The 56,576-nt window shown below is 67.7% G+C and carries 50 protein-coding genes and 1 pseudogene (2 of these 51 only partly in view); 31 read left to right on the forward strand and 20 right to left on the reverse strand.

What is annotated here, in order from left to right; genetic code table 11:
- Window positions 1-22, reverse strand: the 5' portion of a protein-coding gene (locus NPA30_RS15810; protein WP_256803733.1) for a CaiB/BaiF CoA transferase family protein. It extends 1,142 nt beyond the left edge of the window; only the first 22 of its 1,164 coding nucleotides appear in the window; the start codon lies at window positions 20-22; its stop codon lies beyond the left edge, outside the window.
- Between the two features lie 438 nt (window positions 23-460).
- On the opposite strand from NPA30_RS15810, the gene NPA30_RS15815 reads away from it, so the two are divergent.
- From NPA30_RS15815 to NPA30_RS15840, 6 genes are all read left to right on the forward strand, one after another.
- Window positions 461-2,362 (forward strand): methyl-accepting chemotaxis protein, encoded by a 1,902-nt coding sequence (locus tag NPA30_RS15815; RefSeq protein ID WP_256803734.1) that lies wholly within the window; start codon window positions 461-463, stop codon window positions 2,360-2,362.
- A gap of 111 nt (window positions 2,363-2,473) precedes the next feature.
- Complete coding sequence (locus NPA30_RS15820; protein WP_256803735.1) at window positions 2,474-2,938, forward strand: chemotaxis protein CheW; 465 nt, start codon at window positions 2,474-2,476, stop codon at window positions 2,936-2,938.
- Window positions 2,939-3,126: 188 nt separating this feature from the next.
- Window positions 3,127-4,578, forward strand: a complete 1,452-nt coding sequence (locus NPA30_RS15825; protein WP_256803736.1) for a cytochrome ubiquinol oxidase subunit I — start codon at window positions 3,127-3,129, stop codon at window positions 4,576-4,578.
- 9 nt (window positions 4,579-4,587) lie between these two features.
- Window positions 4,588-5,592: a cytochrome d ubiquinol oxidase subunit II gene (cydB, locus tag NPA30_RS15830; RefSeq protein ID WP_256803737.1), complete on the forward strand. Its 1,005-nt coding sequence runs from the start codon at window positions 4,588-4,590 to the stop codon at window positions 5,590-5,592.
- Complete coding sequence (locus tag NPA30_RS15835) at window positions 5,589-5,726, forward strand: DUF2474 domain-containing protein (protein WP_256803738.1); 138 nt, start codon at window positions 5,589-5,591, stop codon at window positions 5,724-5,726. Before cydB ends, NPA30_RS15835 begins: the two co-directional genes overlap by 4 nt.
- 154 nt (window positions 5,727-5,880) lie before the next feature.
- The gene (locus NPA30_RS15840; RefSeq protein ID WP_256803739.1) at window positions 5,881-7,401 is read left to right on the forward strand and encodes an ATP-binding protein; all 1,521 of its coding nucleotides are present in this window, start codon (window positions 5,881-5,883) and stop codon (window positions 7,399-7,401) included.
- 262 nt (window positions 7,402-7,663) lie between these two features.
- On the opposite strand, the gene NPA30_RS15845 is transcribed toward NPA30_RS15840, so the two are convergent.
- Both NPA30_RS15845 and NPA30_RS15850 read right to left on the reverse strand, forming a co-directional pair.
- Complete coding sequence (locus NPA30_RS15845; protein WP_256803740.1) at window positions 7,664-8,482, reverse strand: MipA/OmpV family protein; 819 nt, start codon at window positions 8,480-8,482, stop codon at window positions 7,664-7,666.
- Window positions 8,483-8,664: 182 nt separating this feature from the next.
- Entirely contained in the window at window positions 8,665-10,320 is a 1,656-nt protein-coding gene (locus NPA30_RS15850; protein WP_256803741.1) for a phytoene desaturase family protein, read from the reverse strand.
- Window positions 10,321-10,590: 270 nt separating this feature from the next.
- Between NPA30_RS15850 and NPA30_RS15855 the strand changes: the two genes are divergently transcribed.
- The 6 genes and pseudogenes from NPA30_RS15855 to NPA30_RS15890 all read left to right on the forward strand — a co-directional run bounded on the left by NPA30_RS15855 (window position 10,591) and on the right by NPA30_RS15890 (window position 17,324).
- Window positions 10,591-11,760: a pyridoxal phosphate-dependent aminotransferase gene (locus NPA30_RS15855; protein ID WP_256803742.1), complete on the forward strand. Its 1,170-nt coding sequence runs from the start codon at window positions 10,591-10,593 to the stop codon at window positions 11,758-11,760.
- A 103-nt stretch (window positions 11,761-11,863) separates the two neighbouring features.
- Window positions 11,864-13,015 carry a CobW family GTP-binding protein gene (locus NPA30_RS15860; protein ID WP_256803743.1) on the forward strand — a complete coding sequence of 384 codons (1,152 nt, stop codon included), beginning with the start codon at window positions 11,864-11,866 and terminating at the stop codon, window positions 13,013-13,015.
- Window positions 13,016-13,106: 91 nt separating this feature from the next.
- Window positions 13,107-14,087, forward strand: a complete 981-nt coding sequence (locus NPA30_RS15865) for a WD40 repeat domain-containing protein (protein WP_256803744.1) — start codon at window positions 13,107-13,109, stop codon at window positions 14,085-14,087.
- Window positions 14,088-15,158: 1,071 nt separating this feature from the next.
- A pseudogene (locus NPA30_RS15880) lies at window positions 15,159-16,133 on the forward strand (nucleoid-associated protein).
- Window positions 16,123-16,509 carry a hypothetical protein gene (locus NPA30_RS15885; protein ID WP_256803746.1) on the forward strand — a complete coding sequence of 129 codons (387 nt, stop codon included), beginning with the start codon at window positions 16,123-16,125 and terminating at the stop codon, window positions 16,507-16,509. The pseudogene NPA30_RS15880 and the gene NPA30_RS15885 overlap by 11 nt, the downstream one beginning before the upstream one ends.
- Window positions 16,506-17,324: a hypothetical protein gene (locus NPA30_RS15890; protein WP_256803747.1), complete on the forward strand. Its 819-nt coding sequence runs from the start codon at window positions 16,506-16,508 to the stop codon at window positions 17,322-17,324. Before NPA30_RS15885 ends, NPA30_RS15890 begins: the two co-directional genes overlap by 4 nt.
- Window positions 17,325-17,384: 60 nt before the next feature.
- On the opposite strand, the gene NPA30_RS15895 is transcribed toward NPA30_RS15890, so the two are convergent.
- From NPA30_RS15895 to odc2, 3 genes are all read right to left on the reverse strand, one after another.
- Window positions 17,385-17,825 carry a hypothetical protein gene (locus tag NPA30_RS15895; protein WP_256803748.1) on the reverse strand — a complete coding sequence of 147 codons (441 nt, stop codon included), beginning with the start codon at window positions 17,823-17,825 and terminating at the stop codon, window positions 17,385-17,387.
- Window positions 17,826-18,192: 367 nt separating this feature from the next.
- Entirely contained in the window at window positions 18,193-18,783 is a 591-nt protein-coding gene (locus tag NPA30_RS15900; RefSeq protein ID WP_256803749.1) for a GNAT family N-acetyltransferase, read from the reverse strand.
- Window positions 18,784-18,919: 136 nt separating this feature from the next.
- Window positions 18,920-20,053 carry an ornithine/lysine decarboxylase gene (gene odc2, locus NPA30_RS15905; RefSeq protein ID WP_256803750.1) on the reverse strand — a complete coding sequence of 378 codons (1,134 nt, stop codon included), beginning with the start codon at window positions 20,051-20,053 and terminating at the stop codon, window positions 18,920-18,922.
- A gap of 498 nt (window positions 20,054-20,551) precedes the next feature.
- Between odc2 and NPA30_RS15910 the strand changes: the two genes are divergently transcribed.
- Entirely contained in the window at window positions 20,552-21,481 is a 930-nt protein-coding gene (locus NPA30_RS15910; RefSeq protein WP_256803751.1) for a LysR family transcriptional regulator, read from the forward strand.
- 42 nt (window positions 21,482-21,523) lie between these two features.
- Here NPA30_RS15910 and NPA30_RS15915 read toward each other — a convergent pair whose 3' ends face one another.
- Window positions 21,524-22,429, reverse strand: coding sequence for a dihydrodipicolinate synthase family protein (locus NPA30_RS15915; protein ID WP_256803752.1), 906 nt, complete (start codon window positions 22,427-22,429; stop codon window positions 21,524-21,526).
- 376 nt (window positions 22,430-22,805) lie between these two features.
- Here NPA30_RS15915 and NPA30_RS15920 point away from each other — a divergent pair, with 376 nt between their 5' ends.
- From NPA30_RS15920 to NPA30_RS15945, 6 genes are all read left to right on the forward strand, one after another.
- The gene (locus NPA30_RS15920) at window positions 22,806-25,070 is read left to right on the forward strand and encodes an ATP-dependent nuclease (RefSeq protein WP_256803753.1); all 2,265 of its coding nucleotides are present in this window, start codon (window positions 22,806-22,808) and stop codon (window positions 25,068-25,070) included.
- A complete protein-coding gene (locus NPA30_RS15925) occupies window positions 25,067-27,010 on the forward strand; it encodes a UvrD-helicase domain-containing protein (protein ID WP_256803754.1) in 1,944 nt (647 codons plus the stop codon). Before NPA30_RS15920 ends, NPA30_RS15925 begins: the two co-directional genes overlap by 4 nt.
- A gap of 180 nt (window positions 27,011-27,190) precedes the next feature.
- Entirely contained in the window at window positions 27,191-27,862 is a 672-nt protein-coding gene (locus tag NPA30_RS15930) for a DUF1007 family protein (RefSeq protein ID WP_256803755.1), read from the forward strand.
- Window positions 27,853-28,944 carry a nickel/cobalt transporter gene (locus NPA30_RS15935; protein ID WP_306228946.1) on the forward strand — a complete coding sequence of 364 codons (1,092 nt, stop codon included), beginning with the start codon at window positions 27,853-27,855 and terminating at the stop codon, window positions 28,942-28,944. The genes NPA30_RS15930 and NPA30_RS15935 overlap by 10 nt, the downstream gene beginning before the upstream one ends.
- Before the next feature lie 59 nt (window positions 28,945-29,003).
- Window positions 29,004-29,567, forward strand: coding sequence for an NUDIX hydrolase (locus NPA30_RS15940; protein WP_256803756.1), 564 nt, complete (start codon window positions 29,004-29,006; stop codon window positions 29,565-29,567).
- Window positions 29,568-29,569: 2 nt separating this feature from the next.
- Window positions 29,570-30,607 carry a DUF2332 domain-containing protein gene (locus tag NPA30_RS15945; protein WP_256803757.1) on the forward strand — a complete coding sequence of 346 codons (1,038 nt, stop codon included), beginning with the start codon at window positions 29,570-29,572 and terminating at the stop codon, window positions 30,605-30,607.
- Window positions 30,608-30,615: 8 nt separating this feature from the next.
- Here NPA30_RS15945 and NPA30_RS15950 read toward each other — a convergent pair whose 3' ends face one another.
- From NPA30_RS15950 to NPA30_RS15995, 10 genes are all read right to left on the reverse strand, one after another.
- Complete coding sequence (locus tag NPA30_RS15950) at window positions 30,616-31,038, reverse strand: GNAT family N-acetyltransferase (protein WP_256803758.1); 423 nt, start codon at window positions 31,036-31,038, stop codon at window positions 30,616-30,618.
- Between the two features lie 89 nt (window positions 31,039-31,127).
- Window positions 31,128-31,412, reverse strand: a complete 285-nt coding sequence (locus tag NPA30_RS15955) for a type II toxin-antitoxin system TacA family antitoxin (RefSeq protein WP_256803759.1) — start codon at window positions 31,410-31,412, stop codon at window positions 31,128-31,130.
- Window positions 31,413-31,596: 184 nt separating this feature from the next.
- Window positions 31,597-32,244: a septation protein A gene (locus tag NPA30_RS15960; RefSeq protein ID WP_256803760.1), complete on the reverse strand. Its 648-nt coding sequence runs from the start codon at window positions 32,242-32,244 to the stop codon at window positions 31,597-31,599.
- Between the two features lie 69 nt (window positions 32,245-32,313).
- Window positions 32,314-33,531 (reverse strand): signal recognition particle-docking protein FtsY, encoded by a 1,218-nt coding sequence (gene ftsY, locus NPA30_RS15965; protein ID WP_306228947.1) that lies wholly within the window; start codon window positions 33,529-33,531, stop codon window positions 32,314-32,316.
- Between the two features lie 194 nt (window positions 33,532-33,725).
- Window positions 33,726-34,040, reverse strand: a complete 315-nt coding sequence (locus NPA30_RS15970) for a hypothetical protein (RefSeq protein WP_256803761.1) — start codon at window positions 34,038-34,040, stop codon at window positions 33,726-33,728.
- 23 nt (window positions 34,041-34,063) lie between these two features.
- Entirely contained in the window at window positions 34,064-35,350 is a 1,287-nt protein-coding gene (gene mtaB, locus NPA30_RS15975) for a tRNA (N(6)-L-threonylcarbamoyladenosine(37)-C(2))-methylthiotransferase MtaB (protein WP_256803762.1), read from the reverse strand.
- The gene (gene dapF, locus NPA30_RS15980; RefSeq protein ID WP_256803763.1) at window positions 35,350-36,231 is read right to left on the reverse strand and encodes a diaminopimelate epimerase; all 882 of its coding nucleotides are present in this window, start codon (window positions 36,229-36,231) and stop codon (window positions 35,350-35,352) included. Before dapF ends, mtaB begins: the two co-directional genes overlap by 1 nt.
- A gap of 96 nt (window positions 36,232-36,327) precedes the next feature.
- Complete coding sequence (locus NPA30_RS15985) at window positions 36,328-37,023, reverse strand: lytic transglycosylase (RefSeq protein WP_256803764.1); 696 nt, start codon at window positions 37,021-37,023, stop codon at window positions 36,328-36,330.
- A gap of 88 nt (window positions 37,024-37,111) precedes the next feature.
- Complete coding sequence (locus tag NPA30_RS15990) at window positions 37,112-38,848, reverse strand: putative bifunctional diguanylate cyclase/phosphodiesterase (protein ID WP_256803765.1); 1,737 nt, start codon at window positions 38,846-38,848, stop codon at window positions 37,112-37,114.
- 140 nt (window positions 38,849-38,988) lie between these two features.
- Window positions 38,989-40,077, reverse strand: a complete 1,089-nt coding sequence (locus NPA30_RS15995; protein ID WP_256803766.1) for an endonuclease/exonuclease/phosphatase family protein — start codon at window positions 40,075-40,077, stop codon at window positions 38,989-38,991.
- Window positions 40,078-40,434: 357 nt separating this feature from the next.
- On the opposite strand from NPA30_RS15995, the gene NPA30_RS16000 reads away from it, so the two are divergent.
- The gene (locus NPA30_RS16000; RefSeq protein ID WP_256803767.1) at window positions 40,435-42,237 is read left to right on the forward strand and encodes a chloride channel protein; all 1,803 of its coding nucleotides are present in this window, start codon (window positions 40,435-40,437) and stop codon (window positions 42,235-42,237) included.
- Between the two features lie 421 nt (window positions 42,238-42,658).
- Here the strand turns inward: NPA30_RS16000 and NPA30_RS16005 are convergent, their stop codons facing one another.
- Window positions 42,659-43,660 carry an MBL fold metallo-hydrolase gene (locus NPA30_RS16005; protein ID WP_256803768.1) on the reverse strand — a complete coding sequence of 334 codons (1,002 nt, stop codon included), beginning with the start codon at window positions 43,658-43,660 and terminating at the stop codon, window positions 42,659-42,661.
- Window positions 43,661-43,855: 195 nt separating this feature from the next.
- Between NPA30_RS16005 and NPA30_RS16010 the strand changes: the two genes are divergently transcribed.
- The 7 genes from NPA30_RS16010 (at window position 43,856) to trmD (ending at window position 51,314) form a co-directional block, all read left to right on the forward strand.
- Window positions 43,856-45,466: a GmrSD restriction endonuclease domain-containing protein gene (locus tag NPA30_RS16010; protein WP_256803769.1), complete on the forward strand. Its 1,611-nt coding sequence runs from the start codon at window positions 43,856-43,858 to the stop codon at window positions 45,464-45,466.
- Between the two features lie 426 nt (window positions 45,467-45,892).
- Window positions 45,893-47,458 carry a signal recognition particle protein gene (gene ffh, locus NPA30_RS16015; RefSeq protein ID WP_256803770.1) on the forward strand — a complete coding sequence of 522 codons (1,566 nt, stop codon included), beginning with the start codon at window positions 45,893-45,895 and terminating at the stop codon, window positions 47,456-47,458.
- 59 nt (window positions 47,459-47,517) lie between these two features.
- Window positions 47,518-47,925, forward strand: coding sequence for a 30S ribosomal protein S16 (gene rpsP / locus NPA30_RS16020; protein WP_256803771.1), 408 nt, complete (start codon window positions 47,518-47,520; stop codon window positions 47,923-47,925).
- A 168-nt stretch (window positions 47,926-48,093) separates the two neighbouring features.
- The gene (locus NPA30_RS16025; RefSeq protein ID WP_372338837.1) at window positions 48,094-49,635 is read left to right on the forward strand and encodes a sensor domain-containing diguanylate cyclase; all 1,542 of its coding nucleotides are present in this window, start codon (window positions 48,094-48,096) and stop codon (window positions 49,633-49,635) included.
- Between the two features lie 79 nt (window positions 49,636-49,714).
- A complete protein-coding gene (rimM, locus tag NPA30_RS16030) occupies window positions 49,715-50,332 on the forward strand; it encodes a ribosome maturation factor RimM (protein WP_256803772.1) in 618 nt (205 codons plus the stop codon).
- Window positions 50,329-50,631 (forward strand): putative quinol monooxygenase, encoded by a 303-nt coding sequence (locus NPA30_RS16035; RefSeq protein ID WP_256803773.1) that lies wholly within the window; start codon window positions 50,329-50,331, stop codon window positions 50,629-50,631. Before rimM ends, NPA30_RS16035 begins: the two co-directional genes overlap by 4 nt.
- Before the next feature lie 5 nt (window positions 50,632-50,636).
- Window positions 50,637-51,314, forward strand: a complete 678-nt coding sequence (gene trmD, locus NPA30_RS16040; protein WP_256803774.1) for a tRNA (guanosine(37)-N1)-methyltransferase TrmD — start codon at window positions 50,637-50,639, stop codon at window positions 51,312-51,314.
- Window positions 51,315-51,369: 55 nt separating this feature from the next.
- Here trmD and NPA30_RS16045 read toward each other — a convergent pair whose 3' ends face one another.
- Complete coding sequence (locus NPA30_RS16045; RefSeq protein ID WP_256803775.1) at window positions 51,370-52,296, reverse strand: hypothetical protein; 927 nt, start codon at window positions 52,294-52,296, stop codon at window positions 51,370-51,372.
- A 173-nt stretch (window positions 52,297-52,469) separates the two neighbouring features.
- Window positions 52,470-53,228, reverse strand: coding sequence for a sulfite exporter TauE/SafE family protein (locus tag NPA30_RS16050; protein ID WP_256803776.1), 759 nt, complete (start codon window positions 53,226-53,228; stop codon window positions 52,470-52,472).
- Window positions 53,229-53,430: 202 nt separating this feature from the next.
- On the opposite strand from NPA30_RS16050, the gene rplS reads away from it, so the two are divergent.
- The 4 genes in view from rplS to NPA30_RS16070 are tightly spaced (at most 59 nt apart) and all read left to right on the forward strand, a layout consistent with a single transcriptional unit that may run on beyond the window.
- Entirely contained in the window at window positions 53,431-53,892 is a 462-nt protein-coding gene (rplS, locus tag NPA30_RS16055; protein ID WP_256803777.1) for a 50S ribosomal protein L19, read from the forward strand.
- Window positions 53,893-53,951: 59 nt separating this feature from the next.
- Window positions 53,952-55,118, forward strand: coding sequence for a catalase family peroxidase (locus tag NPA30_RS16060; RefSeq protein ID WP_256803778.1), 1,167 nt, complete (start codon window positions 53,952-53,954; stop codon window positions 55,116-55,118).
- On the forward strand, window positions 55,115-55,447 hold the full coding sequence (locus NPA30_RS16065; protein WP_256803779.1) for a cupredoxin domain-containing protein: 333 nt from the start codon (window positions 55,115-55,117) through the stop codon (window positions 55,445-55,447). The genes NPA30_RS16060 and NPA30_RS16065 overlap by 4 nt, the downstream gene beginning before the upstream one ends.
- Window positions 55,448-55,499: 52 nt before the next feature.
- Window positions 55,500-56,576: the 5' portion of a putative bifunctional diguanylate cyclase/phosphodiesterase gene (locus NPA30_RS16070; protein ID WP_256803780.1), read on the forward strand. Its footprint extends 1,380 nt past the window's final position; the window shows 1,077 of its 2,457 coding nt (coding positions 1-1,077); its start codon is at window positions 55,500-55,502; its stop codon lies off the right edge, out of view.

Below are 56,576 nucleotides of genomic sequence, written 5' to 3' on the forward strand. Positions count from 1 at the left end.
GGCCTTCGAGGGGTGCGGGCATGGTACTTCCAAGCTTCAGCGAAACGCACGCGACGGCAGCTTTTAAAGCCTTTCGTCACCGCTTGGAAACGGGATCCTCGCTGGACCTCGGCGCGACCTGAGCATCAATCCCAGGCGCCGGCAGCCGTCCCGCTCTTCCATGAGTTGTTCTGCCTATTCCGAAGCAATCTTTAGGAGTATTTCTCGGCTCACCACCTAAAGCGAGAATCACTGCGAAGCGGCGCGTCGTAACGGCTGACATAGAAACCCTGCTGACCTTAGCAAAAAACTTCGGGTCGATCTCCTCTTCGTCGTCCTTAATAGCAGAAAGATTTAACGCATCTGAGGGCAATGTATGAGGCGAAGATCGGTCCGGAAGATCGATCGTGAGGACTCAGGTGTCGTGCTAAAGAATATTTCAATTGGCAAGAAGATTGCTGGTATTGCCATCGTGATTAGCATGATCGGGCTGGCGTTCTCGGGTTATTCCGCGCGCCAGCTCTCGTCGATCGACACGGAGTACTCGCACCTTCTGGACGTCCGCGGCGAAGGACTATTGTCGCTGGCGCGGGCCAGCCGCTCGGTCTCGGGTATCGCCTATGACAGCTACAAGGCGATGGCCTATGACGGCGCTTCGAGCCAGGCCAAGGCGGCGGCCGCCGATCGCGACAAGCAGGCCGACGCCGTGCGCGAGCGCCTCGGAATCGCGATGAAGGCGTTTCCGGAGCAGAGCGAGGCGATCACCGCATTGTCCGCCCTGACCGATCGGATCGATCAGCAGACCAAAAGTGCCGTGGCTCAGGGCCTGGCCGACCGGGAGGACGAGGCCCGTCAGCTCCTCGCGACAACCGATCAGGGCATCGACGCCTTCATCGCCTCGACGAAGAAGCTCACCGACCAGCTCCTGGCCGACAACCGCGCCCGTTCCGACGATCTCAGCACCACCATCTGGAACATGATCCTGCTGACGCTCGGCGGTTCGCTGCTCGCCGGCATCTTCGGCATTGTCGGAGCGCTCGTGATTTCGTCGCGAGGTATCACAGGTCCTCTCGACCAGCTGCGGCGTCAGATGGAGCAGCTTGCCGCCAACCGCCTCGACACGGTCGTCACCGGTGCCGAACGGAGCGATGAGGTCGGCGCGATGGCAAAGACCGTCGAGACCTTCAAGCAGGCGGCGATCAAGCAGACCCAGCTGGAAGCCGAGGCGAAGGCGGCGCGCGAGGCGCAGGCGGCCGAGCGGGAGCGCCAGCAGGCGGGCGACCGGCGCAAGGCCGAGGAGCTGAAGGGTTTCGTCGCCGATATCGGTGAGGGCTTTGCGAGCCTTGCCGAGGGTGACCTGACGGTGCGGATGGAGCGGCCGGTGGCGGCCGAGTTCGAGCCGATCCGGGCGCAGTTCAACCAGTCGACGGCGGCGCTGGAGGAGACCCTCGGCGGGGTAATGACGGGCGTGTCGTCGATCCGCACCGGCCTCGACGAGATCAACACCGCCTCCAACGACCTTGCCCAGCGCACCGAGCAGCAGGCCGCGAGCCTGGAACAGACGGTGGCTGCGCTCAGCGAGGTGACGCGCGGCGTCAACCAGACGGCGGAGGGCGCGGCACGGGCCCAAACCTCGGCCCAGACCGCGCAGAAGAACGCCGAGAAGGGCGGCGCGATCGTCGGCCGGGCGGTGGAAGCGATGCAGGCGATCGAGCAGAGCTCGGAGCAGATCGGCAAGATCATCGGCGTCATCGACGAGATCGCCTTCCAGACCAACCTCCTCGCCCTGAACGCCGGCGTCGAGGCGGCGCGTGCCGGCGAGGCGGGCAAGGGCTTTGCGGTGGTGGCGCAGGAGGTGCGGGGTCTGGCGCAACGCTCGGCGGAGGCGGCCAAGGAGATCAAGGACCTGATCTCGACCTCGTCGAGCCAGGTGGAGGAGGGCGTCGAGCTGGTCTCTGCCTCGGGCAAGAGCCTGGAAGAGATCGTGGCGCAGGTGGCGGCGATGTCGTCGGAGGTGTCGGAGATCGCCCGCAGCGCGCGTGAGCAGGCGATCAGCCTGAAGGAGGTCTCGACTGCGGCCGACCAGATGGACAAGGTGACCCAGCAGAACGCGGCGATGGTCGAGGAGGCGACGGCGGCGGCGCAGACGCTGGCGAACGAGACCGACGAGCTGGCGCGGCTGATCGCCCGCTTCAAGACGGCGGCGTCGAGCGGCCACCAGCAGCAGGCGCGTCGTGCCGCAAGCCGGTCGACGGCCGCTTCGCCAGCCCGTCCGGCCGCCCCGGCCGCAGCGCCGCGCCCGGTGGCGCAGCTGAGGACGGTCGGCTCCGGCGGTGCCGCCCGCAAGCCGGCGGAGGACGCCGACAGCTGGGCGGAATTTTAACACCTCTGCGAGCAAATAGGCCGATGGTGAGGACGGCGCGCCGCGCTGCACAGAATCCCGACACTGGCGACGCGGCAGTGAGCCGGCCGGGACTTTCGTGAGGACATGACGATGAGCAACGAAGAGAAGAGCGGGGCCAAGGTTCACGAGCTGATCGCCTTCAAGATCGGCGAGCAGGACTTCTGCATCGACATCAAGTCGGTGCGCGAGATCCGCAGCTTCACGGCGGCGACGCCTCTTCCGCACGCCCCGGCCTTCGTCACCGGCGTCATCAACCTGCGCGGCACGGTGCTGCCGATCGTCGATCTCGCCGACCGTCTCGGCTTCCAGCCGACCCAGCCGCATGCCCGCTCGGCGATCATCGTCGTCAAGGTGCAGGAGCAGCTGATCGGTCTCCTCGTCGACGGCGTGTCGAGCATCCTGACGGTGTCCGACGACCTCCTGCAGCCGACGCCGGACGTCGCCTCCGAACTGTCGCGCAGCTTCGTCAACGCCGTGATGGCGGTCGAGGGCCAGATGGTCTCGCTGCTGACCGCCGAGGCGATCCTGCCGGAAAAGATCGACCTCGCCGCCTGACGCCTTTCCTTTGCGGATGATCTGCCGCGCCGCGGCTTGGGCGAAATGTCCAAGCCGCGGCGTGTTTCTTTGTGCGCCCCCAGCCGGTAGAACAATCGCGTGACAAGACGCGCCGCGGCAAGCATGCCTGATCCTTCGTCTGTCTGACGATCGGTCGCAGCGCCGCGCGGTTGCTGGGAGACGTCGAGATGTTCGAAGGCTTCGATCCCGTTCTTCTGGCGCGGCTGCAGTTCGCCTTCACCGTTTCCTTCCACATCATCTTCCCGGCCTTCACCATCGGCCTCGCCTCATATCTGGCCGTGCTGGAGGCGATGTGGCTGATCACCGGCCGGCAGGTGTTCATGGCGACCTTCCGGTTCTGGGTCGCGATCTTCGCCCTCGTCTTCGGCATGGGCGTCGTGTCGGGCCTGACGATGAGCTACGAGTTCGGCACCAACTGGTCCGTCTTCGCCGACAAGGCCGGGCCGGTGGTCGGTCCGCTGATGGGCTACGAGGTGCTCTCGGCCTTCTTCCTGGAGGCCGGCTTCCTCGGCATCATGCTGTTCGGGCTGAACCGCGTGGGCAGGGGCCTGCACATGGCGGCCACCGCGATGGTGGCCGTCGGCACGCTGTTCTCGGCCTTCTGGATCCTGTCGGTGAACTCCTGGATGCAGACCCCGGCGGGCTACGCCGTCAACGACCAGGGCCAGTTCGTGCCGGCCGACTGGTGGGCGGTGATCTTCAACCCGTCCTTCCCCTACCGCCTCGTCCACATGGTGCTGGCCGCCTACCTGACGACGGCCTTCGTCGTCGGCGCGGTCGGCGCCTTCCACGTCCTGCGCGACCGGCAGAACGCCAGCGCCCGGCTGATGTTCTCGATGGCGTTGTGGATGGGGGCCCTCGTCGCGCCGATCCAGATCGCCGCGGGCGACCTGCACGGGCTGAACACGCTGGAGCACCAGCCGGCCAAGATCGCGGCGCTCGAGGGTCACTTCGACAGCCCGCCGGCGGGCGAGGCGAGCCCGTTGATCCTCTTCGGCATCCCCGACATGGCGGCCGGCGCGATGCGCTACGCGCTGGAGATCCCCCATCTCGGCTCGCTGATCCTCACCCACACCTGGGACGGCCAGATCAAGGGGCTCGACCAGTTTCCGCGCGAGGACTGGCCGAACGTCGACATCGTCTTCTGGAGCTTCCGGATCATGGTGGCGCTCGGCTTTGCCATGTTCGGCGTCGGCCTCTGGTCGCTCTATCGCCGCTGGCGCGGCTCGATCTACCAGGATCGCTGGCTGCAGCGGGCGATGGTGGCGATGGGGCCGGCCGGTTTCGTCGCCGTCCTTGCCGGCTGGATCACCACCGAGGTCGGCCGCCAGCCCTACACCGTCTACGGCCTGTTGCGCACCGCCGAGAGCCACGCGCCGATCGCCGCCGAGGCGGTGGGCTGGTCGCTGACCGCCTATGTCGTCGTCTACTTCCTGCTGTTCGGCGCCGGCACCTTCTACATCCTGCGCCTGATGGGCCGCCCGCCGACGGGGCTCGAAGGGCCGGAGCGGGGCCAGCCGCAGCGCGCCGCCGGCATCACCCCGGCGCCGGCGATCGACAGCGACGCCACGACCCGGGGCGGTGGCCGGACCGGGCATCGGGCCCAGCCGGCGGAATAGGAGGCGATCATGGATCTCGCGCTGCTCTGGGCCTTCATCATCGCCTTCGCCGTCCTTGCCTATGTCATCCTCGACGGCTTCGACCTCGGGGTCGGCATCCTCTTCCCCTTCCTCGGTCGGCACGAACATCGCGACACGGCAATGAACACGGTCGCGCCGATCTGGGACGGCAACGAGACCTGGCTGGTGCTCGGCGGCGGCGGCCTCTTCGCGGTGTTTCCGCTCGCCTATGCGATCATCATGCCGGCGCTCTACGCGCCGATCATCGCGATGCTGCTCGCGCTCGTCTTCCGCGGCGTCGCCTTCGAGTTCCGCTTCAAGGCGACGCGCAGCCGCGTCCTGTGGGACGCCTCCTTCTTCGTCGGCTCGCTGATCGCTGCCTTCGCGCAGGGGCTGGCGCTCGGCACGCTGGTGCAGGGTATCCATGTCGAGGGCCGCGCCTATGCCGGCGGCTGGTGGGACTGGCTGACGCCGTTCTCGCTCCTGACCGGCCTTGCCGTGGTCGTCGGCTACACGCTGCTCGGCGCGACCTGGCTGGTGGTCAAGACCGAAGGCGACCTCAACCGGCTGGCCGCCCGCTACGCGAGCGTCACCGGCATCGGCACGCTGGCGCTGATCGGCGCGGTGTCGCTCTGGATGCCGTTCATCGAGCCGCAGTTCTACCTGCGCTGGTTCGGCTTCCCGCAGCTCCTCTACGTCGCGCCGGTGCCGATCCTCGTCGTCCTGGCAGCCGTCGTCCTGTTCCGCCAGCTCGCGGTGCACGATTCGACCTACCGGCCGTTCCTGGCGGCGCTGGCGCTCTTCGTCCTTTCCTTCGTCGGGCTCGGGATCAACTTCTACCCGAACATCATCCCGCCGAACGTGACGATCTGGGACGCCGCCGCGCCGGACAAGAGCCTGGAGTTCCTGCTGGTCGGCGCCTCGATCCTGATCCCGATCATCCTCGCCTATACCGGCTACGCCTACTGGGTCTTCCGGGGGAAGGTGCGCGAGGGCGAGGGGTACCACCATTGACCGACCGCCGCGGCGCCCCGGGCGCGACGACGCTGCTCTGGCTGAAGCGGCTCGCCTGGTTCGTCGGCCTCTGGTGCGCGAGCGTGCTGGCGCTCGGCGTCGTCGCCTGGGGGATCCGAAGCCTGATCCTGTAGGACAGCCCGCCGCCGAAGCCGTCGCGGCGGACAAGGCGGCCGCCCGGTTGTCCTCGAGACGCCCGAATCTGTGGACGGTCCGCCCGTCAAGGCCGAAGCCGCGCGCCGCACCTGATACGATGCCGCCTCCGGTTCCTGAGCATCGCGAACACCCATGACCATCGCCATCGACCTCGGCGTCTCCCAGTCCGGCGATCCAGCCGAGATGGACCTCGAGGAGCTTCTCTCGACGCGCCTCCTGGTGCAGGGCAATTCCGGCTCCGGCAAGTCGCACCTTCTGCGCCGCCTGCTCGAGCAGAGCGCGCCCTGGGTGCAGCAGGCGATCGTCGATCCCGAGGGCGACTTCGTCAGCTTCTCGGCCCGCTTCGGCCACGTCGTGGTCGACGCCAACCGCACGCCCGCCGAGCTGACCCGCATCGCCCAGCGCATCCGCCAGCACCGGGCCTCTGTCGTCCTCAACCTCGAGGGGCTCGACGCCGAGGTGCAGATGCAGTGCGCGGCGGCTTTCCTCAACGGCCTCTTCGAGGTCGATCACAGCCTCTGGTTCCCGATGCTGATCGCCGTCGACGAGGCTCAGCTCTTCGCCCCCGCCATCGCCGGCGAGGTGGGCGACGAGGCGCGCAAGGTCTCGCTCTCCGCGATGACCAACCTGATGTGCCGCGGCCGCAAGCGCGGCCTTGCCGGCATCGTCGCCACCCAGCGCCTCGCCAAGCTCGCCAAGAACGTCGCGGCCGAGGCCTCGAACTTCCTGATGGGCCGCACCTTCCTCGACATCGACATGGCGCGCGCCGCCGACCTCCTCGGCATGGACCGGCGCCAGGCCGAGCGCTTCCGCGATCTCGAGCCCGGGCACTTCGTCGCGCTCGGCCCCGCGCTGTCGCGCCGGCCGGTGCCGATCCGCATCGGCTCGGTGGAGACGGCCGGGCGCACCGGCCGACCGACGCTGATGCCGCTGCCGGAGGTCTCGCGCGAGGAACTCGTCGACCTGATCTTCACCGCCGGCGGCGACGAGCCGCCGCTGCCGCGCCCGGCACCGGTGCGCGCCGTCCCGACCGGCGAGCTCCTCGACCGCGTGGCCGCGCAGGCGCTCGACGCCGAGCCGGGCGACGCCGACGAGCGGTCGGCCGAGGAGCGACGGGCGCTGGTCGAGGACATCTTCGCCGAGATGCTGGCCGATCCCGAGGCGGCCTTCCGGCCGGTGCCGGTGCTCTACCAGGACTTCCTCGTGCACTGCCGGCTGAAGCGGCTGCGCGGCGCCGAGACCGACATGGCGGCCTTCCGCCGGCGCCTGTCGCTCGCCCGGGCCGGCGTGTCGGAGGCGGGGGAGGACGAGGACTGGCAGGCGGTGCTCGCCCGCGCCGAGGACCTGCCGGAGGAGATGCAGGGCGTCTACCTCATGCTCGCCCGGGCCGCGCGTGACGGCGAGGCGTGCCCGGACGATGCGGCGCTCGCCAAGGCCTATGGCAGTCATTCGCCCTCGCGGGGGCGCTTCCTGCTCGGCTTCATGGCCGAGCGCGGCTTCATCACCGCCGAGACCGACTTCCGCGGCAACCGGGTCGTGACGATCTGCGGCACGCCCTGGCGCTGCAGCCAGGCCGGCGAGCCGGTGAAGCTCGACGAGGCGCGCCTGCGTCGTCAGGCGCGGCTGGCGGGAGGGCCGGCCAACGCGGTGTGACGCGGAGCACGGGAGCGTCAGCCGCCTGACGCGTCATTCGGATGTTTTCAGATGTGACGGCCGGGGTCGGCATGTGGCGCGCGCCGCGATGGCGAAGGGCGCGCATCCCCTTACCCTCATCCTGAGGTGCGAGTGCCGCGAGCCTTGGAGGGCGAGGGTGAAGGGCGCGCAGCGGGCGCAGGACACCCTCGCCCTTCGAGGGCCCTTCGGGTCCCCTCAGGATGAGGGTGTCGGTGCGATCGGGCGCGTGTGCCCGCCGCGATCAGAAGCCGACGGAGAACTTCTTCGAGACGCCGAGCTGGAAGCTGTACTGGTCCTTCGAGCCGGCATCGACCACCGGGGAGTCGGCCGCATCGCCGACGAGCCGGTCGTAGGTGGCCTCGGCGTTGAGGTAGTAGGTCGGATAGAACTCCCAGCGGGCCGAGGCGACCGCGCCGACGCTGCTGATGCCGCCGTCCGGGTCGTACGCGCTGAAGCGTCCGCCCGAGCGCGCGGCCTCGGCGGCGCTGACGCCGAGATAGGCGCCGAGATAGTTCGACGAGGCGAAGCTGACCTTCGGGCCGAGCTTCAGTTCCAGCGTGTCGGTCGGGCGGGCGATGGCATCGGCGCCGACCTCGCCGACGAAGCCGTCGGCACCGCCGAAGGCGTAGCGGACCGCGCCGTAGACGTCGGCATAGCTCCACTCGTAGCCGAGCTTGATGCCGGCCTCGTAGGTCGCGTCGACGTCGTCCAGCCCGTCGAGATCGTCGTGGTCGCTGCTGTCGCGCTTGCCGGTGTAGCCGAAGGACGGCCCGATCGAGAAGCCGCCGCCGCGTCCGTCGCTCTCGCCGACCTCCAGGACGCCGGGAATGTAGAGATATTCGAACGAGATCAGCGGGACCGCCGAGAACTCGTAGTCGCCCGAGCCGTAATATTCCGGCGCCACGCGGCCGGCCGCGCCGAGCTCGAACACCGCCTTGATGCGATTGTCGGGCGACATCGCCGCCGTCTCCTGGCTGTCCTTCACGTCGGCCGCATGCGCGGCGAAGCTGGCGAGGAGCGCGCCGGACAGGACGAGGGTGTGGAGGGCGGAACGGTGCATGGATTTCTTCCTGACGGCAGAGTGGTGCGAGCGCGGCCGACGCTGCGCCTTTGTGCTTAAGCTCTTGTAAAAGCCTTGCCGGGAGATGGAAGCGCGTGGCCGCGCATTCGCCGCTTTGCAGCGCGAGCGTTGCCCGTGGGGCACAGACAGCCGGGGCCGACCAGGGCCAACCGGCCTCGCGCTCAGGCGGTGGTGGCGGTCGCCTTCGGCCCTGCTGCCGAGACGTGCTTGCGCGACCGCCTGCGGCCGGCATCCTTCAGGATCTCGCGCGCCGCGTTCGCCCCGGCGATGCCGGAGACGCCGCCGCCCGGATGCATCGACGAGCCGCAGACGTAAAGTCCGCGCACCGGCGTGCGGTAGTCGGCATAGCCGGAAACCGGCCGCTGGAAGAACAGCTGGTCCGCCGACAGCTCGCCGTGGAAGATGTGGCCCTGCGGCAGGCCGACGATGCGCTCGATGTCCGGCGGGATCAGGAGCTGCGCCTCGATGACGTCGTCGCGGAAGCCGGGCGCGAACTCCTCGATGGTGTCGAACACCGTGTCGCGGAACTTGTCCTTCTCCGTCGCCCAGTCGCCCCCCTTCAGCGTGTAGGGCGCGTGGCCGCCGAACAGGTTGACGACGTGCTTGCCCGCAGGGGCGAGACTGTCGTCGACGATCGTCGGCACCACCGGGGTGATGAACGGGCGCTGCGAATACCAGCCGTGCTTGGCGTCGTCATAGGCGCGCTCGAGATAGCCGATGTCCGGCGCGATGTGCATGTAGGTCGGGTAGGGAAAGCGGCCGATCGCATTGTCGGCCTTTACCCGGTCGAGGATCCTGTACTGCGGCGGCCGCTCGCAGGCGATGTTCATCTTGAAGGCGGTCGAGAACGTCCGGTAGTTGTCGATCTCGCGCTTGACCTCCGCCGGCACGTAGGCGGGATCCAGCAGCTTCTGGTAGACGATCTTGGCATTGGCATTGGAGGCGACGATGCCGGCCGTGTAGACGTCGCCGCCGACCGTCTCGACCGAGGCGACGGCATCCTCGGCCACCTTGATCCTCGCAATCTCGCAGTCGGTGACGATGTCGACGCCGAGCTCCTCCAGGGCTGCGGCGAGCGCCTGGGTGATCGAGCCCATGCCGCCCTTGATGAAGCCCCAGCCGCCGGCGCCCTCGTGCTCGCCCATCACGTGGTGCATGATCACGTAGGCCGAGCCCGGCGTCTTCGGGCCGGCGAAGGTGCCGATCGAGGCATAGTAGGCAAGGACCGCCATCACCCGGTCGTCCTCGAACCACTCCCGCAGGAAGTCGTAGGCGCTCATCGTCATCAGGTCGACGATGCGGTACATCTTGCGGCCGACCTTGCGGTACTTCCACAGGAGCTGCGCCATGTCGCGGAAGCTCTTCCAGTCGCGCTTCGTGGGGTCGACCGGCGTCTCCCACAGGAGCTTGCGCACGATCGCGGCCGATTCCATCAGGTAGCGGTCGAACTCCGGATAGATCGCGGCGTCGGCCTTGGAGAACTTGGCGAAGGAGGCCTGCGTCTTGGCGATGTCGTCGGAGAACAGGATGTAGTCGTCGCCGCCGACCGGCGAGACCATGTCCGAGCAGGGCAGCACCGTCAGCCCATGCCGGCCGAGATCGAAGTCGCGGATGATGCGCGGGTGGAGGAGGCTCATCAGGTAGGAGAAGATCGAGGCGCGGAAGCCCGGCGCGATCTCCTCCGTCACCGCCGCGCCGCCGACCACCGGGCGCCGCTCGAGCACCGCGACCTTCAGCCCGGCCTTGGCGAGATAGCCGGCGCAGACGAGCCCGTTGTGTCCCGCCCCGATGATGACCGCGTCGTAGGACTTCTGCATGCCGCCGCTCCTCGCGCCCGACCGTGAGACGGTGCCTTCATCCTCATGAAATCTTAACGGCGCAGGACCGGCAAGAGGTCTGGAGGGCGAGGCTCGCAATTTACCGGATCTGCCTCTTGAAGAGCGCTGCGCCGATCGGGTGGCGCGGCGCGGGATTCAGGTTGGACGGCGTTTCATGCCGATGAACCCGCCCACATCACGCCTCTGTCCAAACCTCGCCTTCGCTTTGCTATAGGGCGCGCAACGAGGCTCCGAATCGAGAGGAAGAACATGCGCTACTCGCCGCTGGTCGAGGTGTTCCATGGCGAGGGCGCCGAGGCCTGGCGCATCCACGACGAGGCCCGCAAGCGCCAGCAGGCCGGCGAGGACGTGATCCTGCTCTCGGTCGGAGACCCGGATTTCCCGACGCCGGAGCCGATCGTCGAGGCCGCCGTGCGGGCGCTGCGCAGCGGCGACACCCACTACTCCGACATTCCCGGCCGGCCGCACCTGCGCGACGCCATCGCGCGCGAGTTCTCGGCCGCCCAGGGGCGGACGCTCGCCCGCGAGGAGGTCATCGTCGGCGCGGGCGCCCAGAACGTCCTGTTCTCGACCGGCCTCTGCCTGCTCGGCCCCGGCGACGAGGTGATCGTCCTCGAGCCGATGTACGTCACCTACGAGGCGACGCTGCGCGCGAGCGGCGCGACGCTGCGGCGCGTCGCCATGACCGCCGAGAGCGGCTTTCGCCCGGATCCGGCGGCGCTGCGGGCTGCGGTGAACGAGCGCACCCGCGCGATCGTCCTGACGACGCCGAACAACCCGACCGGCGTCGTCCTCGCCGCCGAGGAACTGGAGGCGATCGCCGCCATCGCCCGCGCGCACGACCTGTGGGTGGTGGTCGACGAGGTCTACGCCGCGCTCGCCTTCGAGCGCCCGCACGTCTCGATCGCGTCGCTGCCCGGAATGGCCGAGCGCACGGTGACGATCGGCAGCCTGTCGAAGTCGCACGCCATGACCGGCTGGCGCGTCGGCTGGGCGATCGCGCCGGCCGACTTCACCGATCATGTCGAGCGGCTGGAGCTGTCGATGCTCTACGGCCTGCCGGGCTTCGTGCAGGAGGCCGCGGCGGCCGGGTTCGACGACTATCGCGGCACCACCGAGGCGATGCGCGCGCGCTACCGGGCGCGGCGCGACCTCGTCGTCGACGCGCTGAAGGACACGCCCGGCCTCAGGGTGCTGGCGCCTGAGGCCGGCATGTTCGTGCTGGTCGACGTGCGGGCGACGGGCCTCTCCTCGGAGGACTTCGCCTGGCGGCTGCTCCGCGAGGCCGGCGTCTCCACGCTCGACGCCGGCGCCTTCGGCCCGACGACACGCGGCTTCCTGCGCATGTCCTTCACCCTCGACGAGGCCGACCTCGCCCGCGCCTGCCAGCGCATCGACGGCTTCATGCGCAGGCTCTGACATCCGTCCGGCTGCGGCGGGAGGCGATCGGTCGCCGGCCCACCCCCGTGCAATCCGGCGGACCCGGGCCTATATCGGGGGCTCCAGATTGCAGGAGCCGTTCATGTCCGAAACCTCCGCCCCCGCTGCCGCCGCCGAGGCCCCGATCCCGGTCACCGTCCTCACCGGCTATCTCGGCGCCGGCAAGACGACGCTGCTCAACCGCATCCTCAAGGAGGATCACGGCCGCAAATACGCGGTCATCGTCAACGAGTTCGGCGAGATCGGCATCGACAACGACCTGATCGTCGAGTCGGACGAAGAGATCTACGAGATGAACAACGGCTGCGTCTGCTGCACGGTGCGCGGCGACCTCGTGCGGGTCGTCGAGGGCCTGACGCGCCGCAAGGGCCGCTTCGACGCGATCATCGTGGAGACGACGGGCCTCGCCGACCCCGTGCCGGTGGCGCAGACCTTCTTCATGGACGACGACGTGCGCGCCAAGACCCAGCTCGACGCCGTGGTCGCGCTGGTCGACGCCAAGCACCTGCCGCTGCGCCTCAAGGACAGCCGGGAGGCCGAGGACCAGATCGCCTTCGCCGACGTCGTCCTGATCAACAAGACCGACCTCGTGACGCCCGACGAACTCGCCGCCGTCGAGGCGACGGTGCGCGCCATCAACCCGCATGCCGTCATCCACCGCGCCGAGCGTGCCGGCATCCCGCTGGCGAAGGTGCTGGGGCAGGGCGCCTTCGACCTGAAGCGCGTGCTCGACGAGGACCCGGAGTTCCTGGAGGCCGCGGAGCACGGTCATGACGACCATGTCTGCGGGCCGGACTGCGACCACGAGCACCACCACCATCACGACCACGGGCATGACCACGGCCACGATCACCACCATGATCACGACCATCACGGCCATGACCACCACCACGACCACGGCACGGTCTCGCCGATCCACGACGTCACGGTGACCTCGGTGTCGCTGCGCGGCGGCGAGCTCGACCAGAAGGCGTTCTTCCCCTGGATCCAGCAGCTGACCCAGACGGAAGGCCCGAACATCCTGCGCCTCAAGGGCATCCTCGCCTTCGCCGGCGATCAGGACCGCTACGTGGTGCAGGGCGTCCACATGATCATCGAGGGCGACCACCAGCGCCCGTGGCGCGAGGACGAGAAGCGCGAGAGCCGCCTCGTCTTCATCGGCCGCGAGCTCGATCGCGACGCCCTCGCCAAGGGCTTTGCGGCCTGCGCCGCCAAGGCTCGCGCGAACGCCTGACCGCTGGCGGCCGGCGCGCCCGGCCGCACCCGCCCTTCGATCCGATTCCGGCGGCGCGAGCCGTCCCCCCTGGAGCCCCGCGACCCGCCCGATGCCGACCGTCGTCCCGTACCAGTTCGAAAGCTTCGTCGAGACCGCCGTCTTTCTCGGCAACGAACCGGTCTTCGCGCTCGCCGACGGCAGCGTGCGCTTTCCGGCCGGCGGTGAGCGGGTGGTGGCGGCCCATGACGGCGGGCTGCTCGCCGCCCGCCACGACCCCCATGGCAAGCGGCTCCTGACCAGCGGCGAGGACGGGCGCGTCGTCGCGCTCGGCGCCGACGCCGGCGTCACAGAGATCGCCTCGATCGGCAAATCGAAGTGGATCAACGCGGTCGCCGGCGGCCCGTCCGGCTCGGTTGGCTTCGCCTGCGGGCGCACCGCCTATGTCATGCTCGCCGGCGGCGTGCTGCGCGAGTTTCCCCATGCGCGCAGCGTCGAGGACGTCGCCTTCGCGCCGAAGGGCATCCGCATCGCCACCGCCCGCTACGACGGCGCCTCGCTCTACTTCGCCGCGACCGACACGACGCCGGTCTCGCTCGAATGGAAGGGCGCCCATGTCGGCATCGACTTCTCGCCGGACGGGCGCTTCCTCGTCACCACCATGCAGGAGAACGCCCTGCACGGCTGGCGGCTCGACGACGGCAAGCACATGCGCATGACCGGCTATCCCGCCAAGGTGAAGGGCTGGTCCTGGTCGGCCAAGGGCAAGTTCCTGGCGACGACCGGCGCGCCGGCGGCGATCCTCTGGCCCTTCGCGGCCAAGGACGGGCCGATGGGCAAGGCGCCGCTCGAGCTCGGCACCCGCGGCAACACCATGGTCACTTCGGTCGCCTGCCATCCGGCCGAGGACATGCTGGCGATCGGCTACCAGGACGGGATGATCCTCGCCGTCCGCTTCTCCGACGGGCGCGAGGCGCTGCTGCGCCGCGAGGGGATGAGCCCGGTCCGCACCATGGCCTGGGACAAAGCCGGCGCGCGCCTCGCCTTCGGCTGCGAGAGCGGCGAGGCCGGACTGGTCGACATCCAGGGGTGAGACAGGGCGGGGCGGCGGGATGGCGGCCGGCGCGTCGCCCTGCCGCGACCGTCTCCGGTTGCGACGTCGTCACCCGCACGACCGTCGCCACCCACTACCATTATCACCGGCAAGCCGTCGCCACCGGCGCGACCGTCACCACGCGCGACCGTCATCCCTCGCGGGCTGTCGCCACTCGCGCGACCGTCACCACCCGCACGACTGTCGTAACCCGCGCGACGATGACCACTTGCGCGACCGTCATCCTCGGCCTCCGTGCCGAGGATCCAGTCCTTCCACTCCTGCACCTCCTGGATCCTCGGATCGGTGCCCGAGGATGACGACGCGGAGCGGCACTCGCTGGTCCCGACATGGAGCGTACGGCTCAACCGCCGTACGGAGGCCCGAGACGCCGCACGCGGACGCAGCCGGGCCGCTCTCAACCCTTCCAGCGACGAGCGCCGCGCGGCGCTTCCGGGCCGAGAAGAAGCCGCCGCGTGGCGGAACGCCGGAGGCGGACCTCCGCGTGTTCTACAATAGGGTCCGCCTCCGGCGTCTCGCACGGTGTTTCAGGACTCCACGACGCCTCCCGAGGGCGCCTTCACAGGCTATCCGGGTCTGGCCTCGTTGTGGGCCGGCCGGCTTGCCGAAGGAGCGTTCCGAGTCGCACCCCTGCCGGACCATAGCGCGGCCGCGGCCACCGCCCGCCGCCGACCGATCCCGCGATCAATCGCGTCCGTCAAGAGCCGGCGGTGAGGGAAGGATACGGGAGGTGGAGGGGGCGGGGATACGATTGGGCCGCTATGCGCCCGTTCTTGTCGTTCGCTCGGTTATCCGCCATGCCCGGAAGCTGACGTTCCATCGTTGGAGCCGAGCGGCTTGGTCGCGTGGCTTGCGGGCGATCCGATTTCTTGAGGCAACAGGCCCAGAGCGGAAGCAGCATACCCCCTAGAAATTGGCAGGGTCGCTCTTGTTGCGCGGGCAGAGGGAACTTCAAAAACTATGGCGATATCCGGTTGAATCGTTAAAGGCTAACGCGAGGACCGGGAGGGGAATTTGCCTGATCACATTATCAAGGTTGCGATCCATCATTTGGAGCGCAATCCCGAAAACTTTTACGAAGTTCACCAGGGCAATGGACAGCTCGCAGTCAGCGCGACGGCCAAGCGCCTTATTGACGAACTGCATAAGCTCTATGCCCGCCGCCCATCCAAGGCCTACGGCAAGTTCTCCGAAAATACGGTTGACTAACCGACGTCGGTCCGGCTGACCGAGTACCTCAACCAGACCGCGTCATTCGAAGACACAACGATCGCGCTGATGAACACCTTGGCGAAAGAAGCTCAGGGGCGCGCCGCCTCCGAAGGCGGGCACGTGTTCTTCGCGCATTTTCAGCGTGATGACAGGCAATATATCCTGGTCGCCATCGTCAATGATAAGATCAGCGCTGCGTTGACCGATGCAGCCGATCTCCAGGACGTCAAGCACCTTGATGTCGACGGCTACCGCTTCGCCGGTCGGGTGAGCCTTGAGGGTTGGGCAAAGAACGAGGAGCGGTACGTTAGCTTCTTAAAGGGCAAAGGCAACGTTTCGGAATACTTTATGGCCTTTCTGGGCTGCGACACAACCGCTGCCAGCCGTGTCGACACCTCCAACATGGTCAAGGCCATCAAGCATTTCGCCGACAGTCGACCCTTCGAACCGGCAGAACGTGCCGAGTTCATGACCCGCGCGAACGATATATGCGCCAGAGACTCGAAGGCCGATAAGCCGGTCAACTTTTCGACCCTGGCGAACGAGTTGTATCCGGATGACCCGGAAGCTCTCATTGAGGTCCTGGCCGATCCTGATCGCGGCCTGAGCGACGGGTTCGTCGCCGATCGTAGGGCTTTGCGTGGCCTGGTGTCCTTTAAGCGCAAGACCGCGAACTGGTCGGTCGAGTTCGAACGCGAGGCGCTAAATTCTGACAAGGTCAGGTATGACCCGGAGACGAACAGCATCATCCTTTTCGATGTGCCCGACGACCTCCGTGACGACTTGCTGGCGGAGAGAGCCGATGGCGAATAGCGCCATCACCTGGGAAGACCTTCTAAAGATATACCAGAATTCCGTCTGGGTGGATGACCATATTGCGAAGCTGAGCATCGTCAGTGGCGGCATCGCAAGGACGCTCAAGCTCTTGGAGACGTCCGACCGGGCCTACCACGAGGCCGACATCGCCTTGCAGGACGATAAGGCTGAGCTCGCGGTAGGTTCCGTCGTCGGTGTGCGTATCGGTTCACCCCACCGCAGCCTAGGCCTATTGGTGAAGGATTGGGACGCGTTGCTCGCCCCTCGTTCTCCAGAATACGAGAGCCCTCGGCCTTCTTCATCCGCTCCGACAAAACCCACAATGCCACCCAGCCTCCCACTGCGACGCTTCTCCGATATCGGTCGACCATGAAGCTAGTAAAGCTGCTCTCGGAGTCCGCGCTGTTCGCCGATCAGCAGCAAGCCACGCTCGTGTATTTTGCCGACGCTCGCATCGAAGTGCAGGTAAAGTTCACCGCAAAGGACCTGCGCTTCATCGATTCTGATCAGGTTGATCTGCTCGAGAAGGCTCTCGAAGGTGAAGTCCATGTGGAACAGCGCCTCGGTATCCTGGCTGACGCAGTGGTGGAGCTTGTCTCCGGTCAGAGCGCTGCCAGCCGCTTTCAGTATCTCATGCAGAACGTTGACGAACTGGTCCGCCGGGTCCACGACGGGTACCGCTTGTTCGCGTCGAGCTTCTCTTATTCGAAAATCCGCAGCGAGCTGGAGAAAACCCAATCCGAATACGTGGCCAGAATACACAAGACGTTCAGCGATATCCAAGGTCAGCTTCTGGGTCTGCCCGTTGCATCCGTCGTTGTCGCTACGCAACTGAAAGCGCCAGCTGCCTGCGGCCCGGAGCTCTTAGCCAACGTGGCCGTAGTCTGCGGCGCTTGTCTCTTCGCAACCTTGCTGATCGCATCCTGCATTAATCAGTGGATGACGCTAGACGCGATATCAAGAGAGCTTGAAGGCCAGAGAACAAGGCTCAACGCCGAGTTCAGTGAGATCAAAGGCCTCTTTACCGGCAGCTTCGATGCACTCGATAGCCGGATCCGGTGGCACAGGTGGGTGATGGCTGTGATCGTCGGCCTATCCTTAATCGGCGCCGGGTTTACTGTAAAGGCCTATGTCGTGCTCACGAACGTCGACGCATGGTCGTGCCTGTCCAGGCACGGGGCCACGTAATAGCGCGTGCCCGCCGCCATCAACTCGAACAGTTGCTGCTCAGGCTGACCGTTCAATCAGCTAGTCCATTTGGGCACTGGTGGTCGCACCTAAGCAGGCGGTTCCGAGTGTGCCAAGCGAGTTGTCCAGCAACTCCCCGATCTCCTTCTTTCCAGCCTTCTCCTCGATCGTGTCGCGGATCTCGTCGATCGTCGCTTGCGCGAACCGGCTACCGCCTTTTCCGACCTTCACCTCGAACCAGGACGCCGGCAGCAGCCCCTTTCCGACAGCGGCGTTTATGCCGCCCTCCGGGATTGTCGCGCAGCATGAGGTGAGCGCAAAGTTGTTGGCTTGGATATCGTTGATGTTGATCGCGGCCAGCTTGCAGAGGCCGGGGAGCGACAAGATCTCGTCGCGATAGCCGATAATTTTGATCGCCAATGCCGTGAGTGCCGCAGCTGTCTCGGCGCGGTCGATGGCCTCTTTGGTATCAACCAGACGATCCCCGATCGTACCGGCCAAGGCTGTTCCCGTCATCAGGACGAAGGCAAGGGGGGCGGCAAGCTTTCGCATGATGCCTATAATGTGTGATCCCGGCGATACGTATACCCTAGCGTAAGCACGTTCAGGGGCTCCCATAATCATAGCGGCGGTCCGTAAGAGTGAATCTGACAACTGGCCGTGTATCGCGGCCAGCCGTCGCCGCTGCTACGGCCAAGAGGGACAAACCGGCTCTATGACAGTTGACCGGAACGCTGATGAACCACACTCCTACCCGCAACCAAGCTGATTACGCCAGAGTGACCGAGTTGGGTATGGGCCGAATGGCAGCTTTTCACCAGTCGCTTCCCTGGAGCTGCCAGTCCGGTTTCGGCTCCCGCCCGTCCCCTCACTCCTTCTTCGCCACCTTCCGCCCGCATGCCTCCACCACCCCCTTTGCGCCCTCCAGCGCGCCGGGCGTCAGCGCCAGCGCCAGGAAGCGATGCGGCTCGAACGGGCCGGGCATGGCGAGGGCGCCGGTCGCCGCGGCGGTGAAGCCGAAGCGGGCGTAGTAGTCGGGATCGCCGACGAGGAGAATCGCCGCATGGCCGCGGGCGCGCGCCTCGTCGATCGCCCGGCGCATCAGCGCCGAGCCGATGCCGGCGCCCTTCAGCGCCGGGTCGACCGCGAGCGGGCCGAGGAGCAGCGCCGGCACGGGCGCGCCTTTGCTGCGGCCGGCGGAGATCTCCCACAGGCGCACGGTGCCGACGAGCGCGCCGGCCGCGTCGTGCGCCGACAGCGCCAGGCCCTCGGCCGGCAGGCGGCCGCGCCGGATCGCCTCGGAGGACTTGCGCGTGCGCCCGGGCCCCATGGCGGCGTCGAGCAGCGCCTCGCGCGCGGCGGTGTCGGCCGGCGTCTCGGCGACGATGGTGACGGCCGGCAGGAGGGCCGGCAGGGCGGCCGGCGCAGAGGGCAGGAGCGGGAGAGAAACGGCAGCCATCGGGAGACCCTCGACGCGACGAGAACGGCCGCGCGCCGGAGATCGGCGCGACGAAGGGAGCCGGCGCGCGGGAGGCGGCGCCGGTGGCGGGGCTAGGGAGACGCGGCGGCGGAGCCAGAGGCTCCGCCGGAGTGTGTCAGATGACGTAAGCCTTCAGCGGCTCGAAGCCGTTGAACGCGACCGCCGAATAGGTGGTCGTGTAGGCGCCGGTGCCCTCGATCAGCACCTCGTCGCCGATCGTCAGCGAGATCGGCAGCGGGTAGGGCTTCTTCTCGTAGAGCACATCGGCCGAATCGCAGGTCGGGCCGGCGAGGACGCAGGGCTCCTTGGCGTCGTCGTCGCGGGCGGTGACGATCGGGTAGCGGATCGCCTCGTCCATCGTCTCAGCAAGACCGCCGAACTTGCCGATGTCGAGATAGACCCAGCGGTTCTCGTCGGTGTCCGACTTTCTCGAGACCAGCACCACCTCGGCCTTGATCACGCCGGCGTCGCCCACCATGCCGCGGCCGGGCTCGATGATCGTCTCCGGGATGCGGTTGCCGAAGTGGCGGCGCAGCGCGTCGAAGATCGAGCGGCCATAGGCCTGCGCCGACGGCACGTCCTTGAGGTAGCGGGTCGGGAAGCCGCCGCCCATGTTGACGAGCGTCAGGACGATGCCGCGCTCGGCGAGCGTCCTGAAGACGTGCGCGGCGTCGGCGAGGGCCGAATCCCAGGCCTCGGTGTTGGTCTGCTGCGAGCCGACGTGGAAGGAGACGCCGGTCGGCTTGAGGCCGAGCTCGCGGGCATGCTGCAGGACGTCGATCGCCATCGCGGGGACGCAGCCGAACTTGCGCGACAGCGGCCACTCGGCGCCCTCGCCATTGGTCAGGACGCGGCAGAAGACGCGGGCGCCGGGGGCGGCGCGGGCGACCTTCTCGACCTCTTCCACGCAGTCGACGGCGAACAGCGTGATGCCGTGCGCATGGGCGGCCGCGACGTCGCGCTCCTTCTTGATGGTGTTGCCGTAGGAGATGCGGTCCGGGGTCGCGCCGGCGTCGAGCGCCATCTCGATCTCGGCGACCGAGGCGCAGTCGAAGTTCGAGCCGAGCGAGGCGAGGAGGCGCAGGATCTCCGGCGCCGGGTTCGCCTTTACCGCGTAGAAGATCGCCGAATCCGGCAGCGCCTTGCGGAAGGCGGAGAAGTTCTGCTCGACCACGTCGAGGTCGACCACGAGGCACGGGCCGTTCGGACGTCGGGTGGCGATGAAGTCGAGGATGCGCTGCGTTGCCATGGGTGCTCTCCACAAGCCGAAGGTGATGGTGAGCGTGTGCGGCCACGCTCCCCGCGGCAGCCGGTGGAAACGCTGCCTTGCGAAGCTTGTCCGTTAACGCGACCCGACGCCGGACGGAGACCGTCCTGCATCGTTGATCTGCCTTGGCTTGGAGGGCTTGAACCCGCCGCACTGCCGGCAAGGATGGTGTGCCTCTTCAGTATTCCCGGCGTTGGAGACCGGGAGAGACCAGAAAGGCCCGCACCGTCGTTGCTTAGGCGTCCTCGACTTCGCGAGCTGCGAGGCCGACTGGAGGATTAGACTCCAGGTACCGTCCCGGTGTTCCCGCATGTGGGAGCCGGGGGACGCCCATGGGCACGTGCGACTTTGGGCAAGGACGCATCTAATCGAGGCAGCCGTCACAAACAATAGGCAATTTGCGCCGCGGCCTGATTTTGCCGATAGATGGCAGCGGCGGCCGGCGGGGCCGCAAGCTCGAGGCAAGGAACGGGGGCGGGCATGGACACGCTGACGCGCATGCGCGCCTTCATCGCGGTGGTCGAGAGCGAGGGATTCTCGGCCGCGGCGCGCAAGACCGGCCGCTCCAAGGCGCTCCTGTCGAAATACGTGCGCGAGCTCGAGGACGAGATCGGCGCGCTTTTGATCAACCGCACGACCCGCCAGGTGGCGCTGACGGCGGCCGGCGAGGTCTATTTCGCCCGCGCCTCGGCGGTGCTCGCCGACCTCGAATCGCTGAACGAGGCTGCGCGCGAGGCGACCGGCGAGGCCAAGGGGCGCATCCGCGTCTCGGCGGCCCGCACCTTCGGCGACGCCGAGCTCGGCCTGTCGCTGATCGAGTTCGCCGCCGCTCATCCCGACATCGCCCTCGACGTGCATCTCGACGACAGCTTCGTCGACCTCGTCGAGCAGGGCTTCGACGTCGCGATCCGCATGACCCGGCTGACCGACTCCACCATGATCGCCCGGCGCCTGGCGCCGCTGGAGATGGCGGTCTGCGCCAGCCCGGCGGTGATCGAGCGGGTCGGGCGGCCGGCCCATCCGGGCGAGCTGACGCACCTGCCGGTGGTGGTCGACACCAATGCGCGGCTGCTCTCGACCTGGCACTTCCGCGACCCCGCGACCGGCGACACCCTGCCGGTGACCGTCTCCGGCCGCTTCACCGCCAACAGCCCGGTGACGGTGCGCGCCGCCGCGATCGCCGGCCTCGGCTATGCGCTGAGCCCGGAATTCGTGGTGCGGGCCGACATCGAGGCCGGCCGGCTGGTGCGGGTGCTGGAGGACTTCATGCCGCGCGACGCCGGCATCTACGCCGTCTTCCCGCACCGCCGGCACCTGCCGGCCCGGGTGCGCGTCTTCGTCGACTACCTCGCCGCCTGGTTCAAGCGCTGCGACGGCGAGAAGCAGGCGGCGAAGGCGGCGGCTGAGTAGCCGCGGCGCCTCGCGCGGCGCCGGCGTGTGCCGGCATCCGGCTCAGGCCGGCGAAAGCAGCGGCTCGACCGCCTGCAGCACCGCGGCGCGGGCCTCTGCGCCCAGCGGCAGGATCGGGCGGGGCGGCTCGGCCGTGCCGAGGCCGAGCCGCTCGAGGAGGACATACATCACCCGCAGGCTGCCGAAGGCCCGGAAGCACGCCCAGAGCGGGCCGAGTTCGCCGTCCAGCCGCCGCGCCTCTGCCGCGTCCCCGGCCTCGGCGGCGCGCAACAGGCGCAGCGTGACGTCGGGCAGGAGGCCGGCGAGCACGCTGTGGAAGCCGTCGGCGCCGGCCAGCATCGCCTCGGCGAGGCCCCAGTCGGCGCTGTAGCCGATGGCAAGCTCCGTGCGTTGGCGGAGGCGCGCGATCTCGCCGGCAAAATCGCCGCCCGCCGGCAGCGGCATCTTCACCGCCTTGATGCTCGGCAGGCGCGCCAGCCGCTCCAAAAGGTCAAGGCTGAAGGTGAAGTGGGTGGTGCTAGGATTGTTGTAGATGCAGAGCGGCAGGCCGGACGCCTGCGTCACCGCGCGAAAATGCTCGAAGACCTCGTCCTCGGTCAGCGGCGTGTAGGAGACCGGCGCGAGCAGCAGCGCATCCGCGCCGGCGGCCTCGGCATCGCGGGCGAGCGCTTGCGCCTCGTCCGTGCGCAGCGCGCCGACGCCGACGACGAGGGGCACGCGCCGCCCCGTGCACGCCACCGCCGCCTCGATCGCGCGGCGCCGCTCGTCTCGCGCCAGATAGGCATAGGTGCCGGTCGAGCCGAGGAGGCCGATGGCGTCGACCCCCGCCGCACAGAGCCGCTCGACGAGGACGGCGAGCGTCTGCGTGTCGACCCGGCCGGAAGCATCGGCCGGCGTGATCGGAAAGGCCGAGAGCCCGTGGAAGAGGGGGCGTTCGGTCGGGCTCATCGGGCGAAACTCCGGGCTGTGGGGGTATGGGGTGGCGATGGCCGGCACGAGGATCATCGGCGCGGGGACGGGCGCCGCGGGTGACAGCGGGGCCAACAGGACGAAGACTCGTTGGAGCCGATCGGCGCCGGCGCACTCAAGCGATGCTAGCAACGATGATGCCGAGGGAGAAGCGAACGGCACGCTGATGGGAGGTGGCGTGGACGCAGAACGATACTGCGGTTCGGACTTCAACGGAGCGGCAGGCCCGACGGCGCTATTGCGAATCAAGGGGATCATTCGCAATATCTACCCTGCAGGGACAATATCTGTGACGAATCTTCTCTGATCTAATCTGCCATGCCGATGCAGAAGCTATCTAGCAGAGCCGTATTTCATGCACCTTCATTCTTATCGTCTGAAAAATTATCGTCGCCTCCGCGACGCGCACATCGAATTGGCATCGGACATCTCGATCTTCGTCGGCTCCAACAACAGCGGCAAGACGTCGGCTACTCAAGCAATCATGATGTTCCTTTCGGGCTCAAAGGACCGGTTCACGCTATTCGACTTCAGTTCGCACACGTGGAAGCAGCTCAATGCGCTTGAGGCGGCCGACCATGCTGACGACGCCACTGCCGAAATACCATCCATCGCCCTGGATTTATGGTTCGAGGTGAACGCTGCGGATCTGTATCTTGTGATGCCGATACTGCCGAGCACCGCATGGGAAGGCAGCATGGTCGGGATGCGCGTGGAGCTGGCCGCCCGCTCGCCATCGGAACTGCTGAAGCGGTTCAGGGAGCGCAAGGCCGTGGTAACCGAGAAGGCTGCCGCGCTGCCGGACGGGGCTGGCGACTACAAGCCCTGGCCCAAGTCGCTCGCAGACTATCTTGAGAAGGAGCTCCACAACGAGTTCGAGCTCCGCTACAGCGTGTTGGATCGCGCCCGGTTCAATACCGCCTTGGTGGAGGATGTTGGGTATAGCCCCGCTCCCCTAGCGGGTGAGGTGAGCGGGGCTGCTGTCCTCAGGTCGCTCGTCAGGGTCGATTGCCTGAACGCCCAGCGCCACCTCGCCGACCCCGCCTCGAGAACCGATGGCGGTTCGGGGCGGTCTGAGGACCTGTCTCGCCGGCTGAGCCGGTTCTACGAACGCAACCTTATCCAAAGGGAGGAGGACCACACGGCCCTCAGAGCACTGTTTAATTCCGAGGCGGGGCTCAACGACCACCTCAAGGATGTCTTCAAGGATACGCTCGACCGCATCGCTAACCTCGGCTACCCAGGCCTCAACAATCCGCGGCTTGAAATTAAGTCAGCGCTTAATCCTGCATCGGTGATGAGCCAAGACGCCAAGATCCATTATGTGCTCGGCGATGGCGAGGACGCCACGCGGTTGCCCGACAGCTACAATGGCTTGGGTTTTAAGAACCTGATCTACATGGTGGTCGAGATCCTGGACATTCACGAGAAGTGGAAGGCCGAGGAGGAGAAGCGCGCGCCGCTACACCTGATCTTCATCGAGGAGCCCGAGGCGCACCTGCATGCCCAATTGCAGCAGGTCTTCATCCGGAACGTGCTCAGCCTCGTGAAGGAGAACGAGGAGGGAGCCTTTGCCAGCCAGCTCGTTGTCACGACCCATTCTCCGCATATCCTCTACGAAAGAGGCTTCGCTCCGATCCGATATTTCCGGAGGCATGCCGATAGCGATCAGACCACGCATGTCCTCAATCTCTCAGCATTCCAAGCCGGCGACTCGCCCAAGGACCGGCTTTTTCTGCAACGCTATCTGAAGCTCACTCATTGCGATCTGTTCTTCGCAGACGCCGCCATCCTTGTGGAAGGCAACGTGGAGCGGCTCCTGATGCCTATCATGATCGAGCGAGAGGCGCCGACGCTTAGGTCCGCGTCGCTGTGCATCCTCGAAGTCAGCGGCGCCTTCGGCCATCGGTTCAAGGAGCTGATTGAATTCCTTGGCATTACCACGCTGATCGTGACGGACATCGACAGCGTCACCGCCAAGCCCACGCCCGACCCGGTCGACAAGGACTCGGAGGAGGACGAGGAGGTCGAGTTTGAGGTTCCCGACGACGAGGAGGGAAAGCCGGCCAAGAAGCGATACGGGAAGGCCTGCCTGCCCTCAGTCGACAACGCAGAGACTTCGAACCAGACATTGATCAAGTGGTTGCCCAAGAAACGGCTCATCAACGATCTGCTGAAGGCGGACGCAGCCGAGAAGACTGCCGATATCACCGGGTCCGAACCCGCGAAGGTCCTGGTGGCGTACCAGGTTGCCACCCACGTCGCCTGGGGCGGCGCGACGCTTTCGGTGTGCGGCCGCACACTCGAAGAGGCATTCGGCCTCGAAAACGCTGAATGGTGCCAACACGTCGAGCGCAAGAACGTGGGCCTGAAGCTCAAGAAGGTCCCCTCTGACGTGGCGGCACTAGCCGAAGGCCTGCACAAGCGGGTCGGCGGCAAGCACTTCGACAAGACGAAGTTTGCTTTGGAGGTTATGGCCTCGGGCGCGGAGGCTTGGACGACCCCCAAATACATTAGGGATGGCCTTAGCTGGTTGGCAAAGCAGGTCAGTCTCGAAGTGGTGCAGGAAGCTCAGGCCGTCGTCGGTGCGGTAGAAGCCGTCCAGGCCGAAGCGAAATGAGCGGCGGACGGATCGACAAGCCGGACACCGTGGCGGACAAACGCCTCAAAGCCTGCCTCACTGATAAAGAGAAGCGCAGCTTTGTCATGGTGGCGGGAGCCGGCTCGGGCAAGACCACGTCGCTGGTCAAGGCCTTGGCCACCGCCATTCAGAACCGTGGTCAGGAGCTACAGCGCAGCCGCAGGCGGATAGCCTGCATCACCTATACTGAGTTAGCGGCCACCGAGATTTTGGCGGACGTAGCCAACAATCCGCTGCTGCATGTCTCGACCATCCATAGTTTTCTGTGGTCAATCACGCGGTCCTTCCAGACGGACATCAAGGCCTGGGTTATCCATCGGATCAATGAGCGCATCGCGGAACTAGCTGCGACGGCCGCTAATTTCGGACCACGTGTCAAGGAGCGCACGCGCGTCAAGAATCGCAGTGACATCGACCGATATTCGGCCTCGATTCCTCTGGTCGAGAAGGTTGTGGCATTCAACTACGGGACGGGCAGCGACTACCCTCGTGGCGTGCTCGGCCACGACGACATCATCCGCATGGCCACATATTTTATGTTGGATCGCCCGCTGTTCCGAACCTTGGTCGCCCAGCAGTTCCCGATTGTCTTCGTTGACGAGAGCCAGGACACCCAGCCGATCGTCGTCGAGGCTCTCAAGGCGGTGGCGGAGCAGGCCGGGACCGATTTCTGCCTCGGCTTCTTCGGCGACCCCATGCAACGCATATACGCCACCGGCATCGGCGACATCCCGCCCGAGGAAGGCTGGGAGGAAATCACCAAGGAGGAGAATTTCCGGTGTCCAACAAGAGTGCTCTTCGTGGCCAACGCCATCCGGCGCGACGGCGACCACCTCGTGCAGACCGGGGGCCGCGTAGCGGTGGACCCGGCCGGTGGCACCCCGCTGCCTGTCGAGGGCTCGGCGCGCATCTTTGTGCTGCCAGCCGACGGCAGGCGCGACGATAGGCTTGCCTCTGTCCGGCGCCGGGTATCGGAGGAGGTGGCCGATCCCCGCTGGACTGACGGTCCCGATGCCGACTTCAAGCTGTTGGTGATCGTGCATCGGATGGCGGCGAACCGTTTGGGGTTTGGCGAGCTCTATGCGGCCATGAACGATAAGGCGCCGAACGCGTTTAGCGAGGGCTTCCTTGAGGCGAGTTCATGGCCGCTCAAGCCTTTCGTCAATTTTGTCCTACCCGTCGTCGAGGCCATGGAGAACGGCAACGAATTCGAAGCGATGTCGCTTCTGCGCCGGTCGTGCCCAAGACTCCAGCGCGAGTCGCTGGCCAAGTCGAAGGTCGTTGACCTCCTCGCATCGCTGCGCAATGCGGTCGCCGACCTAGTGGCCATGATGTCGGACGACGAGGCGACCGTTCGCGACGTCCTCGTCCATCTGGCGCAGAACGACCTGATGTCGCTCGATCCGCGCATCTCCGCGTTCATCGGCAAAGCGCCTCCCAAGGCGGAGGAACTTGCAGAGAGCGCGGAGCAGGACGAGGAAAGCGAGGATGAAGAAGTGGCCTCGCTGGAGATAGCTGCCATGGACCGGTACCTAGCGTGCCCGGCGCGCCAGTTCCGCGGATACAGGACATACATTAGGCAATCGTCGCCCTTCTCGACGCAACAGGGCATCAAAGGCGCCGAGTTCGAGCGCGTTCTCGTTGTGCTCGACGACGACGAAGGGACCCATGCACAATTCTCCTATGATAGGTATTTTGGAGTTAAACCCCTTTCCAAGCGCGATCTTGAGAACATTGCAGAGGGCAGGCAGACCGTCATCGATAGGACGAGGCGCCTCTTCTATGTCTGCTGCACGAGGGCCCTCAAAGACCTGATAGTTGTCTATTTTACTAGCGATCCGGCCAAGGCGGAGGAGCGGGTCCGTGCGGCGAACATCTTTCCCGACGAGGATATCCTGTCGGAGACCGCGCTCGGATGATCTTGGCTAGCGTCCTATGTCGGTGCCTTCGACGCTGTGCTGCTAAAACATTAGTCCGTTGAGCGTTATTTGAGTCGGTTCGGGTAGCGCGACTAGGTCGACGGCACCCTCCGCCCCCACGCACCCAACTTCAGCCATGCTCGTGATGTCCAAGCGGGCGAGGGGTGCTTCGGAGGGGTGATGCGGCGGCAGATTCGGCGGATGGCGCTCGCGGGGATCGGGCTCGGCAGCCTCGGCGCGGCCGCGCCGGCGCTCGCCCATCCGCACGTGTTCGCCGAGGCGCACATGGAGGTCGTCGGCGCGCCGGACGGCACGCTCGCGTCGGTGCGCAACGTCTGGCGGATGGACGAGATGTTCTCCTCGAGCGTCCTTGTCGACTACGACAAGAACGCCAACGGCACGCTGGACGACGACGAGCTGGAGGCGGTCGGCGAGACGGTGCGTGAGTCGATCGCCGAGTGGGACTTCTACACCTTCGTCACCGACGCGGGCCGGCCGGTGGCGCTGAAGCCGCCCGAGGCGATCCACGCGCTCTATCAGGACGGCCAGCTCCTGATGTTCTTCGAGATGCAGCCGGCGAGCCCGCTCGCGCTGAAGGGCCGCAGGCTCACCTTCGCCAATTTCGACGAGACCTTCTTCGTCGCCTTCGACGTTCCGGACGGCGAGGGCGGCTTCCAGCTGGTCGACATGCCCGCGAGCTGCACGAAGAGCGTGGTGGTGCCGGACGAGGACGAGGCGGCCAAGGAATGGATGAACTCGATCGCGTCGCTCGGCCCCGACCAGAGCGTGCCGGACGACGGCATCAACTATTCGCAGATCCTGGCGACGCGGATGGAGGTCGCATGCGGCTGATTCCTCGCCGAGCGGCCGGTGCGCTGGCGCTGGTCCTGCCGCTCGTGCTCCTCGCCGGCCCGGCGCTGGCCAGATCCTCGCTCGGCATCGGCAGCGCCGAGGCCGCGCCGCCGCCGCCCGCCGGCGGGCTGATGAAAGCCTGGTTCGCCTGGTTGGTGCAGCACCAGGCGGCGTTCCTGACGAGCCTCAACCATGCGCTGGTGGCGATGCGGACCGAGCCCGGCGGCCTCGCGTTCCTCGTCGGCATCTCCTTCGTCTACGGCATCTTCCACGCCGCCGGGCCGGGCCACGGCAAGGCGGTGATCTCCTCCTACGTCTTCGCCAACCGGGTGCAGCTCCGACGCGGCATCGCGCTCGCCTTCGTCTCCTCGCTGGTGCAGGCGGCGACCGCGCTTTCGATCGTCGGCGTCGGCTGGTGCCTGCTGCGCGGCACCCGCATCCGCATGACCGACGCCTCGGACATCGTGGAGACGGCGTCCTTCGCGCTCGTCGCCGCGTTCGGCGCGTGGCTGCTGGTGCGCAAGCTCGCCCGGCTGTGGCGCCGGCAGAGGGCGCCCGCGCTGGCGCTCGACTTTTCCGCACCGCGGCTCGCGGGCGCCGGGGCCGGGACCGGCGCCCGCGCGCCGTCCGGCGGCCTCGCCTATGCCGGCATGCCGCGCGCCTCCGGGGGCTATGCGGCCGAGGTCTGCAGCGACGATGCCGAGGACTGCGACTGCGGGCGCAGCCACATGCCGGACCCGAGCCGGCTGGGGACGCGGCTGACCCTCGGCTCGACCGTCTCGGTGGTGCTCGCCATGGGCCTGCGGCCCTGCACCGGCGCCATCGGCGTCCTCACCTTTTCGCTCGTCAACGGGCTGATGCTCGCCGGCGTCCTCTCGGTGCTGGCGATGGCGCTCGGCACGGCGATCACCGTGTCGGCGATCGCGGCGACGGCGGTGGTCTTCAAGGGCGCGATGCTCGGCGCGGGTGGGGCCGGCCGGCGGCGCGTCTGGATCGTCGACGCGCTGGAGATCGGCGGCGCGCTGGTGCTGCTCCTCCTCGGCCTGTCGCTGCTCGCCGCCTCCACCGTGGCGGGCGGCTGACGACGGCGGATTCGGGCTCCGACCTCGCCGCGACCCGGGACCGCGCCATCTCCTCCCGCATGATCGAACCGAGCTTTTCCCTGCGCACGCCGCAGGGCGACGAGCGGCCGCGGCGGGTCTGCGACCATTGCGGCTTCGTCGCCTACGACAACCCGAAGATCGTCGTCGGCGCGGTGGTGCGCCACGCCAGCCGCATCCTCCTCTGCCGGCGCGCGATCGCGCCGCGCCGCGGCTTCTGGACCATCCCGGCTGGATACCTGGAGCTGGAGGAGACGCCGGAGGCGGGCGCCCGGCGCGAGGCGCGCGAGGAGGCGAACGCCGCGATCCGCCTGGAGCGGCTCCTCGCCGTCTATTCGGTGCCGCGGATCAGCCAGGTGCAGCTGATCTACCGCGCGGTGCTGGAGCACCCGGCGGTGTCGCCGGGCATCGAGAGCCTCGAGGTGCGCCTGTTCGAGCCGGGCGAGATCCCGTGGGACGAGCTCGCCTTCCCGTCGGTCCACTGGGCCTTGCGGCACGAGGCTGAGGCCGAGGCGGGTGCGCCGCCGGTGCCCTTCGGCAATCCGGACGGCCAGTCGGGGGACCGGATGCCGGACGGACGTGCGCTCGAGCGCGAGGAGATGTGACCATGCTGCCGGAGGGGATTCTCGCGCAGTTCGACAAGCAGGCGCGGGCCTGCGACGCGCTGGGTTCGCCGTTCACGGCGCGGCTCTGCCGCCTCCTGCCGGAGTGCCTCGACGAGGGCACCGCGACCGGTCGCGCCGTTGTTGGCTGGCGCGAAGGCGAAGCCGCGGCCCTGCCGCTGCGGCTCTGCGGCGCGCTGCATCGCCTGGTGCTGGCGCGCGAGGACGACGCGCTGGCCTCGGTCTATCCGCCGAACCCGGTGGACGACGGGGTGCTTGGCGCGGCGCTGGCGCGGGCGCTCGCCCAGCACGACGCGGCGCTTCTCGCGGCGCTCGATTCGCCGCCGCAGACCAACGAGGTGGCGCGCGCCTCGGCGCTGCTGCCGGGGCTCCTGACCGTCGCTCGCGAGACGCAACTTCCCCTGACGCTCGTCGAGATCGGATCGAGCGCCGGCCTCAACCTGTCGCTCGACGGCTTCCACTACACCTTCGGCGATGCGCAGTGGGGCGATCCGGCAGCCGGCGTACGGCTGGCGCCGGAGCTGCGTGGCCCAGTGCCCGATCTCACCGGCGACCTCGTCGTCGCCGGGCGCCGTGGCTGCGACATCCGGCCGATCGAGCTTTCCGACCCTGCCCAGCGCCTGCGGCTCAGGAGCTTCGTGTGGGCCGACCAGACCGCGCGGCTGGAGCGCCTCGACGCGGCGATCGCGCTGGCGGTGAAGCGCGGGATCGCGGTCGAGCGGCAGGACGCCGCGAACTTCGTCGCCGGGCAGCTCGAGACGCGGCCGGCGGAGACGGTCTTCTGCCTGATGCACTCGATCATGTGGCAGTACATGCCGCAGGCGACGCAGGCGCGGATCGCCGGGCTGATGGAGCAGGCCGGCGCGGCAGCGACTTCGGACTCACCCGTCGCCTGGTTGCGGCTGGAACCCGACGCGGCGGGCGATGCCGCCGTGATCACGCTCGACCTCTGGCCCGGCGGCACGACGCGCGTCCTCGGCCGCGCCGACTTCCACGGCCGGTGGCTGGACTGGCGTAGCTGACTTCGGCTTTACTCCGGCGGTGTCGCGGTCATCGAGGCGATGACGTCCTGCATCGGCAGGATCAGCTTCGTCGGACTGATCTTCGTCGGCTGGAAGCCGAGCTTGCGGTAGAATGCGGCGGCATCCTCGTCGATCGCATCAACGATGAGCGCACGAAAGGCGACGGCCTGCGCAGCTGAGGCGGCGGTCTTCAACGCATGGGCGAGAAGCGCCTTTCCGACCCCGCGACCCTGCATGCTCGAGTCGACCGCAAGCCTCGCCAACAGGGCGATCGGGATTTCGCCCGGTGCTCCGTACGGCGAGAGCGGCCGAGGGACGTCCTTGCGCAGGATCATGCCGGCGCAAACGGCATAGTAGCCCCTAACCGCCATCGCATCGCCGCAGACGACGAATGTCCGGGTGTAGTTGGAGGTCTGGTTGCGGAGGGCCATATCGGCCAGCCACGAATCGAGGCTCGGCTTTCCGGATGAGAAGCTGGAGAAATCGTGGCTGGCAGTCAGAGGCTCGGGTGCATTGAGCCCTAACGCTCGGAAGTCGCCCATTGGCTTCCGTTCCGAAGCAGTTCGGCAAGCTCAGGATGCACCTGTGCTGGCTGGGAAATCGTCTCGGAGAGGGAATCGAACAGTTCCGCATCGAGATGCAGGAAGCGCTGATCCATGAGGGCCTTTTGGGCGCTGAATGTCGCGGCCTCGATGACGAACGCTGACAGGCTCTTCCCACAGGTCTCCGCTGCACGCTTGATGAGTTCGAGATCATCTGGTGCGATGCGTGCTGTAAAGTTGTCCTTTTTCTTAGCAAGCGCCATGGTGTGGCCCTCCGCAAGGCGAATGTGACACGAGATCGCTTCTGGAATTCGACTGCTGCCTAGCATGGAATCGCTGTACTGACAATGTATGTACGCCGTACCTTAGTGTGATCACCGGATCCACTTGGTTCGGCGGTCGAGCACGGCTGATACTCACATGCGAGAAGCTGGCGGAAATAAGTGATCACCCCGCCGTCTCCTCCTCCAGCGAATGACGCTTGAGAAGCGGCAGCTGGCAGAGGGTGAAGAGGATGGTGATCGGCATCGTGCCCCAGACCTTGAAGTCCACCCATGTGTCGTAGGCGACGTTGCGCCAGACGACCTCGTTGAGGATCGCCAGGAAGACGAAGAACAGACCCCAGCGCAGCGTCAGGATGCGCCAGCCCTCGTCGTCCAGCTTGAAGGCCTCGTCGAAGACATAGCCGAGCAGCGAGCGCCCGAAGAGCAGGCCGCCGAGCAGGATCGCCGCGAAGAGGCCGTTCACGATGGTCGGCTTCATCTGGAAGAAGGTCTCGTCCTGCAGATAGAAGGTCAGGAAGCCGAAGCCGAGCACGAAGACGCCGGAGACGAGCGGCATCACCGACAGGCGCCGGGTGAGCGCCCAGGATACGGCGAGCGCCGCGACCACGGCGACCATGAAGACCGCGATCGGAACGAAGCGCGGGTCGCCGAGGACCGCGAGGGCCGGCACTGCCTTCAGGATGGCGTCCTGCCTGGCGTTGGCAAAGAAGAACAGCACCAGCGGCCCGAGCTCCAGCGCGAGCTTGAGAAGCGGATTGATCGGCTTTCGCGGCGGCGCGTTGGGAGCGTCTTCGAGGATGTGGTGGGGCATGACGGTTCCTTTAGGCCCCCGCCGCTAGCGGCGAAAGCCGGTCTTTTCGGGGCCGCGCACGGCAGGTCCTCAAGCGGCCGTTCCGGCGATCGCGCGCGCAAAGTCGCGGGCCTTGAACGGCTCGAGGTCGTCGATCCCCTCGCCGACGCCGATGAAGTAGACCGGCAGGCGATGCCTGGCGGCGATGGCGACGAGGATGCCGCCGCGCGCCGTGCCGTCGAGCTTGGTCATCACCAGGCCGTTGACCCCGGCAACGTTGCGGAAAATCTCGACCTGGCTGAGCGCATTCTGGCCGGTGGTGGCGTCCAGCGTCTGCAGCACGGTGTGCGGCGCGTCGGGCTCGCGCTTCTGCAGGACGCGGTTGATCTTTTCGAGCTCGGCCATCAGCTCGGCCTTGTTCTGCAACCGGCCGGCGGTGTCGATGATCAGGACGTCGGAGCCGTTCGCGAGCGCGGCATCATAGGCCTCGAAGGCAAGGCCCGCGGCATCGGCACCGATCTGCCTGGCGATCACCGGCGCGCCGGTGCGCTCGCCCCAGATCTTCAGCTGCTCGACGGCCGCGGCGCGGAAGGTGTCGCCGGCGCAGAGCGTCACCTTCAGGCCGCCGCGCGTCAGCTTGGCGGCGAGCTTGCCGATGGTGGTCGTCTTGCCGGTGCCGTTGACGCCGACGACGAGGATGACGTGCGGCTTCTTCTCGAGGTCGAGCTCGAGCGGCAGGGCAACCGGCTTCAGCGTCGCCTCCACCTCGTCGGCGAGGATGGCGCGCACCGCTTCGCCGGTGATCTCCTTGCCGAACCGACCGTCGGAGAGGCGGTCGGTGATGCGCATCGCCGTCTCGACCCCGAGATCGGCCTGGATCAGGACGTCTTCGAAATCCTGCAGCGTGTCTTCGTCGAGCCGGCGCTTGGTGAACAGCGCGGTGATCGAGCCGGTCAGCTGATCGGAGGAGCGGGCGAGGCCCTGGCGCAGGCGCTCGTACCAGGAGACGCGCGGGGCGGCGGGCGGTGCCTCCGCCGGCACGGCGCTCTGGCGCTTGCGCCAGCCGGCGGCGATCTCCTCGTCGGTCGCGGGTGCAGCGGGAGCCGGCGCATCGAGCCAGGAGAAGTCGCCGGCGGCCCCGGTCTCAGCCCTCTCGGCAGGACCCTCGTCGTCCGGCGTGTTCAGCCAGGCGAATTCGTCATGGTCGTTGGCGGCGCGTTCCACGTCTTCGGCCGCGTCCTGCGGGGGCGCCGGCGGCAGATCGGCAGGCTCCAGCGGGTCGAGCGGCGCGCGCGCCGCAGGCTCCAACGCACCCGGAACGACCTCGTCCGACGCCGCGGCGTCCGGCTCGTGCGTTACCGGCTCCGGCTCGACCCCAAGCGGCAGGTCGTCGCCCGGAGGCGCGCGCCGGACGATCTCGTCGTCCTCCGCCGGCAGCGGCGCATCGAGCCAGTCGAAGGACGCGTCCTCCTCTTCGGTATCCGCTTCGGTGCCGTCAGCCTCTACTGCGGAGTTTTTTTTTCAGCCGTGCCCGGCGCCTCCTCGGCTGGGCTATCATTCGAAGCATGAGGCGCTTTGGCGGCCGCCTCTTTCAGCGGCGTGATCCCGCCCCCGTCCTCCGGCTGCGCCCCGGCCTCGGTGTCGGTCCCGGCATCGGCCAGCGCCGGCTGGTGCAGGTCCGGATCGGGCGCGCCGGGCGTTCTGACCATCTCCTCGTCACTCGGGCGCGGCGCCTCGCCATGCTCGGGCACGCGCTCGTCCTCGGGGGCGTTCGCGAAGGAGAAGATCCGGCGGAAGAAGCCCTTCTTTTCGGCCATGTCGGTTCCTTGACTGGGGGCACTCAGGCCGCGAGTGCAGCGTCGGACTGGCGCGCCCGCAGCCGCTCGCCCGTCTCGCCTGTGATGATAGCGTCGAGGATCGCGCCGGGGAGGCCGCCGTCGATCTCGGTGAGTGTGAAGTCTTCCGTCCGCCCGAGCCCCTCGCGTTCCACCAGAACCCGCTGCCGGGTGCCGACGAGGCGGGCGAGGTGAGCGCGGAAGGCCGTGTCGCCAGCGGCGCGCAGGCGGGCGGCGCGCGCCTTGACGAGCGCCTTCGGCAGCTGCGGCATGCGGGCGGCCGGCGTGCCCTCGCGCGGCGAGAAGGGGAAGACGTGGAGATGCGTCAGCCCGCAGTCCTCGACGAGCTTCAGCGAGTTCTCGAACATCGCCTCGGTCTCGGTCGGGAAGCCGGCGATGATGTCGGCGCCGTAGACGATGTCGGGGCGCCGGCTCCGCATCTCGGCGCAAAAGCGGATGGCGTCGTCGCGCGAGTGGCGCCGCTTCATGCGCTTCAGGATCATGTCGTCGCCGGCCTGCAGCGAGAGATGCAGATGCGGCATCAACCGCATGTCGCCGCCGATCGCCTCAACCAGCGCGTCGTCGGCCTCGACGGAATCGATCGAGGAAAGGCGCAGGCGCTTCAGCTCGGGGACCCGGGCGAGGATCGCCTGGACCAGCGTGCCGAGCCGCGCCTTGCCGGGCAGGTCCGCGCCGTAGCTCGTCATGTCGACGCCGGAGAGAACGACCTCGTTGTAGCCGTGGCCGACGAGCCGCTTCACCTGATCGACCGCCGCCCCCATCGGCACCGAGCGCGAATTGCCGCGCCCGAAAGGGATGATGCAGAAGGTGCAGCGGTGGTCGCAGCCGTTCTGCACCTGGACGATGGCGCGCGCGCGGCCCTCGATCGCGTCGACCATGTGGCCGGCGGTCTCGCGCACGCTCATGATGTCGTTGACGCGCACCTTCTCCTCGGCGCCGAGGCCGAAGTCGGGAATGGCGCGGTAGCTGTCGGCGGACAGCTTCTCCTCGTTGCCGATCACCGCATCGACCTCGTCCATCGCGGCGAAGCGCCCCGCATCGGTCTGCGCGGCGCAGCCGGTCACGACGATGCGCGCCTGCGGGTTGTCGCGGCGGGCGCGGCGAATCGCCTGGCTCGCCTGGCGCACCGCCTCGGCGGTGACGGCGCAGGTGTTGACGAGGATCGCCCCGCCGTCGCGGTGGCCGAGCCCGGCGGCCTCGGCCTCGCGCTTCATCACCTCCGCCTCATAGGTGTTCAGCCGGCAGCCGAAGGAGATCACCTCCACCGCCATCAGGCGGCCTCGTCGGCGTCGCGGGCGAAGGCGCCGGTGACGGGGTCGAGCGTGCCGGACCACTCCCACTCGGCCGGACCGGTCATCAGGACGTGGTCGTCCTCGCGCCAGTCGATCGAAAGGTCGCCGCCCGGTACGGTGACCGTGACGGTCCGCCCGGTGCGCCGGGTGCGCGCGGCCGAGACCGCGGCGGCACAGGCGGCCGAGCCGCAGGCCTTGGTGAGGCCGACGCCGCGCTCCCATGTGCGCAGGACGAGGTGCGCGCGCGAGACGACGCGCGCGATCGAGATGTTGGCTCGCTCGGGAAAGATCGGGTGGTTTTCCAGAACCGGGCCGAAGCGGTCAAGCGCATAGGACCAGACGTCCTCGTCGACCCAGAAGATCGCGTGCGGGTTGCCCATCGAGGCGACCGAAGGCGAGTGCAGGACCGGCGCGTCGATCGGACCGATCTGCAGCTCGATCGCACGGGTGTCGCGAAACTCCTCGGCGAGCGGGATCTCCTGCCAGCCGAAGCGCGGCTTGCCCATGTCGACGGTGATCTGCCCGTCCTCGCGTGCCTCGGCGGTGACAATGCCGGCGATGGTCTCGAACGTGTAACGGGTCTGGCCGGTCTCGACGGCGAGCGCCGCTACGACGCACCGCGTGCCGTTGCCGCAGGCGCCGGCCTCCGAGCCGTCCGTGTTGAGGATGCGCACGAAGGCGTCGGTCCCCGGCGTGCGCGGCGCATGGATGGCCATGATCTGGTCGAAGCGGGTCGACGCATCGGCCGCCAGTGCGCGCGCTGCATCCGGCGTGACACGTGCGTCGCTGGCGCGCAGATCGGCGACGAGGATCTCGTTGCCGAGGCCGTTCATGCGCGCAAAGGGAATCGGGTCAGTCATCGACGCGGGCCGTTCGAGCAAAGTCCGCGTCTATATGGCAAGTTTACCCGGCCAATGCTACCGAGTCGGCGTCGAGATGCAGCGACGGGAGCCGGGTCAGCCGCCGCTGCCGCCCGCTTCCACGGTGAAGGCCGGCGCCCGCTCGATCCAGGCGCTGCCTGCGTCGCGCACGCCGATCCGGAAGCTCTTCCCGGCGGTGCCCTCCGGGATCTTCACCGCCGATTGCAGCGTCCCCTCCGGCGTGGTGCGGGCCTTGTCCAACACTTCGGAGGCCGTGCCGGCCACGCCCCCGTCGATCACCACGTCGGTGTCGGCGGGCAGGCCCGTCGCCGACACCGTCACGGTGCTGCCGGCGGGGCCGGTGTCCGGAGCGATGGTGACGGAGGCCTGCGTGGTGCCGTCGCCGACCCCGACCGAGCGGCCGAGACTGCGGATGTTCTGGTCGAGCTTCGGATTGCGGTGGAGGAAATCCTGCACCGAACTCCCGACCGAGGCGCCGACGTCGCGCGCCGCACCCGCCAGCTCTCCGCCCGCGTCGCTCGCCATGGACTTCAGCTGATCGAGCGGCCCGACGAGGCTGACCGTCTGTCCGACGCGCAGATCCTGGGAGCCGTCGACGCCCGGATTGGCGCGCAGGATCAGCCCTTCCGTGACCGCGCACCGCTGCGCGAGACTGCTGAGCGTGTCGCCGCTCTCGACGGTGGTCTGCGGGCCGCACGGACCGGACTCCTGCGCGCTCGCGGCGGGAGCGAGGAGAAGGAACGGCGTGAGGAGGAGAAGGCGACGCGGCATGAGGAACTCCGGCATGTCGGGCAGTTTTGCTACGGCAACCGCCGACGGGCCGCGCGAGTTCCGCCCTGTCCGCCCGAGCGGTGACGGGTCAGCCCGTGTGCCGGTGCAGGGCGTCCGCGCCCCGTCCGTCCGCCGCATGCATCCGCATCGACATCGCGGCCAGCGAAACCTCGGCGACCCGAGCCGGAAAATCGGGGGCCGGCAGGGGCTTCGAGAAGTAGAACCCCTGGAAGAGGCGGCAGCCCAGCGCGTTCAGCTGCGCGATCTCCTCGGCCTTCTCCGTGCCTTCGGCGAGAAGCTCGAGTTTGAGACCCTGGGCCAGCGCCACCAGCGCGCCGCAGATGGCCTGGCGGTCGCGCGCGGTGTGCACGTCGCGCACGAACTCGCGGTCGATCTTCAATTTGTCGAAGGGCAGCTTGTGCAGGTTGCTCAAGGAGGCGTAGCCGGTGCCGAAGTCGTCGATGGCGATGCTGACCCCGATGTCGCGCAGCCGGCCGAACATCGCGCGGGTAAAGTCGTGATCGGCCATTGCGGCTGTCTCGGTCAGTTCGATCTCCAGCTGGTCAGGCCGGATGCCGGCCTCGTCGATCGACTGGCGCACGAAGTCGAGGAGGCCGGGGTCGAGGAACTGGCGGGCCGACAGGTTCACCGCGATCTTCAGGTCGCTGCCGCCATGCGCGTTCCAGTCTCTCAGCTGGAGGCAGGCCTTGCGCATCACCCAGAGGCCGATCGGATTGATCAGGCCGCAGGTTTCCGCCGCCGGAATGAAGGCGCCGGGCGCCAGGAGACCGCGCTCCGGGTGCTGCCAGCGGATCAACGCCTCGCCGCCGACGACCCGGCCCTGCGCCAGGTCCACCACCGGCTGGTAGTGGAGGACGAAGTGGTCCTGCGAAAGGGCGCGGCGCAGCTCCTGTTCGAGCTCGATCCGCTCGACGGCCGTCCGGCGGGCCGCCGGCGAGTGAAAGCTGACGGTGTCGCGCCCCGTCGGCTGCACGGCGGCGGCGACGGCGAAGTCCACTATATTGTTGGCGTCCACGGCATCGAGCGGGTGTGCGGTCACGCCGGCGCGCAGCAGCGGATCGACGGCCAGCATCGGCAGGCCGATGACGCCGCCGGTGTCGGCGAGGAGCGCCTGCATGCGCTCGCCCACCCCGGCGATCTCCCGGGCGTTGTCGATGCCATCGCGCGAGATCACGCCGAAATTGCCGGCGTCGACCCGATACAGCGCCAGCTCGGACGGGAGCCGGCGGCGCAGCCGCTGGGCGAGCAGGCGCACGGCGGTCTCGGCGGCTTCGAGGTCGAGCGCGTGCACGATGCTCTCATAGGCGCCGAAGCGGACGATGCACACGGCGAAGCTGCGGCCGTCGGCGACCCGGCTTTCGATGTCGGCCACCAGCCGCCGGCGGTTCGGCAGACCCGTCGCGGGATCGACGTTCTCGAGCTGGTCGACGGCGTCGTGCAGATGCCGGATCGTCGCGGTGGCATCCGCCATGAGGGTGCCGACCTCGTCGGTGTAATGCACCGGCAGGGGCATCAGCGCGCGGCTCGACCGATAGGCCCGCAGCGCACGGGAGGTGAGAACCACGGGCTTGAGGAGCTGATGCAGGACGAACAGCGTGACGGCGGTACCGACGAGGGTCGCCAGCAGCGTGACGCCGAGGATCGACATCAGGCGCTGCCACGTCCAGCTGTCGCTGATCGTCGTGTAGAAGACGAGGGCGATGAGCGGGACATGCGTCCCGAGGAACGCCATGAGCATGATCTTGGTGCGGTAGCTCAGGTGATCGAAGCGCGCCATCCAGTCATAGAACCATAGTGTCCGCATCGTTCAGCTCCGTCGGTCGAAGCGGAGTTAAGCGGGGCGAACGTTTCCGCTTCGTGAGTTTTCGTCGGCGCAGCGTGCGATTCGGGCGCGCTGCATTAGTCCCGGTTACCACCGGGTTAATGCGGCGGGTCGATTGTGCGTCAGGCATCCTCCCAGTCGGTGCCGATCGCGTCGCGCTCCAGCCGGTCGCCCTTCGCCTCGATTCCGTCGGCCTCGCGCCGGTCGCCGGCGTCCGATTCCGGCTGGTCCAGCGCCGCCGGCTCGGGCGTCAGCGCCAGGCGGAACAGCATCGGGAAGTGGTCCGAGCCGCAGGCCGGCAGGCGGTGCATGTCGATCAGCTTGAAGCGCGGATCGTGGAACAGATGGTCGAGCGGCCAGCGCATCGGCGGGTAGCGTGCGTCGAAGGTGTTGTAGAAGCCGCGCCCCACGCGCGGATCGAGGAGACCCGACACGCGCTGGAACAGGCGCGTGGTGTGCGACCAGGCGACGTCGTTGAGGTCCCCGGTGACGACCACCGGCAGGCTCTCGGACGCCGCCCGATCGGCGACGAGAAGAAGCTCCGCGTCGCGCCCGACCGTGTCCATCGCGGGCACCGGGGGTTCGGGGTGCACCACGAGCAGCCGGAAGCGCTGCCCGTCGCGCAGCCGCAGGATGCCGGAGAAGGACGGCACGTCGTCGGTGACGAGATAGTCGATCCGCGCCTCTTCGATCGGCAGGCGCGAGAAGACGAGGAGGCCGTAGGCGTTGTCGAGCGGCTCGCGGACGCCGTGCGGCAGCGTCTCGGCGAGGGGCTCGAGCGCCTCGGCCCATCCGGCGTCGGTCTCCATGAAGATGGCGACGTCCGGGTCCCTGTCGCGCGCCACCGCAAGAGCCTCGTCGTAGCGCCGGTTCGACATCTTCACGTTGAAGGAAAAGACCGAAAGGGTGTTGTCGCCGGCCGGGTCGCCGTCCCAGCGGACCGACTGGCGCTTCCAGAGCGGCGTGAACTTGGCGATCAGCACCGCCTGCACCAGCACGACAAGGACCTGGACGAGCACCAGCCCCTGCCGCCAATGGTTGTCGATGACGAGAAAGAAGGTGGCGGGCACCAGCAGGGCGGCGAGCACCAGGATCTGCAGGCGGGGAAAGGCGAGGGTGCGCACGATGCCGTGCGGGATCCGCACGAAGGAGAGGCCGGTCGCCAGCGCCAGCACGAGCGTGGGCAGGCCGAGAAGCAGGATCGTGAGCATGGCGGCCTCCGGCGGCGGTGTGAAGCTGCGACCGGTCGGCCGCGCGGGTTGGACTGTCGCGACGGAGCATAGGGCAGGCGTGCCGAAGGTCAGGGGCGGCGCGGCCTCGGACCGGGCCGCCCGTTCGTCCGACGCGGCTCGCATCCACCCTCTGCCGCGCGGCGGGAGCGACGGCGCGCGGGGTCTCGCGGCCCCTCGACGTGCCCCGGCGCAACGGTTGATCCATATCGCGCGTCGCAGGGCAGGTGCGGCCCTGTCGGTCCGCGGATGCGGGCGATGGCGGGCGCCGGAGGTTTTTTCGTCGCGCCGGCCGCTCCCCGCCTCCCGCCCGCGGGCGACTTCCTCTAAGGACGGCCCGTGTTCGCGTCACTCACGAGACGCACGGCCGCGGGCGAGACCGGGACCGTGCCGGGATCCTTCTTCAGCGAGGCCGCCGCCGGGTTGCGGCGTCGCTTCCGTTCGAGCGAACTCTGGTTCACCGGGCTGGCGGTCGTGGTCGGGGTCCTCGCCGGCGCGGCGACGGTGGCGCTGGAGGAGACGGCGCAGCTTGCCCAGACCCTCCTGTTCCAGCTCGCCGAGGGCGCCCGCGTCACGATGCAGCCGCAGCTGTCGCTGGAACAGCTCGCGGTGCTGCCCTTCGGCGGCCTCCTGCTCCTGATCTTCTCGCGCCTGGTGCGCGCCCGCCGGCGCTCGCTGGTCGACGCCGTCGAAGCCAACGCCCTGCATGGCGGGCGGATGTCCTTCACCGACAGCCTGATCGTCGCCGGCCAGACGCTGATCTCCAACGGCTGCGGCGCCTCGGTCGGGCTGGAGGCCGCCTATGCGCAGATGGGCAGCGTCTTCGCCTCGCTCGGCGGCACCCAACTCGGGCTCAGGCGCGGCGACGTGCGCACCCTCGTCGGCGCCGGCGCCGGCGCCAGCATCGCCGCCGCCTTCGGCGCGCCGCTCGCCGGCTCCTTCTACGCCTTCGAGATCGTCATCGGCGCCTACATGCCCTCGGCGATCGCCCCGGTCGCCGCCGCCGCGCTCGCCGGCACCGCCACCGCCCACATGCTGGGCTCGACGCCCTACCTCATCCCGGTGGTCGCCGCCGGCGGCACGCCCTCCACCGACTATCCGGTCTACGCGCTGCTCGGCCTCTTGCTCGCCTTCCTCGCCATCGGCCTGATGCGCTCGATCGCGACGCTCGAGGCCTTCACGCGGCGGCTGCCGCTTTCGGCCTGGACGCGCCCGATCCTCGGCGGCCTCCTGATGATGCCGATCGCCGCGATCTCGCCGCAGGCACTCTCGTCGGGACACTCCGCCCTGCCGGTCGACATCGTGCTCGGCGGCACGCTGCAGTCGCTGGCGCTGATCTTCGTCGCCAAGTGCTTCGGCTCGATCGTCTCGCTGGGCTTCGGCTTCCGCGGCGGGCTGTTCTTCGCGAGCCTGTTCATCGGCACGCTGGCCGGCCACCTCTTCGCCGGCGTGCTGGAGCTCGTCGCCGGCTACGCGGTGGTCGAGCCGGCCGAGGCGGCGCTCGTCGGCATGGCGGCGCTCGCCGTCGCGGTGATCGGCGGGCCGATCACCATGGCGATGCTGGTGATGGAGGCGACGCAGCGGCTCGGCCTCGCCGGCGCGGTGATCACCGCCTCGCTCGTCGCCGGCACGATGGTGCGCACGCTGTTCGGCTACTCCTTCTCGACCTGGCGCCTGCACCTGCGCGGCGAGACGATCCGCAGCGCCCGCGACGTCGGCTGGGTGCGCCTGCTCACCGCCGGCCGGATGATGCGCAAGCAGACCGGCAACACGCCCGCCGCGCTCACCGTCGCCGAGTTCCGCCGCCGCTATCCGCTGGGCTCGACCCAGCGCGTCGTCGTCACCGACGCGATGGAGCGCTATGCCGGCATCGTGCTCACCGCCACCGCCTATGCCGAGGGCACCGACCCGGCGAGCGAGGTGGCGGACCTCGCGATCCTCCAGGGCATCGTGCTGACGCCGGAGATGAACATCGTCGAGGTGATGAAGCGCTTCGACGAGGCGGAAGCGGACGAGCTCGCCGTGGTCGCCGCCGACAAGACGGTGCTCGGCCTCCTGTCGGAGAGCTTCGTGCGCAAGCGCTATGCCGAGGAGATCGAAAAGGCGCAGCGCGAGCTCTTCGGCGAGGGCGAGCGGAGCTAGGCCGGTTCGGGCCGCATGTCTCGACGGCCATGCCTCGCCGGCCGCAGTCCCCCTCATCCGCCTGCCGGCACCTTCTCCCCGAGGGGGAGAAGAACGCGGCGTCGGCGTCGCGCTGCCTCGATCTGAAAGCACGGGCGCCGTTCCTCCCCCGCCTGCGGGAGAGGGTGGATGCGAGCGCCAGCGAGCAGCCGGGTGAGGGCTCGTCTGCGCCACGCCGATGCCGATGCCTTTTTCGCCGCGTGACCCCCTCATCCGCCTGCCGGCATCGTCTCCCCGATGGGGAGAAGAACGCGGCGTCGGCGTCGCGCCGCCTCGATCTGAAAGCACGGGCGCCGTTCCTCTCCCGCTCGCGGGAGAGGGTGGATGCGAGCGCCAGCGAGCAGCCGGGTGAGGGCTCGACTGCGCCCTCCCCGGCAGGCCCTTACGTCCGCACCGCCGGCAGCTCCACCACCAGCCCCGGCCGGGCCGCGACGAACCGCGCCGGGTCGAACCCGTGCGTTTCCAGCGCCAGAGCGAGCCGGTGCAGCGGGTCGTCGATCGCCTCGTCCGTCAGCTGAAAGTAGCCCCAGTGGACGCCGACCGTCAGCGCCGCCTCGAGAAGCAACGCTCCGCGCACCGCCTCGTCCGGCTCCTGGTGCTGCGGCTTCATGATCGCCCGCGGCTCGTAGGCGCCGATCGGCAGGACGGCGAGCGCCGCCGGCCCGAAGGCCTCCCGCGCCGCCCGGTAGTCGCGCCCGCCGTTGAAACCGGTGTCGCCGGCATGGAAGACGAAGCCCGCCGGCGTCTGGAGCGCGAAGGACGCCCACAGCGTCCGGCAGCGGTCGAAGGCGCCGCGCGCGCTCCAGTGATGCGCCGGCCAGAGCGTTACCGCCAGCCCGTCGCCGAGCGCCACCGTCTCATGCCAGTCGAAGGCCTCGGCCCGCGCCTCGCGCCGCCAGCCCCTGAGGATCGCCTCGACGCCGAGGGGCACGACGAAGCGCGGGCGGTGGACGTCGTGGAGCCGCGTCAGCGTCGCCCGGTCCATGTGGTCGTAATGCGAGTGGCTGATGAGGACGACGTCGATCGGCGGCAGGTGCTCGAAGGCGACGCCGGGCTCCGCGTGCCGCTTCGGGCCGAAGCGCTGCGACGGGCTGCAGCGCTCGGAATACTGCGGGTCGACGAGGAGGTTCAGCCCGGCGGTCTGGATCAGGTTGCCGGAATGGCCGATATGGGTGAGCCGCAGCCCGTCCGTCACCCGCTCGGGCGGCCGGTCCTGCGGGTAGGGGCTCTCGAACCGCTCCGGCCAGGGCGCAGGATCGGCATTGCGCCGCCAGTCCCAGATCGCCTTGAGGCCCGCCGGCGGCAGGCCGGCCGGATTGAAGAAGCGCCGGCCGTCGAAGTGGTCGGAGACGGGGTGGGGGGAGGTGAGGCGGGGAAGGGGCAAGGGGAAAGGATGCTGTTCCGGTGAGAGACAAGCTCAGTAGAGGCGCGTGTTTTAAATCACTACCCTATTTGCGAGCACTCATCACTCCTCACTGGATCGGTGTCGGAGGGAATAAGGACGCCGTCTCCACGGGGCCTCACGGATAAACCACCAATCGCGAAACGCCTTCACAACCCAACCGGAGGTCGATATCAGTTGGCAGACGGCATGGAAGTTGAAGGCGCAGGCATGGCAACGGTGGCGATTCGTACTGCTTTAGAGAGAATACTGAGCGGATCTATTCGGATTCCCGCTTTCCAGCGCGGATTTGTATGGACGACCGACAATATATCCTTCCTGATGGACAGCATATATAGAAACTATCCGATTGGCAGCATTCTACTTTGGAGAACAAAAGATGCATTGGAGAAGGAGAGAGACCTTGGACCTTTCTCTCTCCCGGTTCCAGAGAAGGATTATCCGGTAGATTACGTACTAGATGGACAGCAGAGGCTTACATCAATATTTAGTGTATTTCAGACAACTCTGTCTGGCAAGAGTTCTACTGAGGCGTTTGATATATACTTTGATCTCCAGGCTCCAGAAGGCGCGCTGGAGGATCAATTTGTCTCCATTTTTGAGCCGGGATCGGACCCAAGCAGGTATTTTCCACTTAGAGCTATCTTTGACACAGCAACATTTTTTGAGATTGCTAGCGGATTGTCGTCGGACAACAAGAATAAGGTTGTCGAGTTACAAAGGAGATTTCAAGAATTCCAGCTCAATCTTGACGTGATCGAGTTTGAGAACAAAGACGAAATTGCGATCATATTTGAAAGGGTCAACAGAGCCGGAATTCGCCTCGACGCGTTTCAGTTGTTGTCGGCGTGGACTTGGAGCAGTGAATTTGACTTGAACGAGTCGATATCTGAGTTGGCTCAGGATCTCGAGCCATTTGGTTTTCATGAACTCTCCGCAGATCCGAACCTAATGATGAAGTGCTTTGCGGCGGTCATCAAAGGGGACGCGCAGCTCAAGGACGTCGTAAGCCTTCACGGCCCCACTGTCCGGGAGCGCTTCGAGGAGATAAAGCGCGGCATTTTGGGCGCGATCGACTTTCTTAAGAAGCAGTTACTTGTCGAGAGTTTGTCGCTAATGCCGTATCCCGCAATGCTAGTTCCCCTGTCGGCATTTTTTGCGACCCCAGCGGTGAGTGGCATACATCCAAGTGACAAGCAAAGGGAAGCAATCATACGGTGGTATTGGCGCTCTTGCCTTTCACGCCGATATTCCTCGGGTGTAGGTCGTGCTCATGCTGCGGACATCGCATTGATGAACTCTTTAAAGTCTGGTAGTCAAATAGATATCCTAAAGTCGGTGCGGCCCATCGATCCGAGCTTCTTCATTGAAAATCGATTCGCTATTGGCAACGTCAACTCGAAGATACTTATTAATCTATTGTCTCAGAAGCGGCCTGCCAGCCTCCTTTCAGGAGCAAAAATCGATCTAGCTGTAGTTTTACAAAAAGGCAATAAAAACGAATTTCATCATATATTTCCCCGTGCTCATCTCAAGAAGTCGGGCCTTGAGAATGACAAGATAAACGCCATAGCGAATATCTGTTTCCTCTCGAAGAGTGATAACAATAGGATCAAGGATAAAGATCCTTCTGTCTATGTATCGATGATAACCGCTGATAAGAAAGAAGAAATATTAGACACAAATCTCATACCGGTCGGATTCGAATCGCTTACGTACGATGAATTTTTGGACAAGCGTTCTGAGATTATTGCTGGTTTTGCAAACGCACTAGCAGAACTTTCGTAGAACTGTGGGGAGGGTGGCGCGCGAGGATAGCAGGCGTGGGGACAGCTTTGCACGGAGCGACGCCTATGGAAATGTGCGCCTATAGACGCGCACTGCCCAAGGCGCTGGCGTCGCTTCTATCTGATGTTCATCCCACTGTTGTCCCACCCTTGACATTCCGCCCCCGCTCGTGCTTCTCGCTGCCCATCCGCGACAAGCCGTCCGCGAGCCACCGACCGGATCCCTCGACCGTCATCCGACGCGAGCCGCCCGGAGGTCCACATCCCCCAGCGAGGATCGCCCGGGGATGCGATCATGCTTTGTGCCAGTCGTTCTGGCCGGCATGAGGTTTGCGGGTGGCGGCCTCGCGCCCCACCTTTCGGGCTCACCCCCGGACGGACGGCCCCACCGTCCGGGCTCATCCCCGGACGGACGGAAGGACGCTGAATGTTCGATTCCCTGCAGGACCGCCTCGGGTCCATCCTGAACGGCCTCACCGGCCGCGGCGCGCTCTCCGACAAGGATGTGAGCGCGGCGCTGCGCGAGGTGCGTCGGGCGCTGCTCGAGGCCGACGTCGCGCTGGAGGTGGTGCGCGGCTTCACCGACCGGGTGCGCGAGAAGGCCGTCGGCGCCGAGATCCTGAAGTCGATCAAGCCCGGCCAGATGGTCGTCAAGATCGTCCATGACGAACTGATCGAGACGCTCGGGCGGGACCCGGTCTCGATCGACCTCAACGCGCCGGCCCCGGTCGTCGTGATGATGGTCGGCCTGCAGGGCTCGGGCAAGACGACGACCTCCGGCAAGATCGCCAAGCGCCTTACCGAGCGGCAGCGCAAGAAGGTGCTGATGGCCTCGCTCGACACGCGCCGCCCGGCCGCGCAGGAGCAGCTGAAGGTGCTCGGCGAGCAGACCGGCGTCGCGACGCTGCCGATCATCGCCGGGCAGGGGCCGGTCGAGATCGCCGCCCGCGCCGAGCAGGCCGCGCGCCTCGGCGGCTACGACGTCGTCATCCTCGACACCGCCGGCCGCACCCACATCGACGAGCCCTTGATGGCCGAGATGGCCGAGATCAAGGCGAAGACCCGGCCGCACGAGATCCTGCTCGTCGCCGACTCGCTCACCGGCCAGGACGCGGTGAACCTCGCGCGGTCCTTCGACGAGCGCGTCGGCATCACCGGCATCGTCCTCACCCGCGTCGACGGCGACGGGCGCGGCGGCGCGGCGCTCTCGATGCGCGCCGTCACCGGCAAGCCGATCAAGCTGATCGGCGTCGGCGAGAAGATGGACGCGCTGGAGGACTTCCACCCCGCGCGCATCGCCGACCGCATCCTCGGCATGGGCGACATCGTCTCGCTGGTGGAGCGGGCGGCCGAGACCATCGACGCGGAGAAGGCCGCGGCGATGGCCAGGAAGATGCAGTCGGGGTCCTTCGACCTCGACGATCTGGCCGACCAGCTGCGCCAGATGCAGAAGATGGGCGGCCTCGGCGGGCTGATGGGGATGCTGCCCGGCATCGGCAAGATGAAGGACCAGATCGCCGCCGCCGGCCTCGACGACAGGCTCCTGAAGCGCCAGCTCGCGATCATCTCCTCGATGACGGCGGCCGAGCGCAAGAACCCGGACATCCTGAAGAACAGCCGCAAGAAGCGCATCGCGGCGGGCTCGGGCACCGGCGCGGCCGACATCAACAAGCTCCTCAAGATGCACCGCCAGATGGCCGACATGATGAAGGCCATGGGCGGCAAGGGCAAAGGCGCCGGCATGATGGGCAAGCTGATGGGCGGGCTCGGCGGCAAGATGGGCCTGCCCGGGGGGATGGGCGGCGGCATGCCGGATCTCTCCAAGATGGATCCGAAGCAGCTGGAGGAGATGGCGCGCGCGGCGCAGGCCGGCGGGCTGCCGGGCGGCATGCCGCAGCTGCCGAAGGGATTGCCGGGAGGGCTCGGCGGCATGCCGGGCCTGCCGGGCGGACGGTTTCCGGGCCTGCCCGGAGTGCCGGGAAAGAAGAAGTGAGGCGCCGCGGCGCCTTTGTCGAAGCAACCGTGAACAGAACCAAGAAGGACGTCTAGACCATGCCCCTGCGACTGCGCCTGGCCCGTGCCGGCTCGAAGAAGCGCCCCTACTACCACATCGTCGTCGCCGACGCCCGCTCGCCGCGCGACGGCCGCTTCATCGAGCAGGTCGGCGCCTGGAACCCGATGCTGCCGAAGGACGCCCAGCGCGTCACGCTGAAGGACGAGCGCATCAAGTACTGGCTCGGCGAGGGTGCCCTGCCGACCGACCGCGTGCTGCGCTTCCTCGACCAGGCGGGCATCGCCAACCGGGCCGAGCGCGCCAACCCGAAGAAGGGCCTGCCGGGCAAGAAGGCGCAGGAGCGCGAGGCCGAGCGCAAGCAGCGCGAGGAGGATGCCCGCGCCGCCGCCGAAGCGGCGGCTGCCGAGGCGGCCGCTCCGGCGGACGAGGCGGCCAGCGCCGAGTGATCCACAACAAACGGCGCCTTCGGGCGCCGTTGCCATTTCAAGTTGACGCAAGGTTCATGACATTGATGGTTGGGTAGGCTGACGACCGCCGTTCGGTTCGCGGCCGCACCGATGGAGAAACGCAGGGACGCCGTCGTCTCGTACCGTCCCGCCCGGCAGATCAAGGTCATGACACAGCAGCCCCGCACCCCGAAGCGTTCGACGGCACAGAGCATCGCTTCCGATGCCATGCAGGCGTTCAACGACCCCTTCTTCGAGCTGTCGCCCGTGCCGCTCTGGCTCGAGGACTTCAGCGCGATCAAGCTTCTCCTCGACGACTGGCGGACGAAGGGCGTGCGCAACCTGCGCGCCTTCCTCGCCGCCGACCTCGAACGTGTGGCGCAGTGCACCCGCCTGATCCGGGTGCTCGCCGCCAACCGGCGCACGCTCGATCTCTTCGGCGCGGCGGACATGAACGAGCTGATCGGCGGGCTCGACCGGATCTTCAAGGGCGAGATGCTGGAGACCCATGTCGGCGAGCTGACCCAGCTCTTCGAGGGCGCGCTCGAGTTCTCCAGCCTCGCGGTCAACTACACCCTCGCCGGCAAGCGGCTCGACGTGCAGCTGAAGGCGCGCATCCTGCCCGGCCACGAGGACGACTGGAGCCGCGTCCTCGTCTCCACCGAGGACGTCACCGACCGGGAGGAGGCACGCCGGCGCTTTGCCGACAGCGAGCAGTATGCGCGCGGCCTCTTCGAGTATTCGCCGGTGTCGCTGTGGGTGGAGGACTTCTCCTCGGTGCGGCACCTGATCGAGGGCGCCCGGTCGAACGGCGTCGTCGATTTCCCGACCTTCCTCGACGTGCATCCGGAGTTCGTGCGGCGCTGCATGAGCGAGATCCGCCTCCTCGACGTCAACCGGCACACTTTGGCGCTGTTCGGCGCGCCCGATCTCGAAACGCTGACGCTGCGCCTCGACAGCGTGTTCCGCGACGCGATGGAGAACCACTTCCGCGAGCAGCTGATCGACCTGTGGAACGGCAAGCTGTTCCAGCAGCGCGAGGTGGTGAACTACACGCTCGGCGGCGAGGAGCTGCACCTGCACATGCAGTTCTCGGTGTTTCCGGGACGCGAGGCGGACTGGTCGCAGGTGCAGGTGGCGTTGACCGACATCACCGCGCGCAAGAAGGCCGAGGCCTATCTGGAGTTCCTCGGCAAGCACGACGTCCTGACCAAGCTCTACAACCGCTCCTACTACGTCGACGAGATCAACCGGCTGGAGCGGCGCGACCTCCGGCCGATCACGGTGATCGCGGCGGACCTGAATGCGCTGAAGGCGGTAAACGACACGCTCGGCCATGCGGCCGGCGACGCGCTGCTGCGCCGGGCGGGGGAGGTGCTGGCCGAGGCGGTGGTGCGGCCGAACTGCGCCGCCCGCATCGGCGGCGACGAGTTCGTGGTGCTGATGCCGGGTGTCGGCACCGAACAGGGGCGCGAACTCATCGAGACGATCGAGAACCTCATCGAGGTCAACAACCAGTTCTACCCGGGCGAGCGGCTGAGCTTTGCCATGGGCGTGGCGACCAGCCGGGCCGGCGAGCGGCTGGAGGAAACGGTCAAGCGCGCCGACGAGGCCATGTACGACGCCAAGCGCGCCTATTACGAGGGCGACCCGCTGGTGGATCGCCGCCGGCCCCAGCAGGACGGGCACCGGGCACCGCCGGCCGAGTGACGCGCGGCTTGACGCTGCGCCGGCCGCGAAGGGATAAGGCCGACGATCGCCGCAGCGTCGGCAGAGCGGCAGGCAGACCATGAGCCTCGAACATCCCGTCCTTCTCGGCGTCGTCGGTGGCGCCCACGGCATCCGCGGAGAGGTGCGCGTCAACGCCTTCACCGCCAATCCGGCCGATCTCGGCGCCTATGGCCCGCTGCAGGACGCGCAGGGCAACCGCTTCACCGTCGCGAGCGCCCGGCCGCAGAAGACCGTCGTGGTCGTCCGCTTCGAGGAGGTGCGCGATCGCAACGCGGCCGAGCGGCTGAACGGGCGCGAGCTCTTCGTCGATCGCTCGGTGCTGCCGCCGGAGGACGAGGACGAGTTCTACCAGGCCGACCTCATCGGCATGGCGGTCGAGACGGTGGCGGGCGAGCCGGTCGGCACGGTCGTGGCGTTCCACGATTTCGGAGCGGGTGACCTCGTCGAGATCGCGCCCGAGCGCGGACCGACCGTGATGATCCCCTTTTCGGAGGCCGCGGTGCCGGAGATCGACGACGCGCGCGGCGTCCTGATCGTCGAGCCGGTCGCCGCCGGCCTCGCCGCAGCCGACGCCGACGAGGGCGAGGACGAGGGCGAGGGCGAGGGTGCGCCCGACGATGACGACACGGCCGGCCCCGGAGGGGCGAGCGTCAACGAGGAGGAGGACCCGTCATGATCATCGTTTCCGGCATACTGCGTCTCGCGGCCACGGATCTGAGCCGTGTGCGCGAGGCGGCGGGCGCCGTTCTCACCCAGACCCGGGCGGAGCCCGGCTGCATCGCCTATTCCTATGCCGAGGATCTCCTGGAGCCGGGACTGGTGCGGATCTACGAGGAGTGGGACAGCCGCGAAGCGCTCACCGCGCACGGTCAATCGGCGCATGTGGCCGCCTGGCATGCGGCGCTGAAGGGCGTCACCGTTCTGGAGCGCGACCTGAAGACGGTGGAGGCGGGCCGGATCGAGCCGCTCGCCTGACTGCCATGCCCTTTCACGCCACCGTCCTCACGCTCTATCCCGAGATGTTTCCGGGACCGCTCGGCACGTCGCTCGCCGGCCGGGCACTGGAGCGTGGCGACTGGCGCCTCGACACCGTACACATCCGGGCGTTCGGTGAAGGCCGGCATCGGGCGGTGGACGACACGCCCGCGGGCGGCGGCGCGGGCATGGTCCTGCGTGCCGACGTGCTCGGCCGTGCGATCGACCACGCCGTGCCGTCAGCCGACGGGCGGCCGCGGCTGCTGATGAGCCCGCGCGGCCGACCGCTGACGCAGGCCCGGGTGCGCGCGCTCGCGTCCGGCGAGGGCGCGCTGCTCGTCTGCGGGCGCTTCGAGGGGGTGGACGAGCGGGTGATCGAGGGCCGCGGTCTCGAGGAGGTGTCGATCGGCGACTACATCCTCTCCGGCGGCGAGATCGCGGCGCTGGTGCTCCTCGACGCCGTGGTGCGGTTGCTGCCGGGAGTCATGGGCAACGCGCAGTCCGGCGACACGGAAAGCTTCGAGACGGGGCTGCTCGAGCATCCGCACTACACGCGCCCGGCGGAGTGGGAAGGACGCGGCATCCCGTCCGTCCTGACCTCCGGCGACCACGGCGCAGTGGAGCGGTGGCGGCGAGCCGAGGCCGAACGGCTGACACGCGAACGCCGGCCGGACCTCCTCTGACGGACGTCCGGCCGGCGCGCTGGCATTCGATGTGGCGGTCCAGCCCGCCACCGGGTCAGGCGAAGATGTCCTTGATGCCGTGACGCTGGCGACCGCCGATGACGGCAGCGACAGCCGCAACGAAGGCGCCGATCACCATCGACAGCGCAAGCAGCAGAGACGCTGCGGACGCCGCCTGGCGCGCATCGTCGGCAGCCTCCTTCGCCTTCGCCTTGGCCGCGTCGATCTGGCCGACGACGTCGTTCACGCGCGCCTCAGCATCCGCCTCCGACAGGCCGGTCTGCCGACTGACCAACTGCGCAAGATAGGCCTTGTCGCCGTCGGAGATCTCGCCGGTGACCGCGTCATAGCCGAGGATCCGCACCGTCTCTGCGCGATAATCCTCGGTTCCGCCGCCAGCGGCAGCCGGAGACTGGGCGTTGGCGGGACCGCGGTAGAGCATGTCGGTGAAGTAGGCCGTGGCCCCGCCACCGCTGGCGCCCCCGCTGTCGGCGTTGCCGGCGGCTGCAGACACGCCTGCCGTCGCCGCGCCGCCGGCGACCGTCGAGGCCGCCTGGACGCCGCCGCTCAGCAGCGACGAGGCGCCCGAGGACATCAGCCAGACCACCGCCAGCGTTGCGAGTGCCCAGCTGAGGATCCCGTGCGCCGTGTCGCGAAAGTAGACCTCGTCGTCGTGGACAGGCGAAGCCCAGCGCGCGCGCGTGCGGCCGCTGATGTAGCCGCCGAAGGCCGAGGACAGCCACTGCACGATCACCAGCCAGATGCCGGCCGACACCGCGAAGGTGGCCGCGCTGGCGCCCTCGCCGCCATATGGCGAGACCGAGGCGAGCCCGAGGCCGGAGCCCAGCAGAAGCAGCACCACGGTCAGGGCAGCCGCCGCGACGGCGCCTGCGATGACCGCGGCCCAGGACACGGAGCTCGTCGCTCCTTCCGTTTCATCATCCACCACGAGAGGGGTGGTCCGGTCGTAGGCGACGCTCATGATCGCTCAGTGAAAGAAGAGAGCGAGAAGGATGATCACCGGGATCGGAACCCCGAGCAGCCAAAGCAGAATACCGCGACCCATGACCGTAATCCTCCATTACAACGATGTGCGGCTTCAACATCCGCCTCTCGTCTTTGGTTCCTGTGTCGCCCGGCGCAGCTCCTCCCGGATCAAGCCGCCGCGAAATAGTAGGCGGTCAGGAGCAGCCCGATGGCGATGACGAAGACGCGCACCGCGGTCTGCGGCACGCGCTTGGCGCCCCAGACGCCGGCATAGCCGCCGAGCGCCGCCGCCGGCACCATCACCGCGACCTGCACCCAGCCGACGACGTCGCCGAGCGCGAACACCACGATGGCGACGGCGGCGATGACGAGGGCGAGCGTGTTCTTCAGGGCGTTCAGGCGGTGGTAGTCGCCGCCCTCGGTGAGGCCGAGCGTCGCCAGCATCATGATGCCCATGCCGGCGCCGAAGAAGCCGCCATAGATCGAGGCGACGAACTGCGTCAGCGGGCTGAGGTAGCGCTGCCGGCCCCCCTCCGCTCCGGCTCCGCCGGTCGGCTTCGGCCGCAGCCAGGGACCAGCGGCGAAGAGCGCGGTGGCCGCGAGCAGCAGCCATGGCACCAGGCGCTTGAAGGACGGATTGTCGAGCGCGAGCAGGATCAGCGCACCGAGGAGCGAACCGATGACGGAAACGACGAGGAGAGGCAGCGCCCCCTGCCAGTAGCGGCGGATGTCCTTCGCGTAGGCGAGGGTCGACGTGACGTAGCCGGGGAACTGCGCGATCGAGGAGGTGGCGTTGGCGGCGATCGGCGGCAGGCCGGCGAGGCTGAGGGCGCCGAAGGTGAGGAATGTGCCGCCGCCGGCGACCGCGTTGACAAGGCCGGCGAGGAAGCCGGCGACGAAGAGGAGGACGGAGTCGGTGACGGTCATCGGAGGCTCGCGGCGGCGGGGAGGGCGGCTCGCGGCACTTAGCCGTCCCGTGCCTCAGGGAACAAGTCGGCCGCGGCCGAAGCATAAAGGCTCGACAAAGCGGCCGGGCTTGTGTAAGCCACGCACCGATTTCCTCAGAATAACCTGACCGTACCAACGGCCATGCCAGCTGAGCCGGCATGAAACGAATTGAGGTTGTGCCATGAACATCATCGCCGAGCTCGAGGCCGCGGAAAGCGCGCGCCTGTCCGAGGGCAAGACCATCCCGTCGTTCTCGCCGGGCGACACCGTGCGCGTCAACGTGCGCGTCACCGAGGGCACGCGCACCCGCGTGCAGGCCTATGAGGGCGTCGTGATCGCCCGCAGCGGCTCGGGCCTCCAGGAGAACTTCACCGTCCGCAAGATCTCCTACGGCGAGGGTGTCGAGCGCGTCTTCCCGATCTTCTCGCCGATGCTGGAGTCGATCGAGGTCGTGCGCCGCGGCCGCGTCCGCCGCGCCAAGCTGTATTACCTGCGCGATCGCCGCGGCAAGTCGGCCCGTATCGTCGAGGCCACCAATGCGCGCGCCCGCAAGCTGAACGACGACGCCCGCGCCGTGGCGGCGAACGCCCGCGCCGAGGCCGAGGCCGCGAAGGCCGCCGCCAAGGAAGGCGCCGCCGAGTAAACGCGGCGCTTCAAGGCTGAACGATCTCGAAGGCGGCTCTCGGGCCGCCTTTTCCATTTTTGGGCGGCGAGTCGGAGCGCCTCGAAGGAGAAGATGTCACTGAACTGATGCGTGAGCATAACGCGGCTTTAACGGCTGGGGTTGTACTCCATAGGTATATTCAAGCCAGCCCCGGATTTTGCGTGTCCCGCTCCTTCCCCTTCGCCCCATGGCTCTGCAGCCCCACCCGGCAGGCGCTCCTTGTCGCCCTGCTGGCGACGACGGGACCCGGCGCGGCGCAGGCCGGCGTGCTGACGTCGACGCAAGTCGCCAAGGCGCTGGTGGGAGCCTTCGACGGCGTCTTCGGCGGTCCGCACGCGGGCGAGCGTGCGGTGCACACCAAGGGCGTCGTTGCCGACGGCCGGTTCGAGCCGGCGCCCGAAGCGGCCTCCCTGAGCAAGGCCGTGCATCTGAACGGCGGCGCGGTGCCCGTCGTGGTGCGCTTCTCGAACTTTGCCGGCGTGCCCACCCTGCCCGACGGCAATCCCGACGCCGAGCCGAACGGCATGGCGATCAAGTTCATGCTGCCTGACGGCGGCGCGACCGACATCGTCGCCCACTCCTACGACGGCTTCCCTGCGGCGACGCCGGAGGAGTTCCTCGCGTTCCTGATCGCCCTCGGCTCCAAGGATCCGCAGGCGTTTCCGGCCCATGTGGCGGCTCATCCCGCAGCTCAGCGCTTCGTCGACACGCCGCGGCCGACGCCGGAGAGCTACGCCCGCCAGGCCTTCTACGGCGTCAATGCCTTCGACTTCGAGAATGCGGCCGGCGAGCGTCGATTCGGGCGCTACGTCATCACGCCCCTCGCCGGCACCGCATATCTTGCGAAAGACGAGGCGGCGGCGCGCGGTGCCGATTTCCTCGGCGACGAGCTTGCCGCCCGCCTGCAGCGCGGTCCCGCCGCCTTCCGCCTCGAGGTGCAGCTGGCGCAGCCCGGTGACTCCACCACCGACGGCTCGATCCCCTGGCCGGCCGATCGGGCGCGCGTCACGCTGGGAACCCTGATGCTGACATCGTTGGCCGCCGACAGTGCGGCCCGCCAGCGCGAGCTGTTCTTCACGCCGCTCAGCCTCGTCGACGGCATCGCGCCCTCCGACGATCCGATGCTGCTCGCCCGCACCCGCGCCTACCGGGTGTCGTACACCCGGCGCCAGCAGGATCATCAAAAGGCGGCGGATCTGAAATGAAGACGGCGCTTCTCCTCGTCGCCGCGGCCGGCACGGGCTTTCTCCTGACCTGCGGTGCGGCAGCCGTCGCCCCGTCCATGGTCATAGAGCAGCGGGACCGGAGCTTCGACCGCGCCGCGGCCGAGATCCACCGTGGCGACACGATCCGCTTCACCAACGACGACCCGTTCCTGCATCAGATCTACGTCGAGTCTCCCGAGTTCAGCTTCGACTCCGACGGGCAGGCTCCGCAGCAGAACGTGGACATCGCGTTCACCAAGGCAGGAACGTTCGAGGTTCGATGCGGCATCCACCCGCGCATGCGGCTCGACGTGACGGTGGACGAGTGACATCCGCCGCCGTGCTGCAGGGCGAATTCGAAGCCGCAAGCGGATCGCCCTGATGTCGATCCGGCTCAAGCTCATCGTCGGCTGCCTCGGCTTGACCATGGTGGTGTTCGGGCTGGGGCTTTTTGCGCGGTCGAGTCAGCAGCAGATCGGTACCATCGCGACGCGCATCTACGACGAGGCGCTCCTGTCGCTGAGCTATCTGCGTTCGGCGCAGAATTCGCTCGTGAAGCTGGAGGCGGACCTGCGCGACCGCCTCGACGCCAACGCGACCCTCAAGACGGCGCCGCGTCTGCAACAGGACGATCCGAAGCAGAGCGCCGAGATAAGGCTCGACGACATCCTCGGCGATCTGAAGGTCGCTGCGGATCGCGCAATTTCCCCGGCCGGCGGCCAGAAGGTCGAGGAGATCCGCAACCGCATCCTGCATCTGCGCGCGGACCGATTCGTGTCGACGCCGGCCTTCCTGCAGACCCTCAAGGTGATCGACAACGAACTCGACACCGCAGTCGAGATCTTCGCCGGCGATGGCTACCGTTTCCGGCGAGAGGTCGGTGATCTGATCGAGCGGGCCGACCGGCAGAGCCAGATCGCGCTCGCCGGCGGTGTCGGCGGCGCGCTGATCATCTCCGTGCTGCTTTCGACCTTGATCATCCCTCCGGTTCGACGGGCGGTCGGCATTGCGACCGCGATCGCCAGCGGCAAGCTGGACAACGAGATCCGGCCGAGCGGCGGCGGCGAGACGAGCCAGCTCCTGACCGCCCTCGCCACGATGCAGACGAGCATCCGCGAGCTGATGGCAGCGCAGGCGGCAAGCTTCGGCAGCCAGATCGCGCTGCAGAACACCCGCTTCGATGCAGCGCTGAACAACATGTCGCAGGGCCTCTGCCTGATCGACGCGGAAGGTCGGCTGATTATCAGGAATCGGCGCTTCGAAGAGATGTTCTGCGGCGGCGACGATGCGCCGGCGGCGGAGGCCGTGCTGCAGGACGAGCGCTATGCCGCCCTGTTCGACACGGGCGACCGGTCCGGCGCGATCCACGCACTCGCCGACGGCCGCAGGATCGCCGTGTCGAGCGAGGCCGTGCCGGGCGGCGGCTGGGTGGTGACGCTCGAGGATTTCACCGAGCGC

Source organism: Mangrovibrevibacter kandeliae (assembly GCF_024519155.1).
Classification (GTDB): domain Bacteria; phylum Pseudomonadota; class Alphaproteobacteria; order Rhizobiales; family Rhizobiaceae; genus Mangrovibrevibacter; species Mangrovibrevibacter kandeliae.

What these genes read in the sequence shown, in the direction of transcription:
- rimM (WP_256803772.1), top strand. Translation starts at nt 49,715, where the DNA reads ATGAGCCTCGAACATCCCGTCCTTCTCGGCGTCGTCGGTGGCGCCCAC.
- NPA30_RS15985 (WP_256803764.1), bottom strand. Translation starts at nt 37,023, where the DNA reads ATGCCGCGTCGCCTTCTCCTCCTCACGCCGTTCCTTCTCCTCGCTCCC.
- NPA30_RS15990 (WP_256803765.1), bottom strand. Translation starts at nt 38,848, where the DNA reads ATGCGGACACTATGGTTCTATGACTGGATGGCGCGCTTCGATCACCTG.
- NPA30_RS15915 (WP_256803752.1), bottom strand. Translation starts at nt 22,429, where the DNA reads ATGAGCCCGACCGAACGCCCCCTCTTCCACGGGCTCTCGGCCTTTCCG.
- NPA30_RS15995 (WP_256803766.1), bottom strand. Translation starts at nt 40,077, where the DNA reads ATGCTCACGATCCTGCTTCTCGGCCTGCCCACGCTCGTGCTGGCGCTG.
- NPA30_RS15855 (WP_256803742.1), top strand. Translation starts at nt 10,591, where the DNA reads ATGCGCTACTCGCCGCTGGTCGAGGTGTTCCATGGCGAGGGCGCCGAG.
- NPA30_RS15900 (WP_256803749.1), bottom strand. Translation starts at nt 18,783, where the DNA reads ATGGCTGCCGTTTCTCTCCCGCTCCTGCCCTCTGCGCCGGCCGCCCTG.
- NPA30_RS15960 (WP_256803760.1), bottom strand. Translation starts at nt 32,244, where the DNA reads ATGCCCCACCACATCCTCGAAGACGCTCCCAACGCGCCGCCGCGAAAG.
- NPA30_RS15840 (WP_256803739.1), top strand. Translation starts at nt 5,881, where the DNA reads ATGACCATCGCCATCGACCTCGGCGTCTCCCAGTCCGGCGATCCAGCC.
- NPA30_RS15825 (WP_256803736.1), top strand. Translation starts at nt 3,127, where the DNA reads ATGTTCGAAGGCTTCGATCCCGTTCTTCTGGCGCGGCTGCAGTTCGCC.
- NPA30_RS16050 (WP_256803776.1), bottom strand. Translation starts at nt 53,228, where the DNA reads ATGACCGTCACCGACTCCGTCCTCCTCTTCGTCGCCGGCTTCCTCGCC.
- NPA30_RS16035 (WP_256803773.1), top strand. Translation starts at nt 50,329, where the DNA reads ATGATCATCGTTTCCGGCATACTGCGTCTCGCGGCCACGGATCTGAGC.
- NPA30_RS15945 (WP_256803757.1), top strand. Translation starts at nt 29,570, where the DNA reads ATGCTGCCGGAGGGGATTCTCGCGCAGTTCGACAAGCAGGCGCGGGCC.
- NPA30_RS16025 (WP_372338837.1), top strand. Translation starts at nt 48,094, where the DNA reads ATGACACAGCAGCCCCGCACCCCGAAGCGTTCGACGGCACAGAGCATC.
- ffh (WP_256803770.1), top strand. Translation starts at nt 45,893, where the DNA reads ATGTTCGATTCCCTGCAGGACCGCCTCGGGTCCATCCTGAACGGCCTC.
- NPA30_RS15885 (WP_256803746.1), top strand. Translation starts at nt 16,123, where the DNA reads ATGGCGAATAGCGCCATCACCTGGGAAGACCTTCTAAAGATATACCAG.
- NPA30_RS15925 (WP_256803754.1), top strand. Translation starts at nt 25,067, where the DNA reads ATGAGCGGCGGACGGATCGACAAGCCGGACACCGTGGCGGACAAACGC.
- trmD (WP_256803774.1), top strand. Translation starts at nt 50,637, where the DNA reads ATGCCCTTTCACGCCACCGTCCTCACGCTCTATCCCGAGATGTTTCCG.
- NPA30_RS15850 (WP_256803741.1), bottom strand. Translation starts at nt 10,320, where the DNA reads ATGCAGAAGTCCTACGACGCGGTCATCATCGGGGCGGGACACAACGGG.
- cydB (WP_256803737.1), top strand. Translation starts at nt 4,588, where the DNA reads ATGGATCTCGCGCTGCTCTGGGCCTTCATCATCGCCTTCGCCGTCCTT.
- odc2 (WP_256803750.1), bottom strand. Translation starts at nt 20,053, where the DNA reads ATGGCAACGCAGCGCATCCTCGACTTCATCGCCACCCGACGTCCGAAC.
- NPA30_RS15950 (WP_256803758.1), bottom strand. Translation starts at nt 31,038, where the DNA reads ATGGCCCTCCGCAACCAGACCTCCAACTACACCCGGACATTCGTCGTC.
- NPA30_RS15930 (WP_256803755.1), top strand. Translation starts at nt 27,191, where the DNA reads ATGCGGCGGCAGATTCGGCGGATGGCGCTCGCGGGGATCGGGCTCGGC.
- NPA30_RS15955 (WP_256803759.1), bottom strand. Translation starts at nt 31,412, where the DNA reads ATGGCGCTTGCTAAGAAAAAGGACAACTTTACAGCACGCATCGCACCA.
- NPA30_RS15865 (WP_256803744.1), top strand. Translation starts at nt 13,107, where the DNA reads ATGCCGACCGTCGTCCCGTACCAGTTCGAAAGCTTCGTCGAGACCGCC.
- NPA30_RS16065 (WP_256803779.1), top strand. Translation starts at nt 55,115, where the DNA reads ATGAAGACGGCGCTTCTCCTCGTCGCCGCGGCCGGCACGGGCTTTCTC.
- NPA30_RS15815 (WP_256803734.1), top strand. Translation starts at nt 461, where the DNA reads ATGATCGGGCTGGCGTTCTCGGGTTATTCCGCGCGCCAGCTCTCGTCG.
- NPA30_RS15935 (WP_306228946.1), top strand. Translation starts at nt 27,853, where the DNA reads ATGCGGCTGATTCCTCGCCGAGCGGCCGGTGCGCTGGCGCTGGTCCTG.
- NPA30_RS15860 (WP_256803743.1), top strand. Translation starts at nt 11,864, where the DNA reads ATGTCCGAAACCTCCGCCCCCGCTGCCGCCGCCGAGGCCCCGATCCCG.
- NPA30_RS15920 (WP_256803753.1), top strand. Translation starts at nt 22,806, where the DNA reads ATGCACCTTCATTCTTATCGTCTGAAAAATTATCGTCGCCTCCGCGAC.
- NPA30_RS15890 (WP_256803747.1), top strand. Translation starts at nt 16,506, where the DNA reads ATGAAGCTAGTAAAGCTGCTCTCGGAGTCCGCGCTGTTCGCCGATCAG.
- NPA30_RS16045 (WP_256803775.1), bottom strand. Translation starts at nt 52,296, where the DNA reads ATGAGCGTCGCCTACGACCGGACCACCCCTCTCGTGGTGGATGATGAA.
- NPA30_RS15940 (WP_256803756.1), top strand. Translation starts at nt 29,004, where the DNA reads ATGATCGAACCGAGCTTTTCCCTGCGCACGCCGCAGGGCGACGAGCGG.
- rplS (WP_256803777.1), top strand. Translation starts at nt 53,431, where the DNA reads ATGAACATCATCGCCGAGCTCGAGGCCGCGGAAAGCGCGCGCCTGTCC.
- mtaB (WP_256803762.1), bottom strand. Translation starts at nt 35,350, where the DNA reads ATGGCGGTGGAGGTGATCTCCTTCGGCTGCCGGCTGAACACCTATGAG.
- NPA30_RS15845 (WP_256803740.1), bottom strand. Translation starts at nt 8,482, where the DNA reads ATGCACCGTTCCGCCCTCCACACCCTCGTCCTGTCCGGCGCGCTCCTC.
- NPA30_RS15910 (WP_256803751.1), top strand. Translation starts at nt 20,552, where the DNA reads ATGGACACGCTGACGCGCATGCGCGCCTTCATCGCGGTGGTCGAGAGC.
- NPA30_RS15820 (WP_256803735.1), top strand. Translation starts at nt 2,474, where the DNA reads ATGAGCAACGAAGAGAAGAGCGGGGCCAAGGTTCACGAGCTGATCGCC.
- rpsP (WP_256803771.1), top strand. Translation starts at nt 47,518, where the DNA reads ATGCCCCTGCGACTGCGCCTGGCCCGTGCCGGCTCGAAGAAGCGCCCC.
- NPA30_RS15970 (WP_256803761.1), bottom strand. Translation starts at nt 34,040, where the DNA reads ATGGCCGAAAAGAAGGGCTTCTTCCGCCGGATCTTCTCCTTCGCGAAC.
- dapF (WP_256803763.1), bottom strand. Translation starts at nt 36,231, where the DNA reads ATGACTGACCCGATTCCCTTTGCGCGCATGAACGGCCTCGGCAACGAG.